We start from the raw sequence: 57,671 nt of genomic DNA on the forward strand, positions 1-57,671 counted from the left end.
TTCCCCCCGTTCCCCCCGAGGAGCCCGCTCCCGTCGTTCCCTCCGGAGCTCCCTCGCCCTGGTGGCGGCCTTCGCCGTCGCGGTGAGCGGCCTGACCTTCGGCACGGTGCTCGCGGAGCAGACCACGACCCAGTCGGCCTCGGCCGCGGTCGCCTCGGACTTCGACCCGGGCAACATCATCAGCGACGCGAACTTCTACAACGGCTCGGCGATGAACGCCGCCGCCGTGCAGTCGTTCCTGACGAGCGTCGCGCCGAACTGCCGGAAGTCGTCGAGCGGCCCCGCCTGCCTCAAGGACTTCTCGCAGAAGATGAGCTCGATCGGTGCCGTCTCCGGCCGGTGCAGCGCGATCGCCGGCGGCACCAAGTCGGCCGCGACGATGATCGCCCAGGTCGGTGCCGCGTGCGGCATCAGCCAGAAGGTGCTCCTCGTGCTCCTGCAGAAGGAGCAGGGCATCGTCACGACGTCCTCGCCGACGTCCTACATGTACCTGCACGCCACCGGCTTCGCGTGCCCGGACACCGCCCCGTGCGACCCGGCGTACTTCGGCTTCGGCCAGCAGGTCTACGCAGCGGCCCTGCAGTTCAAGCGGTACCAGGCATCGCCGACCTCGTGGGCGTACCAGGCGGGCCGGACGAACTCGATCCTGCTCAACCCGAACGCGGCCTGCGGTCGGAAGTCCGTCTACATCCAGAACCAGGCCACCGCGAGCCTGTACATCTACACCCCGTACACCCCGAACGCCGCGGCCATGTCGAACCTCTACGGCTCCGGTGACAGCTGCTCCGCCTACGGCAACCGCAACTTCTGGCGCATGTACACCGACTGGTTCGGTGCTGCGGCCGGCGGCGGCAACCCCTACGGCGACGTCGACTCCGTGACCGCGACCTCCACCTCGTCGATCACGGTCACCGGCTGGGCGGCCGACCCGGACACCACCAGCGCCCTGCGCGTCGCGTTCTACGTCGACGGCGCCGGCGCGAAGACCGTCACCGCGGACAACACCCGGAGCGACCTGGCCGGCACCCTCGGCGCGAACAACACCCGGCACGGGTTCTCGGCCGAACTGACCGGGCTGAGCCTCGGCAAGCACTCCGTCTGCAGCTACGCCATCAACCAGGGCCGCGGGGCGAACACCCTGCTCGGCTGCTACACCCGCACCATCACGAGCGCGGCACCCAAGGGCGTCCTCGACTCGGTGACCGGTGGCGTCGGCACGATCTCGGCCACCGGCTGGGTCCTCGACCCCGACTCGTCCAAGCCCGGCTCGTGGAAGATCCTCGTCGACGGCGTGAGCAAGGCGACCGGCACGGCGGACAAGACCCGCACCGACGTGGCGAAGGTCTACCCCGGCGTCGGCAGCACCCTCGGCTTCTCGAAGACGATCGGTGGCATCAGCGCGGGCTCGCGCGCCGTGACGCTGTACGTGATGGACAAGCCCGGCACGAAGTACGTGAAGGTCGCGTCGAAGTCGGTCGTCGTGGACGCCCCGACCACCGGCAAGACCGGCAAGACCGGTGCCGTGCGCGGGTCGTACGACTCCGTCACCGGCGGCGTCGGCACGGCCACCGTGCGCGGCTGGGCGATCGACCCGGACGTGTGGGACCCGGTCAAGTACAAGATCCACGTCGACGGCGTGAGCACGAACAGCGGGGTCGCGGACGCGACCCGCACCGACGTCGAGGCGACGCACCCCACGTGGGGCTCCGACGTCGGCTTGACGCTCCGACTCACCGGCCTGAAGGCGGGCAAGCACACCGTGCGCGTCTACTTCCAGGACCTGCAGGGCGGCAAGTACGTCAGCTTCGGCACCAAGTCCGTGACGGTGACCGCCGCGTCGACCGCCGAACCCGACGCGTCGGGGACGACCGGCAAGACGGGCAAGACCGGCTCGGTCAAGGGTGCGTTCGAGTCCGTGGTCGGTGGCGTGAACAGCGCCACGGTGCGCGGCTGGGCGATCGACCCCGACGTCTGGGACCCCGTCGCCTACAAGATCCACGTCGACGGTGTCGCCATCGCCCCCGGGACCGCGAACGCGAAGCGGACCGACGTCGAGGCCGTGCACCCCGCCTGGGGCTCGGACGTCGGCCTCTCGCTGAAGATCCCCGGGCTGACCGCCGGCACGCACACCGTGCGCGTGTACTTCCGGGAGCTGCCGAGCGGCACGTACAAGAGCTTCGGCACGAAGAGCGTGACGGTCACCGACCCGCCGACCACCGGCAAGACGGGCAAGACCGGCTCGGTCAAGGGCCTGTACGAGTCCGTCACCGGCGGCACGGGCACCGTCACCGTGGCCGGCTGGGCGATCGACCCGGACGTCTGGGACCCGGTCAAGTACAAGATCCACCTGGACGGCGTGGCCGTCTCGCCGGGCACCGTCAACGCGACCCGCACCGACGTGCAGGCCGTGCACCCGGACTGGGGTTCGGACGTCGGGCTGTCGCGGAAGTTCACCGGGGTGAAGAAGGGCACGCACACCGTGCGCGTCTACTTCCAGGACCTGCCGAGCGGCACCTACAAGAGCTTCGGCACGAAGACGGTCACCGTGCAGTAGACGGTCACCAGGTGACGGACGGGAGGCCCGGTACCAGCTGGTACCGGGCCTCCCGTCCGTCTTGGGTCGCGTCGACCGCCGTCAGCGGCGCACGCGCCGCGCCATCAGGCCCACGCCGTGCAGCAGCCGGTACTCGGGGGAGCGCGTGAGGCCCTCGAAGCGGGCCGCGATCTGGTCACGCTCCGCCTCGGCCAGGCGGCGGGCGGTGTCGTACGCGCCGACCTTCTGCTCCGACGCGACCAGGCGCGCGTTGATGTCGTGCACGCCGGCCAGGTGGACGTCGCGGTCGTGCTCGGTCTGCCGGAGCGTCTCGCGCTGGGCGGTGGCCCACCGCAGGAACGCGCCACGCTCGCCGCTCCGGCCCGAGGCGGCGGCGACGGCGGCGTCGAGCGACGGACCGACCTGTTCGGCGCGGCTGCGGAACGAGTGCCGCTCGACCACGACGGCGCGGAGCCGGGCGACCAGGGCGGTGCGCTCGTCGCGGGGCATCGCGAGCACGCGCTCGAGCGAGTCGGCGTCGTCGAACACCGGCACGTCGGACAGGCCGAGCTCGTCGAGCCCGAGCGCGCAGTCGGTGACGGGCAGTGCACCGGACGCGAGCGACTCGTACAGGCGGGAGTTCAGGGTGCCGTACTCGGCGGCCGGCTCGATGACGTCGTCGACGACGAAGCCGGCGGCGCGGTAGACCTCGGGCAGGGCGAAGTAGGACACGGCCGGGCGGAGCTCGACGCCCGCGGAGGCCTCGACGTGGTCGACGTTCGCGGCGAACCAGACGATCGGTTCGGCCGGGGCGACCTCGGCGAGGACGTCCTGCACGCGGCGGCGGACGCCCCAGAAGTTGACCGTGGTCACGGCGCGGTCCGTGCGCTCGCGCGGTGCGGGGGCGTCGGTCGTGAACAGCTCGGTGTCGACGCCGATCGGCACCACCTCGACGGGGCCGGAGTACGCGGCCGCGATCGCGTCGCGGGCGATCCCGGACGACGTCCAGACCGCGTCGAACTCGTCGAGGTACGGCAGGGCTGCCCACTTGGCGGTCCAGTTCCGCACCCACGCCACCAGGGCGGTGCCGGCGGGGACGTACCCGGGCACGAAGGACTCGATCATGCTGACCACGACGGCGGTGTCGGCGGGGAGCTCCTCGCCCCAGCGCTCGAGCGGCCACATCGCGACGCCCCAGCCCTCGGCCCGGAGCGCCCGCGCCAGCCCGAGCGCGACGAACAGGTCGCCCTTGCCCTCGGACGGATCGGCGGTCGACACCGCGAAGCGGATCGTGCCGCGGGGGCCCTCGGCGTGCTCGTCGGCCGCGAGGGCCGCGTAGTCCTCGCGGAGGGGAGAGGACATGGGGGTGCTCGGGATCACTGCGGTCACGCACGCCATTCTGCACGAATCCGCAGCGGCGGCAGGGAGTCCCTGGGCGCGCCTTGTAGGGTGTCATCGGCCCGCGGCACCCCGTCGGCCGACCCATCGACCCGCGCCCGGGGCGCGGCAGCTGCTGGAGGAACTCGCGTGACAGAGCGCAAGCCGGGAGTCGTGTCCGTCATCCTCGTGAACTACAAGGGCACGGACGACACCCTGACGAGCATCGCGGAACTCCGCAAGCAGGACTGGCCGCAGGACAAGCTCGAGGTGATCGTCGTCGAGAACGGTTCAGGCCCCGAGCACCTCGGGCGTCTGAAGGCCTCGAGCCTCGACTTCACCCTGATCGACGCTGGCGCGAACCTCGGGTTCACCGGTGGCTGCAACCTCGGCGTCGAGAAGTCCTCCGGCGAGGTCGTGGCGTTCCTCAACAACGACGCCCGCCCGGACACCGGTTGGGTGCGCGAGGCGATGGCCACCTTCGCCTCCGGTGCCGACATCGGCGCCGTCGCCTCGAAGGTCCTCGACTGGGAAGGCGTCAACGTCGACTTCACCGAGGCCGCGATGACCTGGTACGGCATGGGCTACAAGCCCTTCGCCGGCTCGCCGGACACCGGCCGGTGGGAGAGCGAGACCGACGTCCTGTTCGGCACCGGCGCCGCGATGTTCATCCGCGCCGAGCTCTTCGAGCAGCTCGACGGCTTCGACGACCGCTACTTCATGTTCTACGAGGACGTCGACCTCGGCTGGCGGCTCAACCTGCTCGGCTGGCGCTTCCGGTACCAGCCGAAGTCGGTCGCGTTCCACAAGCACCACGCGTCGATGAACAAGTTCGGCGACTTCCGCGAGACCTACCTGCTCGAGCGGAACGCACTGTTCACGCTCTACAAGAACCTCGGTGACGAGCAGCTCGCCGCGGCGCTGCCCGGTTCCCTGGCGCTCGCCGTCCGCCGTGCCGTGGGCCGCGGGGAGCTCGACTCCACCGAGCTCGACCTGCGCAACCCCGGCGACGACAGCGTCCCGACGATCCCGGTGCCGAAGACGAGCATGGCGGGCATCTACGGCGTCGACCAGTTCGTCGAGCAGCTGCCGCCGATGACCGAGTCCCGCCGCCAGATCCAGGCGACCCGCGTCCGGTCCGACCGCGAGCTCCTCCGCCTGTTCGGCAACCGCGACGAGCCCGCGTACCCGATCGAGAACTACCTGGCCGGCTACGACAAGATCGTGCACTCCCTCGGCGTGCTCGAGGTCGGTACCCGTCGCCGCGTCCTCATCATCACGGGCGACTCGATCGGCGCGAAGATGGCCGGTCCGGCGATCCGTGCCACCCAGATGGCCAAGCAGCTGGCGTCCGAGCACGACGTCCGCGTGGTCAGCCTGACCCGTTCGTCGCCGATCGACCCGTCGTACGAGGTCGTCACGGTCCCGCACCGTCACCCGCGCCAGATGATCGAGCACGAGGGCTGGGCCGACGTCATCATCGTGCAGGGCCACGCGCTCCGGCTGTTCCCGGTGCTCGAGTCGACGAGCAAGATCCTGGTCGTCGACGTCTACGACCCGCTGCACCTCGAGCAGCTGGAACAGGGCCGCAGCGACGACGTCGACAAGTGGAACCGCCAGATCCTCGACGCCTCGGACACGCTGAACCACCAGCTCGAGCTCGGCGACTACTTCATCTGCGCCTCCGAGCGCCAGCGGATGTTCTGGCTCGGGCAGCTCGCCGGCTCCGGCCGCGTGAACGCCCGCACCTACTCGCGCGACGCCGACCTGCGCTCGCTCATCGGCGTCGTGCCGTTCGGCCTGTCCTCGACGCCGCCGGTCCACGACCAGCAGCGCGTCAAGGGCGTCGTGCCGGGCATCGGCAAGAACGACAAGCTCGTCGTCTGGGGCGGTGGGATCTACGACTGGTTCGACCCGATCACCCTGGTCCGCTCGATCGCCCAGCTCGCCGAGCGCCGTCCGTCGGTGAAGCTCTTCTTCATGGGCGTGCAGCACCCGAACCCCGACGTCCCCGAGATGGACATCGTCGCGAAGGTCCGCGCCGAGGCCGACGCCCTCGGTCTCACCGGCAAGCACGTGTTCTTCAACGACCAGTGGATCCCGTACGAGGAGCGCGGCGCCTACCTGCTCGAGGCCGACGCCGGCGTCTCGACGCACTACGAGCACCTCGAGACCACCTTCTCGTTCCGGACCCGCATCCTCGACTATCTGTGGGCACGTCTGCCGATCGTCACGACGGCCGGCGACTCGTTCGGTGACCTCGTCGCAGAAGAGAAGCTCGGCATCGCGGTGCACGAGCAGGACATCGACGGTCTGGCCACCGCGCTCGAGACGGCGCTCTTCGACAAGAAGGCCCGCACCGAGTTCATCGGCAACGTCGACCGCGTGCGCGAGCAGTTCACGTGGGAGAACGTCCTGGCCCCGCTCGTCGAGTTCTGCCGGAACCCGATCCGCGCTGCGGACAAGTCGGTGCGCGACACCGCGTCGTCGATCGAGCCGCACAAGATGCGCGTCCGCGTCCCGGAGCGCAAGAAGCTCTCCGGCGTCCGCTACGACCTCGGCCGTGCCGTGCACTACCTGCGCACCGAGGGCCCCCGCAGCGTCGCCGGCAAGGTGAAGCGGCGCCTGAACCGGTGACCCCGGGGGAGACCACCGCCCTCGTCATCGTCCCGACGTACGACGAGGCCGAGAACATCCGTACGATCACCGCCGCCGTGCTGGCGGCGGTGCCCGGTGCCCACCTGCTCGTCGTCGACGACGGCAGCCCGGACGGCACCGGGGACATCGTGCGGTCCCTGGCGGCCGCGGACGACCGGGTGCACCTGCTGCAGCGCTCCGGCAAGCTCGGGCTCGGCACGGCGTACGTCGCCGGGTTCCGGTGGGGTCTGGAGCGCGGGTACCCGTTGCTGGTCGAGATGGACGCCGACGGCTCGCACCCGGCCGACCGGTTGCCGGCCCTGGTCGACGCCGTGACCGCGTCCGACGACGTCCTGCTCGCCATCGGGTCCCGCTGGGTCCCCGGTGGGTCGGTCGTCGACTGGCCGCTCCGGCGCCAGGCGCTCAGCCGCGGGGCCAACACCTACGCCCGCCTGGCGCTCGGGCTCGACGTGCGGGACATCACCGCCGGCTACCGCGTGTACCGCTCGTCGGCGATCGCGCGGATGGACCTCGGGTCGGTGGACTCGAAGGGGTACTGCTTCCAGGTGGACATGACGCTGCGCGTGGACGCCCTCGGTGGCCGCATCGTCGAGGTGCCCATCCGCTTCCGTGACCGCGTGCACGGCGTCTCCAAGATGAGCCGGTCCATCGTCCTCGAGGCGATGCTCCGCGTCACCCAGTGGGGCGTGCAGCGCCGCCTCGGTCGCCGCACGCGCCCGTAGCGCGCTCGCGTGCTCGCTTCGTGAGCAGGAACGGTCGGGTCGCCTCCGCAGGGGCGACCGTTCCTGCTCACGATGCGCGCGCCGGGAACGCTGGGCGCGACGGCCTGGAGGCGCGGTGCGGGGCCGCCACGGGCCTCCAGGCCGTCGGTGGGTCGCGCCGTACCGCCGCTACACGCGCGGCAGGTGCCGGCGCCACGAGCGGCGCCGCGCGGCGATCACGAGGACCGTCACGAAGAACATCAGCCCCGCGCCGTGCAGCAGGTAGCTCTCCGCCGTGCTGGTGACGGCGAGCAGCACGAGCACGGCGGCCGGCCACACGTACGCCACCCCGGGGAACGTCGTCGCCGTGACCCAGGCACGCGCGAACGCGAGCAACGCGGTGATGCCGAGGATGAGCGTGCCCGCGAACCCGATCTGCAGCCAGGCGTCCAGGAAGGCGTTCAGGCCCGAGGTGAACCGGACGCCGGCGGGGTCGATGAGCGTGACGTAGGGCACGACGGGCTCGGTCGGCCACGTGCCCACCCAGCCCCAGCCCTGGATCGGGTAGCGCTCCACCAGGACCCGGATCTGCGACCACAGGTCCGTCCGGGTGGCCGTGCCGCCGGCCGCCCCGATCTCGGCGAGCAGACGGTGCCGGGCGAGCACCCCGACGGCGAGCGTCAGCAGGACGACCGCACCGAGGACGCCGTTGACCACCGGTCTGGTCGCCGGTCGTGCGTGCCGGAGTGACCAGAGCGCCAGCGCGGTGACGGCGAGCGCGATCATCGCGAGCCCGGTGATGGGCGACTGCACGAGCATGAGGGCGATGACGGCGAGCGAGGTCGAGGCGATCGCGCGCCAGACCGTGACCGAGCGTGTGAGGAACTCGACCACGAAGGTGACCAGGGCCATCGCGGCGATGAAGCCCATGAAGTTGCGCGTGCCGCCGATGCCCTGGATCGGGCCGCCGTACGCGATGTCGCCGCGGATGCCGAACGCCGGGAACGGGACGTCGAGGACCAGGCCGGACAGGACCTCGAGCCCGAGGGCCGTCACGAGCAGGATCCGGAACGCGTCGCCCGAGGCCCGGATCACCTGCACCAGGTCGCGGCCGAGGGCCAGGTACAGCCCGAGGCCGATGAAGCACACGGTCTGCACCAGTCCGCGGAGCGCCACCCAGGAGTACTCGCTCCAGAGCACGCTCAACGCGCAGTAGCCGACGAAGGCCAGCAGCGAGAGGGGGAGGACCCCGTGCCACTCGATCCGGTAGCGCTGGCCGAGCAGGCTCAGCCCCGCGAGCACGAACAGCGTCACGAGCACCGCCCAGGTCCCCGCGCGGCCGACGAGGGCCTCGACGGTGGGCTGGCCGAACCCGAACAGCACGATGACCGTCGCGAGCGCCTGGCTGAACCGTCCACCGGCCGAGAAGCCGATCCAGGCGGAGAGGTACCGGCGCCCGAGCACCTGTCTGCTCACCCGGCCGTCCGTCACGCGTCCATCTTGGCGCACGACCTTGTGACGAGCACACCGCATCGCGGTGTGGCTGTATCGACGATGCGCGATGACCGAACTATCCTCACCGGATGGACCTCGCGCGCAGGGTCGCCGGCGTCCCCCTCGTCGCGGTCGTCGTCGGCCTGCTCACGACCGCCCTGGCCTGGTACCGGCTCGGCCCGGTGCCGCGGAACACCGTCTGGGCCGAGGACGGCGGCGTGTTCCTGCGCGAACGGATCGCGATGGGTCCCGTCGACACCCTGCTGCACCCCTACGCCGGATACGTGCACCTGCTGCCGCGGCTCATCGTCGACCTCGGGTACGCGCTGCCGCCCGAGCGCTACGCGCAGGTGGTGGCGCTCGCCGCGTGCACGGCGGTCGGCGGGGTCTGCGCCCTGGTGTTCGTGCTGTCCCGTGACGTCGTCCGCCCCTGGCCGTTGCGGCTGGTGCTCGCCGCCGTCCCCGTCGTCCTGCCGCTCGCCCCGTACGAGATCAGCGGCAACGCGGCGAACCTGCACTGGTTCCTGCTCGTCCTGGTGCCGTGGGTCTTCGCGTGGCGTGCTCGGTCGTGGTGGGCGGCCGGAGCACTCGCCGTGGTCGCGGGTGCAGCGGTCCTCACCGAACCGCTCACCGCCCTGTTCGCGCCCCTGCTGCTCCTCGCCTGGACGCCCCGTGGCCGGACGCCCGGACCGGCCGGCCGGTGGACCGCGCTGCCGGTCACGCTCGTCGTGGTCGTCGCCCTGGCGGTGCAGGGCATCACGACCCTGACGAGCCCGCGGGCCCTCGCCACGGGGTCGCCGGCAGTGCGCGACGTGCTCGCGGGGTACCTGCTGCGTCCCGTGGCGGGTGCCTGGGACCCGGACCTCGGTGCGGTGCTGACGGCGGTGGTCGAGCACGGCTGGGCGGTGGTCGTGGTGCCCGCAGCCCTGCTGCTCGTCGTCCTGGTGGCGGCCGTCGTGGTCGGGCCGGCGCGCACGCGGTGGATGGTCGCAGCCCTCGCCGTCGGCTCCGTCGCGGTGTGGTGGGTGGCCCTGCTCGCCAACGGCGGCGACGGCCTCCGCTGGTCGGCGCCGGTCGCCGCGATGGCCGCCGTGCCGCCGCAGCGCTACGCCGCGGCCGCCGGCCTGCTGCTGGTGAGCGCCGCGGTGGTCGCCGCAGCCGCGCTCGTGGACGCCGGCAGCTGGTCGCGTGCTGCCGGACGGACGGGAGGCCCTGGTCGCCTCGTCGGCGCGCTGGCCGGTTGGTGCGTGGTCACCGCCGTCGTCGCGTCGGCGGTCCTGCACGTCGCGCCGACGGACACGCGGCGGAGCGGCGGCCCGGTGTGGGTGGGGCAACTGCCGGCGGCGGTGGCGGCGTGCGACGCGGACCCGACGCTCGAGGTCGCCCGGGTGAAGTCGAACCCGTGGTCGTCCCCGGTGTCGTGCTCGTGGCTGTCGCGCTGAGGGAGCGTGCGGGTCAGCGCGTGCCGGCCCAGCGGAACTCGCGCTTGGCGGGTGGCGTGCGCGGACCGTCGCCGGTGGACACCGGTTCCTCGCCGGTCAGCACGATGCGCGTCTTGATGGCGAGCAGGGCGAAGAGCACCCAGTTCCCCTGGTAGAGCAGGCGGGACTCGGCGACGGACTGCACGAGCAGGGCGACGACGACCAGGAGCGGCAGGAGTGACACCGGGTCGAACGACCGCGGACGCAGCGCGGCGTCGTACCCGATGCGGGTCGCGCAGGCCCACGAGCGGGACAGCGTCGTGACCACGTAGATCGCGAAGAGCACCAGGCCGATGATGCCGGTCTGCATCCAGACGTCCAGGTAGGCGTCGTGGGCCTGCAGGTACGTGACGCCCTTGCGCTGCGCCAGGTCGGCGAGGGTCGGGATGCCTGGCCACCAGTACCCGATCCAGCCCCAGCCGCCCACGGGGTGCTGGTCGATCAGGCCGAGCACCTTGGCCCAGATCTCCCCGCGCCCGGTGGCGTCCGAACCCTTGCCGAGCAGCTCGGACACCGGGCCGCGCAGCACGAACGCGGCGACGGCGACGACGACGGCACCCACGGCCAGCAGCAGGTAGCGCGGGGTGCGGCGCTCGGTCGGGACACGGCGCATCCAGACGGCGGCGAGTGCGACCACGGCGACCACGAGTGCGGCGGCGATGACCGTCGACGAGCGGGTGAGGACGAAACCGAGTGCCGCGACGACGAACCAGCCGATCGCCTGGTTCCGGCGGATCCGGCCCTCGGCGAACTGCACGGCGACCACGATCGCGACCAGCAGGGCCACCATCGCGAGCAGGTTGGCGTTGCCGGGCAGCCCCTGGATCCGGCCCCCGGTGAAGAGCTCGGCGCGCGAGAAGTAGAAGGCGTCGGGGACGTCGCGGTCGCCGTAGTCCGTCCAGATCGGGGCGATCGGGTGCCGGACGAACACCGCGACGGCGGCCTCGAACAGGAGCGAGAGCATGAGGACCCACCGGAGCGCGAGGCTCAGGGCGTCGGTGATCCGGCGCCACGTCAGGGTCGAGGCGATCGTGAACGCGACGGCCGCGCAGATCACCTGCACGGTCAGGCTCGAGATCGTCGCGAAGCGCCAGTGCGACCACACCAGGGTCACCAGGCACCAGCCGAGGAACGCCCAGAGCGCCCAGGGGGTGCGGACGAGCGGTGGCCTCGCCCGGACCAGGATCGTGATGCCCCACGCCGCGACGAGGGCCCAGAGGACGCCGGCCCCGACCCAGGTCAGGGTGTTCGGCACGGCGTCGCCCGCGAACAGCACGAACAGGGTCGTCGCCCCGAAGGCGAACGCCTCGCGCTCCGGTACGGTCCCGCGCGCCAGTGGCCAGGTGTTCGTCACGACGCCAGGCTACCGGCCGGTCGCCGTCCGCAGGACTCCACCGGCAGCGCCGGTAGGCTCTGGCCCATGTTCCTCGGCATCACGAACACCCCCCGCGACTACGCCTGGGGCTCGGTCACCGCGATCCCGGAGCTCCTCGGCCGCACCGTCACGGGTGCCCCGCAGGCGGAGCTCTGGCTCGGCGCCCACGCCGGCAGCCCCAGTGTCGTGGTCAACCCGGCCATGGTCGGCGGGGCCGACACGCTCCGCGACTGGATCGCCGACGAGCCGGAGACCGCACTCGGTCCGGACCGCACCGGCCTGCCCTTCCTGCTCAAGGTGCTCGCCGCTGCGGCACCGCTCTCGCTGCAGGCGCACCCGACCCCGGAGCAGGCAGAAGAGGGCTTCGCCCGCGAGGAGCGCGAGGGGATCCCGCTCGACGACCCGGCCCGCAACTACAAGGACCCGTTCCCGAAGCCCGAGCTCGTCGTCGCGCTGAGCGAGCGGTTCGAGGCGCTGAGCGGCTTCCGCCCGGTCGAGGAGACCCTGGCCGAGGTCCGCGTGCTCGACGCCGGTACCGGCCGCCTCGGTCCGCTCGAGGTGCACCTGCTGCACGGGCTCGAGGACACCGTCCGCTGGCTCGAGACCGCCGACGAGTCCGCGCTCGCCGTGGTGCAGGCCGCGAGTGACCTGGCCGTCTCGCTCGACGACGACCTGCTCACCCCGAACACCGCGACCGTCCGCGACCTGGCGACCACCTGGCCCGGCGACCCCGGCATCGTCGTCTCCCTGCTCATGCACCGGGTGACGCTCACCGCGGGGCAGGCCATGTACCTGCCCGCCGGCAACATCCACGCGTACCTCGACGGACTCGGCATCGAGCTGATGGCGCCGTCGGACAACGTGCTGCGCGGCGGGCTCACGCCGAAGCACGTCGACGTGCCGGAGCTCCTGCGGGTGCTCGACTTCACCGCGTACCCGGCACCGGTCCTCGAGCCCGAGCGCATCGCCGAGGGCGTCGACCGGTTCGCGCCGGACGGCGTCGGCTTCGCGCTGCTGCGGGTGGACGGTGACGGTCGCCCGGTGGGCTTGAGCACCGGCGGGGTCGCCCCGCTCGTGGGGCCGTCGATCGCGATCTGCACCGAGGGCGTCGTCACGCTCGTCGGCGCGCAGTCGGCGACCCTGCTCCGCAAGGGCGAGTCGTGCTTCATCACGCCGGACGAGGGCGACGTGACGGTCGAGGCGGACTCCTCCGACGGCATCACGTCGACCGTGTTCATCGCCACCGGCGCCTAGGGGCGCGGACCGGCACCGGGACCGGCGCGGGGCCGCACGCCGTGGCGTGGACCCGCACACCGCCACCGGAGCGTCGCCGACGTCCGCTAGCGTGGCGACCATGAGTTGGCTGGTCACCGGCGGTGCCGGGTACATCGGGTCCCACGTCGTCCGAGCACTGCGCTCGGCCGGCATCGACACGGTCGCGTTCGACGATCTGTCGAGCGGTTTCCGCGCGTTCGTCCCGGACGACGTGCCGTTCGTCGAGGGCACGATCCTCGACGGCGAGCTCGTCGCACGCACGCTGCGCGAGCACGAGGTCACCGGTGTGGTCCACGTCGCGGGATTCAAGTACGCCGGCGTCTCGGTCGAGCGCCCGCTGCACACCTACGAGCAGAACGTCACCGGCATGGCGACCCTGCTGCGCGCGATGGCCGAGACCGGCGTCACCAAGGCGGTCTTCTCGTCCAGCGCGGCGGTCTACGGCACGCCGGACGTCGAGACCGTGGTCGAGTCCACCCCGAAGAACCCGGAGTCGCCGTACGGCGAGTCGAAGCTCATCGGCGAGTGGCTGCTGCGCGACATGGAGGTCGCCGCGGGCTTCACCACCACGTCGCTCCGGTACTTCAACGTCGTCGGTTCCGGGGAGCCCGACCTGTACGACGCCAGCCCGCACAACCTGTTCCCGCTGGTCTTCGACGCGCTGCTCGCCGGCCGGACCCCGCGGATCAACGGCGACGACTACGCCACCCCGGACGGCACCTGCGTCCGTGACTACGTGCACGTGGCCGACCTGGCGCACTCGCACGCGGTGGCCGCGCGGAAGCTCGAGGCGGGGGAGCCGCTGGAGCGTGCCTACAACCTCGGCAGCGGCGACGGTGTGAGCGTCCGGCAGATCATGGACGCGATGGCGTCGGGCACCGGGATCGCCTTCGACCCCGAGATCGCACCGCGGCGCCCCGGCGACCCGGCCCGCATCGTCGCGACCGGCGAAGCGGCCGCCCGTGACCTCGAGTGGGCCATGCGGCACTCCCTGGACGAGATGGTGTCGAGCGCCTGGGAGGCCCGTCGCAGCGCCTCCTGAGCGCCTGAGGACGAGTCAGTTGTCCCCCGGAAGGCCCACCCGAGCGGTGCGACACGCCCAAACGGGGGACATGACACGCTGGAGCGGTCAGTGCCTTCTATGATCCGCGACTTGACTCAGGCGAATGACACCGCTGTAATTACAGGCAACGGCCGCAAGAGTTGGGGTTCGTTGTCGAGGCGGCAGGGGTGATCAGGGTGAACGGTTCCGAGTTCCACGCCGGAGTTCCGGAGGACTGGCACGTCGATCCCGTGGCGCTCGGCGTCCCGGGTGTCCGACGTCCGGAGACCGACGACGAGGAGAACCCGCTCGCCTGGCAGGTCGACTCGCTCTGCGCGCAGACCGACCCCGAGGCGTTCTTCCCCGAGAAGGGCGGCTCCACGCGCGAGGCGAAGAAGATCTGCACCTCGTGCGAGGTCCGGGCGCAGTGCCTCGAGTACGCGCTCGAGAACGACGAACGCTTCGGCATCTGGGGTGGCCTCTCCGAGCGTGAACGCCGCAAGTTGCGGAAACGGGCGTAGGAGCGTTCACGGCGCGCCAGCGCCGTGCGACTGCGCCCCTGAGGAGCCTGCGACGAAGGCGCCGGAAGGCGACCACCTCCGCCCGTCCCGCACCGCGCAGTGAGCGCATCCAAAGGTTCACGGCGCGCCGCCGTCCGCAGCCGACACCGCGCCTCCAGACCGTAGAGTGACGCCCGTCATGCAGCCCAGAGTCACCGCGATCCTCGTCGCCGCCAACGGGGCGGCCCACCTCGACCGGACCCTGGACGCGCTCGCCGCCCAGACCCGCCACCCCGAGAACCTGGTGGTCGTCGACGTCGGCACGACCGACGGATCGACCGCCGAACTGTCCTTCGGCGGGTCCGCGCAGCTCGTCCGGCTGCCCGCCGGTACCGCGTTCGGTGACGCCGTCCGCCAGGGCGAGCGCAGCGCGCCGCCCGTGGCGACCGACGAGCCGGTCGACGAGTGGCTGTGGATCCTCGGCCACGACAACGCGCCGGCACCGACCGCGCTCGCCGACCTGCTGTCCGCCGTCGAGATCGCGCCGTCGGTCGTCGTCGCCGGTCCGAAGCTCGTCGCTGACGACGACCCCTCGCTCATCCGCGCCTTCGGCGAGAGCATGACCCGCTTCGGCCGGTCGATCGTGCTGGTGCAGGACGAGCTCGACCAGGGCCAGCACGACCGCAACACCGACGTGCTCGGTGTCGCCGCAGGTGGCATGCTCGTGCGCCGCTCGGTCTGGAACGAACTCGGCGGCTTCGACCCGGCGCTGCCGGACGTCGACGCGGCCCTCGACTTCTCGGTGCGGGTCCGTCTCGCCGGACACCGCGTCGCCCTCGTGCCGGAGGCCAAGGTCACCAGCGCCGGACCGATCGAGGAGTTCGGCCGCAAGCGCGTGTCCGAGGCGCGGCGCGTCCGGATGCACCGGCAGGCGCAGCTGCACCGCCGGATGACCTACGCGCCCGCCGCGCTGGTCTGGCTGCACTGGCTCACGCTCGTGCCGTTCGCGATCGGCCGCGCGCTCGGTCACCTGGTCGCGAAGCACCCCGCCGCCGTGGTCCCCGAGCTCTCCGCCGCGTTCGCCGTCGCGTTCGGCGGCGGCACGGGGCGGGCGCGCAAGAACCTCGCCCGCACGAAGAAGCTCGGCTGGGCCGCCGTCGAACCGCTCCGCGTGAGCTGGCGTCGGGTGCACGAGCACCGCACCACCTCGCGGGACGTCGAACTCGCCCGGGCCGAGGACGCCCCGATCGCCCGGGCGTCGTTCCTGAGCGACGGCGGCATCTGGGTGGTCCTGGCCGCCGCGGTCCTCAGCGTCGTGACGCTCTACCCGCTGCTCGGGTCGCCGGCCCTGACCGGCGGGGGACTCCTGCCGCTCTCCGCGACGCCTGGACAGCTCTGGCAGAACGTCGGGTACGGCTTCCACTCGCTCGGCACGGGCTTCACCGGCCCGTCCGACCCCTTCGCCGCGGTGCTCGCCGTGCTCGGCTCGATCGTCTTCTGGTCGCCGTCCACCGCGGTCGTGCTCGTCATGCTCGTCGCGTTCCCGTTGTCCGCACTGGGGGCCTGGTTCGCGGTCCGCAAGGTCACGACCCGCACCTGGGTGCCGGTCATCGGTGCGTCGCTCTACGCGATCGCCCCGTCGCTCGTCGGAGCCGTGACGACCGGACTCCTCGGCGCCGTGATCGCGCACCTGGTGCTGCCGTGGCTGTTCGTCGCCGTGCTCGAGGCGCACCGCTCGTGGGCCTGGGCCTCGGGAGCGTCGCTCCTGTTCGCCGTCGTCGCCGCCTCGGCGCCGTCGCTGCTGCCGGTCCTGCTGGTCGGCTGGCTCGTGGCGCTCCTGGTCGGCTGGCGCCGGGCCCACCGTCGCCTGTTCATCCCGGTGCCGACCGCGGTGCTCTTCCTGCCGCTGATCCTGGCGCAGGCGGCACGCGGCAACCTGCTCGCGGTGTTCGCCGACCCGGGTGCGCCGTCCGCGACCCGGGCGCCGTCCGCGCTCCAGCTGGCCATCGGCCAGCCCCTGCCCGACTGGAGCGGCTGGCTCCCCGCGACGTCCGGACTCGCGCTGGTCGCCACGGTCCTGCCGATCGTGATGGCCGTCCTCGCGCTCCCCGTGGCCGCCGCCGCGATCGGGGCGATGCTCGGCCACCGCTGGGCAGTCGCGGGCTCGGCGCTCGTCATCGCGCTCCTCGGCTTCGCCACGGCCTTCGCCGCCACCCACGTCACGGTCACCGGTGTCGGGTCGACCACCACCATCGTCTGGCCCGGCAGCGGTCTGTCCGTGTACTGGCTCGCCCTCGTGGTCGCTGCCTGCATCGGCATCGACGTGCTGCCGAAGGCCGCCCCGGTCACCGGGCTCGTCGCGACCGTGCTCGCCGGCGTGGCCGTGGCTCCGGCCTTCGCGGCGTTCTACCTCGGCACCGCCACGATCGAGCCGACCACCGGCCGGGTGCTCAGCGCGTACGTGAACGCCGAGGCCCAGGCGAACCCGGACGTCGGCACGCTCGTGGTCGTCCCGCAGGACGACGGTTCGCTCGCCGTCACGCTCGAGCGCGGGCAGGGTTCCACCCTCGACGACCAGTCGACGCTCGACGCCACCGCACTCCGGCTGAGCGAGTCCGGCGCACGGCTGACGACGCTCGCCGGCAACCTGGCGAGCCGCAGCGGGTACGACCCCCGGCCGGCGCTCCGCGAGCTCGGCGTGAGCTTCGTGCTGATCGACGACGCCGGTGACGACCCCGAGGCGCAGACGGTGCACGACCGGGCCTCCGGTGCGATCGGTCAGAACGCGCTCTTCACGAGCATCGGCGAGACCACGAACGGCCAGCTGTTCCACTACGAGGGCGAGGTCGACCGCACCCGCTCCGGCTCCGCGGCGACCCAGGCCACCCACGTGCTGTACCTCGTCGTGCTCGGCGTGGTCTTCGGCGCCGCAGCACTCCTCGCGGTCCCGACGGCCCCGCGCCGCCGCCGTGCCACCTCGAACGTCATCGAGGCCGAGGAACCCGCCACCACCTTCGACGAGGAGCGCGACGAATGAGCACCAACCCCTCCTCGGTCCGGCGCTGGATCGTCCGCGGCACCGCCACGGCCGTCGCCGTGGTCGTCGCCGCGGGTGCCGTCACCGCGGCCCACGCAATCGGCACCGAGTCCGAACCCGGTCGACCGGCCGGGCGCACCGTCACGCCGGTCCCCGCCGCCGCCGAGCGTGTCTGCGCCGGCAGTGCGCTGCGCCTGTCCGACGACGCCGGCAACGACGCGACGCAGGCGAGCACCGTCGGCACCGCGACCGTCGCGACCGCGACGACCGGTTCGACGGTCGAGCGGTCCTCGCTCGACTCCTCGACCACCGGCGGCAGCGACCCCCGGCTCCTGACGGCCCCCGCTGGCGAGACGACGCCGCAGGTCGCGGGCAGCAGCTTCCAGAGTGTCTCGAGCGGCGACCTGGTGGGGGCGGGCGCCGCCTCGTGCGACGACCCGACCCAGTCCACGTGGCTCGTCGGCGGCTCGACGGAGACCGGTCGGACGAGCCTCGTCACGCTCTCGAACCCGACCGACGTGAACGCCACGGTCGACCTGACGATCTTCGACGGCTCGGGGACGGTCAGCGCGCCCGGGACCACCGGCATCGTCGTCGCGCCGAACACGCAGAAGGTCGTCCCGCTGTCGGGCTTCGTGTCCGACGCCGCCTCGACGGTCGTGCACGTCACGTCGTCCGGCGGCCAGATCGTCGCGCACATGCAGGAGTCCGTCGTCCGCACCCTCACCCCGGGCGGCTACGACATCGTCTCCGGTGGAGCGGCCCCGTCCCGCTCGCAGGTGATCCCCGCCGTCGCCCTCGCCGACGCGCAGGCCGCCCAGCGCGGCGACGACACGGCCGACGCGGCGCCGATCGTCCGGCTGTTCGTCCCCGGCACGAAGTCGGCGCGCGTCACCCTCGGCATCAGCACGGCCGACGGCGGCGGCACGACCGTCAACGCCACCGCCGAGCCCGGGGTCGTCACCGACGTCGCGCTCGACGACTTCCCGGACGGCCGGTACTCGTTCACCGTCACCTCGACCGAGCCGGTCGTCACCGGTGCGCGCACCACGACGCCGACCGACGGTGCCAGCAGCGGCACCGACCTCGGGTGGTTCGCCTCGGCCGAGCCGCTGGGCGACCGGACGATCACCGCCATCGCCCCGGGCGAGGGTGTGCGGCTGAACTTCGTGAACCCCACCCGCCAGGACCGCTCCGTCACGGTGGGGTCGGGCGACGAGCGGCGCACGCTGAAGATCCTGTCCGGTGCGACCGTGACGCTCCCGGTGCAGACCGCGAAGCAGCTCACGCTGACCGGTACGGAGGGCATCGTCGCGGGCGTGACCTACCGCGGGGCCGACGGCATCGCCGGGTTCCCGGTGCGTCCGGCGACCGACGTCTCCACCCCGGTCCGCGTCTACCCCTGACGCCCGGCGCGATCGGCCCGGCTCACCAGTGCCGGTAGCGGTCCGGTGCCAGGTCCCAGGGGTCCTTGCCGATCAGCTCGCCGACCGCGCGGAACACCGCGGTCTCGATGATGATGCGGCGGTCCGAGTCGTGCTTCTCGGGGCTCCGGTTCACCCGCTCGACGGGGATCCGGAAGACGGTCACGCGGCGGGTGTCGCGGTCGATCCGCCAGCGCGGCATCTCGTCCGGCAGGGTCGTGTCGCTCGGCATGTCCGCGACCTGGAACACGACGCCGGAGAGCTCCTCGGGCCAGAGACCGAGCAGGTAGTGCGCGCTGTCGCCGACGATCCGGTCGAACGCCTCGGCGCGGGTGATGATCGGCGCGAGCTCGGGCCCGGTGACGCTCGAGCGCCCACCGCGGCCGTGCCGGGAGCGCCCCCGACCGCGGTCGACCGGGGTGACGAGGCGAGGCTTCCGACGCATCCCCACATCGTACGCGGGGACGGGTGCGCGCCGGACGCTCCGCTAGGCTCCCTGTCGAGATGGACGTGCGGATCTGCAGCAAGGTGGCGTGTGCCAACAGCGCTTCGTCGACCCTGACGTACGACTACGGCGACTCCATGGTGGTCGTCGGTCCGCTGTCGACCCGGGTCGAGCCGCACGGCTACGACCTCTGCGCCCGGCACGCTGCCGCCCTGCGCGTCCCGCGCGGCTGGCAGGTGGTGCGGCGCGAGCCGCTGCCGCGCGACGTCGACTGACGGCTCGCGTCCGCGACGTGGGTGCGGGGGTCGGTCTGGAGGCCCGGGGAACGTGACCGGGATCGGCTGGTGATCCGCGCCTCCCGGCATGGAAGACTGGTGGGCATGCCCACCGAAACCCGCACCGCTGCTGCGTTCCGCGTCGCCGACCTGTCCCTCGCCGAGGCCGGCCGGCACCAGATCCGCCTCGCCGAGAACGAGATGCCGGGCCTGATGTCCCTGCGTGACGAGTTCGCCGCGTCGCAGCCGCTCGCCGGCGCGCGCATCGCCGGGTCCCTGCACATGACGGTGCAGACCGCGGTGCTCATCGAGACGCTCGTCGCCCTCGGGGCGCAGGTGCGCTGGGCCAGCTGCAACATCTTCTCCACCCAGGACGAAGCCGCGGCCGCCGTCGCCGTCGGGCCCACCGGCAACCCGGACGCCCCCGCCGGCGTCCCGGTGTTCGCGTGGAAGGGCGAGACGCTCGAGGAGTACTGGTGGTGCACCAGCCGCATCTTCGACTGGAGCGACGAGGCCGCCGCGGCGGGTGCCGACTGGACCGGACCGAACCTGATCCTCGACGACGGCGGCGACGCCACGATGCTCGTGCACACCGGCGCCGACGCCGAGGCGGCCGGTGCCGCTCCGGTCGCCGAGCCGGACGCGAGCACCGAGTGGAAGATCGTGCTCGACACCGTCGCGCGGTCGCTCGAGACGTCGTCGGACCGCTGGACCCGCATCGCGGCCGACATCCAGGGCGTCACCGAGGAGACCACCACGGGCGTCCACCGCCTGTACGAGCTGTTCCGGAACGGCGAGCTGAAGTTCCCGGCGATCAACGTGAACGACTCGGTGACGAAGTCGAAGTTCGACAACAAGTACGGCATCCGGCACTCGCTGCCCGACGGCCTGAACCGGGCCACCGACGTGCTCATCGGCGGCAAGGTCGCCTTCGTCGTCGGCTACGGCGACGTCGGCAAGGGTGCGGCCGAGGCGCTCCGCGGGCAGGGCGCCCGCGTCATCGTCAGCGAGGTCGACCCGATCTGCGCGCTGCAGGCCGCGATGGACGGCTACCAGGTCGCGCGCCTGGCGGACGTCGTCGACACCGTCGACATGGTCATCACGTGCACCGGCAACCTGGGCGTCGTCGGGGTCGACGAGATGCTCGGGCTGAAGCACCTGGCGATCGTGGCGAACGTGGGGCACTTCGACAACGAGATCGACATGGCGGGGCTCGAAGCGCTGCCCGGCGTCTCGAAGGTCGAGATCAAGCCGCAGGTGCACGAGTGGCGGCTGCCGACCGGGCGGTCGATCCTGGTGCTGTCCGAGGGCCGGCTCATGAACCTCGGCAACGCCACCGGGCACCCGTCGTTCGTGATGAGCAACTCGTTCACGAACCAGGTGCTCGCGCAGATCGAGCTGCACACCCGGCGCGAGGAGTACCCGACCGGCGTGTACGTGCTGCCGAAGCACCTGGACGAGAAGGTCGCGCGCCTGCACCTCGACGCCCTCGGGGTACAGCTGACGTCGCTGCGTCCGGAGCAGGCGGCGTACATCGGTGTACCGGTCGAGGGTCCCTTCAAGCCGGACCACTACCGCTACTGACTGCGGCGGGGCGGCCGCTTCCGCTGAACACCGGTGTTCGCACGTTGAACCCCCGCACGCGGGTGTTCGGAGTGCGAACACCGGTGTCTTGCGAGCAGCCCGGGCGCCGCGGTGCGCGTCAGCGCGGGAAGCCCGGCGGGGGCGCCGCCGCGGTCGCCCCCGCGGCGGTCAGCAGCTCCGCGCGGGCACCCAGCGCCCGGACGTCCCGACGACGCCGCAGCACGACGACCCCGGCCAGGAAGACCTCGGGCGGGACGGGCGGCACCGGGTGCGCGAACGCGGACACCTCGGCCGCCAGGGTCTGCGCCGCCGCCTCGCGCAGTTCGGGGCGCATCAGTGCAGCCCCGCGGAAGAACGCACCGAGGCGGTTCTCCAACCGCTGCGGCAGCGCCGAGACGTCCGCGACACCGGCCCAGGCCGTCAGCTCCGGGGGCAGCAGCACCTCGGGATCCCGCTGCTTCGGCAGCCGCTCGTGCTGCACGATCGTGCCCGCCAGCAGGTCCCCGAGGCGCCGCGGCCGACTGCCGAACAGCGCGACGAGCAGGGCGACCGAGCCGAACGTCATCCAGAGCTCGAACAGGCCGACGAGCGACCGCGTGAAGGCGTGCCGGAAGCCGATCGCGCCGCCGTCGAGCCGGACGACCCGGGTGCCGGTGGCGAACCGTCCGACGCTCCGCCCCTTCGTCACGGTCTCGACCGCCGCGGGGACCAGCACGAGCACGACGACGAGCAGCACGATGTTGAGCGCAGCACCCCAGGCCGGCTCGAGCCCCCTCGGCCAGAGCCGCCAGACGCCGAACAGCGCGAGCACGAACAGGACGAGGACGCACAGGCCGTCCAGCAGCGCGGCCGCGAGCCGCAGCACGAGTCCGGCGGGCTGGACGTCGAGCGCGACGCCCTCGCCCACCACCAGCTCGTCGGCGGTCTCGTCGAGGTCGCGCGAGAACCGGGCGTCGGCGAGGTCACGCGGCGTGCGGGGCTTCGGCATGGGATCATTCTGTCGGAGATCGCGCGACCTGAGGGGGAACACGTGGACCTGGATGCCTACACCGAGGTGCACCGTGACCGGTGGCAGGAGCTCGACCGTCTGGCGCGTGCCCGGCACCGGTCCGGCGCGGACGTCGACCGGCTCGTCGCCGGCTACCAGGAGGCCGCGACCGACCTCGCCCGCATCCGGGGCGCAGCACCGCGCACCGTGACCGGCGACCGGCTCTCGCTGACGCTGTTCCGCGCCCGCCTGCGCTTCACCGGCACGCCCGTCGACCCCTTGACCGCCGTCGCCCTGTTCTTCACGCGGCAGCTGCCCGCGGCGCTCTACCGGATCCGCTGGGTGACGATCTGGGTCGCGCTCGCCACGGTGGCGATCGGGGCGATCGTCGCCGTCTGGATCACGACCACCCCAGGTGCGACGGCGACGTTCGGCAGCGAGGAGGCCCTGCGCCGGTACGCCACGCAGGACTTCGTCGACTACTACTCCGACCGTGGCCTCGGGGCCTTCACCGCGCAGGTCTGGACGAACAACGCCTACATCGCCGCGACGATGGTGGCGTTCGGCATCACCGGGGTCTTCGTGCCGTTCTCGATCATGCAGAACGCCGTCAGCCTCGGGGTCTCCGCGGCGATCATGCACTCCCAGGGACGCCTGGCCGACTTCTTCCTCTACATCTCCCCGCACGGGCAGCTCGAGCTCTACTCGGTGTTCCTCGCGGGCGGTGCGGGGCTGATGATCTTCTGGTCGTGGGTGGCACCGGGGTCCGGACGGACGCGCGCCCAGGCCCTCGCCGAGGACGGCCGCGCACTCATCACCATCGCGATCGGTCTGACCCTGACCCTGCTGCTGTCCGGCATCGTCGAGGGCGTGGTGACGCGGCAGGACTGGCCGTGGCCGATCAAGATCGGCATCGGCACCCTCGCTCTGGTCGCGGTGCTCGCCTACCAGTGGGTGCTCGGCGGCCGCGCGTACCGAGCGGGGGAGCGCGGCGACCTCGAGGAGTTCGAGCGCGGCTCCACCGCCCTGGTGGCCGGCTAGCGTCCGTCCCGGTTCAGAGCCGGCCGGTGGCCTTCGCCCGGATGTAGGCGTCCGCGACGAGCGGCGGGACGTCCGCCGGTGCGCCGCGCACGACCTCGGCGCCGGAGCGCCGTGCGACGTCGGCCGCACCGTCCGCGTCGAGCAGGGTGCGTTCGGCGGCCGCGCGGCGGTAGACGTCGCGCTCCGCGCCGGTCGGGAGGCCCGGCACCTTTCCGCCCCGCGCCGTGCGGATCGCCGTGGTCGAGTCCACCCCGCCGCGCGCCATCCGCTGGACGGCCGGGTCCTCGATGCTCGTCACGACGACCGCGTGCCGTCGGGACAGCCGCGGGAGCACGGCGAGCAGGTCGCCCGAGGCGCCGACGGAGTCGAGGCTCGAGGCGAGGACGAGCATGGCGCGCGAGGTCGTGATCGAGTCGACGAGCGCGGGGACGGATGCCCAGTCGGTCGCGGCGAGCCCGGGTTCGGCCATCGCGAGGGCCTCGCCGAAGCGCTGCACGACGTCGGTGCGGGTGGCACCGTGCACGCGGTCGTGTGCGGTGTCGTCGAGGACCACCAGGTCGACGCGGTCACCGGCGGCTGCCGCGAGGGCACCGAGGAGCAGCGCCGACTCGATGAAGGTGTCGAGTCGGGGTTCGTCGGCGACCCGGCCGGCACCCGCCCGGCCCGCGTCGACCACGACGACGACGCGCCGGTCGCGTTCCGGCCGCCAGGTGCGGACGACGAGGTCCTGCCGCCGCGCGGTGGCGCGCCAGTCGATCGACCGCACGTCGTCGCCGCGCACGTAGTCGCGCAGCGAGTCGAACTCGGTGCCGTGCCCGCGGAGCTGCAGCGTGGTCTCGCCGTCGAGCTCGCGGAGCCGTGCCAACCGCGACGGCAGGTGCCGCCGGGAGCGGAACGGCGGCGTCACGACGAGTTCGCCCGGTGCTGCGACGACCCGCTGCCGTGCGGCGAGGCCCAGGGGACCGAAGGACCGCACGGCGACCCCGGTGGTGCGCCGTCGACCACGACGGAACGGTGTGAAGCGCATCCGGGCCGTCCGTCGCTCTCCGGCGGGTACCGTCATCCGGATCCGACGGGGAAGGTGGCCGGCCGACGGCTCCCACATGTCACGGACCACACCGCGGACCGTCCGGGAGCCGTCGTTGGCGAGCACGAGGGTGCCGTCCGCGGTGCTGTCGCGTCGAGCGAGCCGGGGCATCCGCCGCTCCACGCGCACCCGTCGCAGGTCGGCGGCGAGCACGACGTCGAGCGCCGCGGCGAGCAGCACCACCCCGACCCACGCCAGACCGGCCCACCCGCTGCCGAGCAGCACGGTGGGCACGAGGGCGACGGCGAGGAGCGCGACGAACCGGCCGGAGACCGCCACTAGATCGGCACCCGCACCTGCTCGAGCACCTGCTGGAGCACGCCGTCGGCGCCGACGCCCTCGAGCTCGGCGTCGGCGGCGACCCGCAGGCGGTGCCGCCAGACCGGCAGGGCCATGGCCTGCACGTGGTCCGGGGTGATCGCGTCGTAGCCCGTGAGCCAGGCCCAGGCCTTGGCGGCCGCGAGCAGTGCCGTCGCTCCGCGGGGGCTCACCCCGACGCGGACGGACGGTGCCTGCCGGGTGGCCCGGGCGAGGTCGACGATGTACGCGAGCACGTCGTCGCGCGCCCCGACGCCGCGGACGGCACGCTGCGCACGGACGACCTCGTCGACGCCGACCACCGGGGTGATACCGGCGGACCGGACGTCGCGCGGGACGAACCCGTCGGCGTGGCGCCGGAGCACCTGCCACTCGACGTCGCGCGGCGGGATGTCGAGCGTCAGCTTCATCAGGAACCGGTCGAGCTGCGCCTCGGGCAGCGTGTACGTGCCCTCGAACTCGATCGGGTTCATCGTCGCGGCGACGAAGAAGGGGTCGGGCAGGGCCCGGGCGTCGCCGTCGACGCTCACCTGGCGTTCCTCCATCGCCTCGAGCAGGGCCGACTGGGTCTTCGGCGGCGTGCGGTTGACCTCGTCGGCGAGCAGGACGTTCGTGAAGACGGGGCCCTCCCGGAACGGGAACGTGCCGGTCGAGGCGTCGTAGACGAGCGACCCGGTGACGTCGCCGGGCATCAGGTCCGGTGTGAACTGGATGCGCTTCGTGTCGAGCGTCATCGCGGCGGCGAGGCTGCGGACGAGCAGGGTCTTCGCGACACCGGGGACGCCCTCGAGCAGCACGTGCCCCTGGGCGAGGAGTCCGACGATCATGCCGGAGACCGCGCCCTCCTGGCCGACGACGGCCTTGGCGACCTCGGTGCGGACCCGGCCGAACGCGTCGCGCAGGTCGGAGCCGGCCGCGGTCGCCGGGTCGTGCTCCGGTGCGGTGTGCTCGGTGGTGGCAGGGGGCAGGTCGGTCACGGTCGTGCTCCTGGTCGGTCGGGGTCGGAGGTCGGTCGGTCACCGGAGGTCGCCCGGCGGACGGCGCGTTCGAGGTCGTCGAGCGCGGCGGTGCCGTCGACGAGCGCACGGTCGTCGTCGGTGGTCCCGCCGACGAGCACGGCGCCGACACGGGTGTGCGGGATGCCGGTGGCCTGGGCCGCGGTCCGGACGACCTCGTCGACGTGGGCCGATCGGGGAAGTCCGAGCATCCGGCCGATGCGGCGGACGGCGGCGACGCGCAGGGTGTCGAGGGCGTGGGTGCGGTCACGGGTGCGGGCGTACATGCGGGCGCGACCCTCGGTGGTCTCCGCGGCACGGACGACGACGGGCAACCGCTCGACGACGAGCGGGCCGAGCCGTCGGCCCCGCCAGACGCCGGCCGCCACGGCGACGAGGGCGAGCAGCGCGAGGGCGCTCGGGACCCACGGCGGGGCGAGCTCGCCGAGGGTCGGTGCGGCGTCGGGGGTGCCGACGGCCGGGGTGTACCAGACGAGTCGCTCGTCGGCGCCGAGCAGCCCGAGGGCGAGCGCGGCGTTCCCGGCGGTGGCGATCGTGTCGTTCCGGAACGCCGAGGTCGTGCCGAGCAGGGTGACGTCGCCGCCCGGGGTCGTGGTGCGCACGAGGCCCCAGACCCGGGAGCTGCCCTCGCCCGTCGGCGCGCACCGTCCGGCGGCGTCGTCGTCCACGGTGTACCCGGAGCCGGCGGTCGTCACCCGGGCAGCCGAGGCCGCCGCCGGGATCCCGCACGAGGCCGTCGAGACGGTGGCGTCACCGTCGATCTGGGCGGGCGGGTCGACCGGGAACCCGAGCAGCGCGTCGAGGCCGGCGCCGCTCGTCCCGACGACCACGACGTGCCGGGCCGTGCGGGCGATGCGTTCTGCGACGGCGGGGTCGAGCGCGCCGTCGGCGTCGTCGATGAACACCGTGCCGCCGTCGATCCCGCCGACGCCGTCGACGGTGTCGGTGACGGAGACCGCGGTGCCCCGCTGCTCGAGCACCCGGACGAGCGCGGCCGAACCACTGGCCGTCGTCGAGGTCGGGTCGAGTGCGCGCGGTGCGTCCGGGTCAGTGCCCTGCACGAGGGCGGTCAGCGCGGCGAGCAGGACGCCGACCAGGACGATCGCGACCCAGAACCCGATGCGGAACCGGCGTCCCTCGGCCGGAGCCGGCCCGGCGCTCGTCCGCGTGGCGGTGTCGGTCGTCATGCCGGCACCACCGGTCCCTCGGCCCGGGCGGGCCGGGCCTGCCGGACGGTCCGCTCGGTGTCGAGCACGCGCAGGGCCGCGGCTTCGTCGGCCTCGGCACCGAGGTACCGGACCGCGTCGAAGGCGGTCGCTGCTGCATCGAGTGCACCGGCGGATGCGGGGAACGGCACGGCGCCCCGTGCGGCGATCGTCCGCGCGGTGGCTCCGGGCACGTCGGGCACCAGGTCGCGCTCGCCGAGGCCCCTGGCGATCGCGCGGAACCCGTCGAGCACCGCTGCCGACCAGTCGGCGCGACGGACGGCGGCCTGGGCCGCTTCGAGGAGTTCCCGGGCGGAGCGCAGGTCGTCGGCGTCGAACACCCCGCCGGTGTCACCGTCACCGGCCCGCGCGCGTCGGCGGGGGAGTCCGCGGGCGACGACGACGAGCACGACGACCGCGACGAGGACCACGATCGCGATCACCAGCGCGGTGCGGGCCGCCGCGGGGGAGTCGATGCCGTCGGCGCGGAGCGACCCGAGCCAGTCGAGGAAGGAGCGCGAGGCACGGTCCCACCACGTCGGCCGGGCACCGTCGTAGGCGGACCGCTCGAGTTCGCGCTCGAGCAGGCGACGCGCCTCGTCCGGGTCGACCGCCGTCACGCGGAGCCGTTCGGCGGCGCCTGGCCCGGACCCTGCTGCCACGGCTGCTGCTGCGGCTGCTGCTGACCGGGCTGCCACGGCGGCTGCTGCTGACCGGGCTGCCACGGCTGCTGCTGGGCCGGCTGCCACTGCTGCTGCCCCGGCCACGGCTGCTGCTGCTGCTGCGCCTGCCACTGCTGGCCACCCCACTGCTGCTGCGGCGGCCACGGCGGGCGTGCGACGGGCTCGGACGGGGCGAACGGGTCGGTCGGCTGCCCGGAGTCCAGGTGCGATGCGATCCGCTGGTCGAGGGCCTCGGTGCGGATCCGCCGGTCGATGGCGAGGAACGTGGTGATCGAGGCGCTCAGCACGTCGGTGATGCACTGCACCGCGATCGCGAGCAGGCTGCCGACGACGATGGCGATGACCGCACCGGTGCCGGCTCCCGACGTGCCACCCGTCTGCCCGAGCGGGTCGAACGTGCCCCCGACGAGCACGGCACCGATGGTGAGCGGGATCGACGCGATGGACGCCGCGAACCCGAACATCAGCTGCACGAGCAGCAGGATGCCGAAGGTCCGCCAGAAGGCCCCGCGGGTCAGGCGCCACGACTGTGCGGCTGCGGCGAAGACCGGCCGGCCCTCGAGCGCGATGGTCGGGACGGTGAGCACGAAGCGCGTGGCGAGCCACACGACGACGACACCGATGCCGAGCACGAACAGCACGAGTGCCAGCACGAACCACCCGGTGCCGGAGTCGGCGGCGCCCATGGCCGCGAACACCCCGAAGAACACGAGTCCGGCCAGGAGCGCGAGGACCACGCCGGCCCCGACCTGCACGAGCATCCACGCGACGACGGACCACCGGCGGCCGGCGAGCAGCGCCCACAGCCCCCGGAACGTGGCGCGACGGCCGAGCACCCGCTGCCCGGTGTCCGCGGCGACCGGCGCCACCAGGAACCCGCGACCGAGGTAGGCGAGGAACGGCAGCACGACCGAGAGCAGTGCCGTGAGCGTCAGCGTGCCAGCGACCACCGAGTCGGCACCGCTGCCGCCGTCGAGGGCCGAGAACATCCGCGACTGCAACGCCTGCTGCCCGAAGGTGCTGGCCAGCGTCGAGAGCAGGCCGAGCACGCCGCTCAGCAGCACGCTCCACAGCAGCAGCACGCGGGCGTTCCGGCGGAAGACCGTGAACGCGCCGGCCAGGATGTCACCGAGACCGAGCGGGCGCAGCGGGATCACCGGACGCGAGCCACCTGACGGGCCGCCCGGTCGCCCCGGACCCGGCCCCGGGGCGGGCTGCGGCGGCACGGAGAAGCGGGGCGGGCCTCCAGGCTGGGGTCCTGGTCCCTGCGCCGGTCCGGATGCCGGCGGCGTCGGCGCACCCTGCTGCCCACCGCCCGGTGTGTGCCAATCGGACATGACTCCAGCCCCCTCGTCGTGTCGGACCGAGCCAGCGATGCACGGTCCACCCCCATCCTGGCGGAAAACCCGGCGCGGCGGGGCCTCGGCTATCGTGTGGGGACACGTGCCGACCACGGCACCCGCACGCCACCCGGAGTCCAGATCACATGACACCGCGCATCCTCGTCGTCGACGACGACCAGGCCCTCTCCGAGATGATCGGCATCGTGCTCCGCTCCGAGGGGTACGAACCCGAGTTCAGCGCCGACGGCAACGACGCCGTCGACGCGTTCCACGCCACCAAGCCGGACCTCGTCCTGCTCGACGTCATGCTGCCCGGCATCGACGGCATCGAGGTGTGCAAGCGCATCCGTGCCGAGAGCGGCACGCCGATCATCATGCTCACGGCGAAGAGCGACACCGCCGACGTCGTCCTCGGGCTCGAGAACGGTGCCGACGACTACGTCGTGAAGCCCTTCAACCCGAAGGAGCTCGTCGCGCGCATCCGGACCCGCCTGCGGCCGAGCGCGTCCGACGCCACCGTGCTGCACGTCGGCGACGTCACGGTCGACGTCGCCGGGCACGAGGTGCGCCGCGGTGACACCGTGATCGCGCTCACGCCGCTCGAGTTCGACCTGCTCCGGGCGCTCGCCGAGAAGCCGAACCAGGTGTTCACCCGCGAGATGCTGCTCGAGCAGGTCTGGGGCTACCACTACAAGGCGGACACCCGCCTGGTCAACGTGCACGTGCAGCGGCTCCGCGCGAAGATCGAGCACGACCCGGACAACCCGAAGACCGTCACCACGGTCCGCGGCGTCGGGTACCGCGCCGGAGGAGCCTGAGCACCGTGCCGCCCTCGACGCGCCCGCCGGGCTCGGCACGCTCCGGCCGGGTCGGCGGCGCCGGCCGGGTCGGCGGTGCCGGTGGGGTCGGCGGTGCCGGTGGGGCCGGCGGTGCCGGTGGGGCCGGCGGTGCCGGTGGGTCCGGCAGCACCACCGTCTCGATCGGCGTCGTCGACCGCAGCCGTCGCCGGATGCGGCGCTGGCTCCGACGCGCCTGGCGTCCGATCGCCTACCTGTGGCGGCGCTCGCTCATGTTCCGCTCGGTCGCCATCACCGTGATGACGACCGGGCTCGCGGTGGGGATCATCGGCACCGCGGTCATGGTGAGCATCTCGACGAACGTCTACTCGCAGCGCCGCGACCAGATCGAGTCCGAGTCCGCACGGGCCACCATCGTCGCCCAGGGGATCTTCGACGCGGCGACGGCGGCCGAGGACAACAACCAGTCCGAGCTCGAGACCCTGCAGAACGAGGCGCAGCAGGCGATCCTGTCGAACACGACGAGTCCGGGCGGCACGAGCATCGCCATCGAGCGGAGCCCGGACCAGTCCACCCCGCAGACGCTGCAGACCATCGCCAGCCAGGACTTCCCGGACGCGGTGATCACCGATGCCCTGCGCAAGGAGGTCGCGCAGAACACCGGTCGGCTCAGCCTGCAGCCCGTGGAGCTCGACGACGACGGGCGCCGGGTGCCGGGCCTCGCCGTCGGCTCCACGCTGCAGATCCCGAGCGCCGGCCAGTACGAGCTCTACCTGGTCTACGACCTCTCCGACGCGCAGCAGACCCTGGACTTCGTCTCCCAGACGCTCTCGATCGGCGGTGTGGCGCTCATGGTGCTCATCGCCCTGGTCACCTCGCTCGTCGTCCGGCTCGTCGTCGTGCCGATCCGCGGAGCCGCCGAGACGAGCCGGAAGATCGCCGCGGGGCGCCTCGACGAGCGCATCCCGGTGCGCGGCCAGGACGACCTGGCGACCCTGGCACGGAGCTTCAACGGGATGGCCGAGGCGGTCAGCCGCCAGATCACCCAGCTCGCCGAACTCTCCCGCGTGCAGCAGCGGTTCGTCTCCGACGTGTCGCACGAGCTCCGTACCCCGCTCACCACGATCCGGCTCGCCGGCGACATGCTCTACGACTCCCGGCACGCGTTCGAACCGTCGGTCGGCCGGTCCGCCGAGCTCCTGCACGCGCAGGTGGAGCGCTTCGAGATGCTCCTCGCCGACCTGCTCGAGATCTCCCGGTACGACGCCCAGGCGGTGCAGCTCGACACCGCACCCGTCGTGCCGGCCTCCCTCGCCGCGGACATCGTCGAGGAGTTCCGCCCGCTGGCCGAGCGCGCCGGCATCGACCTGCAGCTCGCGACCCCCGGCGGCCACACCACGATGCGGCTCGACGCCAAGCGGGTCCGACGGATCCTGCGCAACCTCGTCGGCAACGCCATCGAGCACGGCGACGCGAAGCCCGTGCAGGTCGTCGTCGACAGCGACGCACGCACCGTCGCCATCGCCGTCCGCGACCAGGGCGTCGGCATGCCGCCGGAGGACGCCGCACGGGTGTTCGACCGCTTCTGGCGGGCCGACCCGAGCCGCAAGCGCACCATCGGCGGCACCGGCCTCGGCCTCGCGATCAGCCTCGGCGACGCGAAGCTCCACGGCGGGCGCATCGACGTGTGGTCCCGGCCGGGCGCGGGATCGACGTTCGTGCTCACCCTGCCCCGCAACGAGCAGGGCACCACCGCCACCTCGGCCATCCCGCTGCCCGAGCTCGACGAGTCGTACGACGGCCCCCGCGCCGTGCGAGAGGAGTCCTGATGCGCCACCGGATCCGCCACGTCCTCGCCGTCGCGCTCGCCGCGGTCAGCCTGTTCGCGGTCACCGCCTGTGCGGCCATCCCGACCGACGGTGCCGTGCGCTCCGGGCAGACCATCAAGGACGAGTCGCTCTCGGGCGTCGACTTCCGGCCGGACAAGCCGATCACCGGGTCCGACCAGACGGCGATCCTCCGCGGGTTCATCGCCGCCGCCACCGGCGCCCAGGACAACTACGCGATCGCCCGGCAGTTCCTGGCCGCCGACTTCGCCCAGCGGTGGAACCCCCGGCAGGGCGTCACGATCCGGGACGGCAGCGGCACCGTCGAGCGCGCCGACGACCGCGAGCTCACCTACACGATGACGGCCAGTGCCACGGTCGACTCCGACGGGGAGTACACCCAGGCGGTCCGCCCGACCTCGTCGACGCTGACGTTCCAGTTCGTCCGCGAGGACGGCGAGTGGCGCATCGCCTACGCCCCGGACGGCATCATCCTGTCGCCGGTCAGCTTCGAGTCGGTGTTCCAGTCGCACGCCCTGTACTTCTACGACCCGACCTACCGCTTCCTGGTGCCCGACCAGCGCTGGTTCCTCGCTCGGTCCTCCACCAGCACACGCATCGCCAGCGCCCTGCTCGCCGGCCCCGCCGACTGGCTGAAGGGCGCCGTCGTCTCGTCGTTCCCGGAGGGCACCCAGCTGTCCCTCAACGCGGTGACGATCGACAGCGGCACCGCCCTGGTCGACCTGTCGAGCGACGCCCTGCGTGCGAGCACCGTCGACAAGGTCCGGATGCGCGAACAGCTCAGCAAGTCCCTCGCCTCGGTCGCCACCATCTCGTCGGTGTCGATGACGATCGAGGGCGCGACGCTGTCGGTGCCGGACTCCGGGGGAGCGGACGCCCAGCAGAACCCCGACGTCGACCCCCGACCCCTGGTCGACGAGGACGGCGTCGTCGGCTACGCCGCCTCGGGCACCGGCAAGGTCGCCGAGCTCGGCAGCGGCGTCGGGGCCGCGATCGCCGGCCTCGACCCGACCTCGATCGCCCTGTCGGCGTCCGGCACCACCGCCGCCGTCGGCAACCAGGACGGCGTCGTCGTCGTGCGCGGCAAGGACCGCCTGCGCGTCGACGCCCGCGAGGACCTCGTCGCCCCCGCCGTCGACGACCTCGGCTTCGTCTGGGCGGGGCAGCAGTCCGACACCCGTCGCATCACCGCGTACGGCCTCGGCGGCGACCCCCACCAGGTGCGCACCACCCTGCCGCGCGGCGACCTCGTGTCGTTCCAGGTGTCCCGCGACTCCACCAGGGCCCTCGCACTCATCGAGACCGCGGACGGCCCCGGCCTGTACGTGATGGCGATCATCCGCGGGTCCGACCGGTCACCGACCTCGTTCGGCGCCCCGGTCCGCGTGCAGGCCGCCAGCGGCACCGCGGTCGACGCCACGTGGGTGAACGACACCGACGTCGCCTCGGTCGGGCAGACGCCGACCGGTCCGAACATCGTCCGCACCACCATCGGCGGCAAGTCGAGCACCCTGCCGAAGCCCGACGGCCGCGCCACCGCGATCAGCGGGGGCAGCGGCGGCGCGCTGCTGCTGCGGATGTCGAGCGGCGACGTCCTGCAGTCCACCGGGGGCGGCTGGGACTCGACGGGCGTCACCGCCGACGTGCTCGGCGTCCAGCGCTGACGCCACCGTCCTCCACACCCCGCCCTGCCTGGAGGCCCGTCCACCGTCCGGCTCGCCGGCCCACCGCCGTCGTCCGGTCACCACCACAGTCGTGGGCATGCCCCCTGACGACGCCCCCACCCCGTGGCGTGACGCCCTGCTCGCCGTGCTCGGGCTCTTCCTGCCCGTCGCCTGCCTGGGCTGCGGCCGCCCGGACCGCGCGCTCTGCCCACCGTGCCGCGCGGCGCTCGACGCACGGCCCCGGCGGGTCCGGCTGGTCGCCGGCGTCCGGCTCGACGCGGCCTTCGAGTACGAGGGGCTGGTCCGCACCCTGTTGCTCGAACTCAAGCTCCGGGGCCGGGTCGACGTCGCCCGTCCGCTCGGCGTCCGCTTCGGTGTCCTCGTCCGCGCGGCGCTCGCCGCGGCCCCGGACGGCACCGTGGTGCTCCGGGTGCCGCCGTCCCGCGCGGGTGCCCGACGCCGTGGGTTCGACCCGGTGGTGCTGCTGCTCGCCCGTGGTGGTGTCCGGCACACGGGGCGCCTCGGCCGGACCCCTGCCGGACGACGGCGATCCGCACCGGGGCAGAAGGAGCGGTCGGCGGTGGAACGCGTCGCCGCGACCGTCGGGACCCTGCGGGCGACCGGTGTCGACGGCCGCGACGTCGTGCTCGTCGACGACGTCGTGACGACGGGCGTCACGATGGCCGAGGGCGTCCGCGCGGTGCGGGCGGCGGGCGGTCGGGTGGTGCGCTGCGTCGCCGTGGCGAGCGTCGACGACTGATGATCGGTGAACACCCGGTGGCCGCTGTGTGTCCGGTGAGTGTCCGGCGGACTCGCCGCCTCCCCGTGACGCCGAGGGTGCGCCGGGTCTAGCCTCGCGACAAGGCGTTCGGGTCGCCGGACGGAGGCGACGCGCCGACACTGGATGGGAGCCGCCACATGGACGTGACGATCACGGGCCGGAACGTCGGGGTCACCGACCGTTTCCGCACCTACGTCGAACAGAAGTCCGAGAAGATCGACGTGCTCGCCGACCGCGCCCTCGCCTTCGAGGTACGCATCAGCCGCCACCACGAGAAGTCGAGCGGCAGCCAGGGCGAGGACCGCGTGGAGCTCACGCTGATCGGACCGGGGCCGCTCGTACGGGCCGAGTCCGCGGCGTCGGACAAGTACGCCGCCTTCGACCTCGCCTTCGCGCGGATCATGGAACGCCTCCGTCGGGCGCGTGACCGCCGCAAGGTGCACCACGGCCGGCACCGCCCCACCTCGGTCGCCGAGGCCGCCGGCAGCGGGTTCGACGGCATGGGCGTCGTCCCGGCCGACGGCAAGCTCATCGAGGACGTCGCGACCGGTGCCGTCCCGGTCGTCGATCAAGAGGCCGCCGAGGACGAGAACGAGGTATACAGCCCGGTCGTCATCCGGCACAAGGTCTTCGAGGCCGCCCCGATGACGGTCGACGACGCCCTGTACTACATGGAACTCGTCGGGCACGACTTCTACCTGTTCCTCGACGCCGAGACCCGCCGTCCGAGTGTCGTGTACCGACGCAAGGGCTGGGACTACGGCGTGATCGGCATCGACGAGGTGCCCGCCGGCCAGGCGCCGGCCGCGGTCGACGCCGACACCGACGCGGAGCGCGCAGCCGCGATCGCCTGATCCGACTCGGGACTCCGGTCCCGCACCGTGTGCGCGGTCCGTTCGCGGGCCGCGCACACCCGTGTCCGCGACAGCCGCGCCGCTCACAGCGCCGTGGGTTCGCGGGTTGCTAGCATGACTGGTCGATCGGGCGTGCAGGTCGCGCGCGACGACCTCGTAAGGAGTTCACGTGGCAAACGTGCTGGAGAAGGTCCTCCGCATCGGCGAAGGACGAACCCTCCGCCGGCTGAAGGCGTACGCCTCGGCCATCAACGACCTCGAGGACGACTTCTCGAGCCTCACCGACGAGGAACTCCACGACGAGACCAAGGAGCTGCGCGAGCGGTACGCCAACGGCGAGACCCTCGACGACCTCCTGCCCGAGGCGTTCGCCGCCGTGCGTGAAGCCGCGAAGCGGACCCTGGGCATGCGGCACTTCGACGTGCAGCTCATGGGTGGCGCGGCACTGCACCTCGGCAACATCGCCGAGATGAAGACCGGTGAGGGCAAGACCCTCGTCGCGACGACCGCCGCCTACCTCAACGCGATCCCGTCGCGCGGTGTGCACGTCATCACGGTCAACGACTACCTGGCGTCGTACCAGTCCGAGATCATGGGCCGCGTCTTCCGCGCGCTGGGCATGACCACCGGCTGCATCATCGCGAACCAGACCCCGGCCGAGCGCCGCGAGCAGTACGCCGCCGACATCACGTACGGCACCAACAACGAGTTCGGCTTCGACTACCTGCGCGACAACATGGCGTGGCAGGCATCCGACATGGTGCAGCGTGGTCACTTCTTCGCCGTCGTGGACGAGGTCGACTCGATCCTCATCGACGAGGCCCGCACGCCGCTCATCATCTCCGGTCCGTCCTCGGGCGAGGCCAACCGCTGGTTCACCGAGTTCGCCTCGATCGCCAAGCGCCTCACCCCGGGCGAGGACTACGAGGTCGACGAGAAGAAGCGCACCGTCGGTGTCCTCGAGCCCGGCATCGAGAAGGTCGAGGACTACCTCGGCATCGAGAATCTGTACGAGTCGGCGAACACCCCGCTCATCTCGTTCCTGAACAACTCCATCAAGGCCGTCGCCCTGTTCAAGAAGGACAAGGACTACGTCGTGATGAACGGCGAGGTGCTCATCGTCGACGAGCACACCGGCCGCATCCTGATGGGCCGCCGTTACAACGAGGGCATCCACCAGGCGATCGAGGCGAAGGAAGGTGTCGAGGTCAAGGCCGAGAACCAGACCCTCGCCACCGTCACGCTGCAGAACTACTTCCGCCTCTACCAGAAGCTCTCCGGCATGACCGGTACCGCCGAGACCGAGGCGGCCGAGTTCATGTCGACCTACAAGCTCGGCGTCGTGCCCATCCCGACGAACAAGCCGATGCAGCGCATCGACCAGACCGACCTCGTCTACAAGAACGAGAAGGCGAAGTTCGAGCAGGTCGCCGAGGACATCGCGGAGCGCCACGAGAAGGGCCAGCCCGTCCTCGTCGGCACCACGAGCGTCGAGAAGTCCGAGTACCTGTCGAAGCTCCTCGCCAAGCAGGGCGTCAAGCACGAGGTCCTCAACGCGAAGAACCACGCACGTGAAGCCGCGATCGTCGCCCAGGCCGGTCGCTTCGGCGCCGTGACCGTCGCGACGAACATGGCCGGTCGTGGTACCGACATCATGCTCGGTGGCAACGCGGAGTTCCTCGCCGTGCAGGAGATGCACGCCAAGGGCCTGTCGCCGACCGAGACCCCCGACGAGTACGAGGCCGAGTGGGACGACGTGTTCGCCCGCGTCAAGGCCGAGGTCGAGGAAGAGGGCGACAAGGTCCGCGCCGTCGGCGGCCTGTACGTGCTCGGCACCGAGCGCCACGAGTCACGCCGCATCGACAACCAGCTGCGTGGTCGTTCCGGCCGCCAGGGCGACCCGGGCGAGAGCCGCTTCTACCTGTCGCTGACCGACGACCTGATGCGCCTGTTCAACTCCGGTGCCGCCGAGAGCCTCATGGGCCGCTCGAACGTGCCGGACGACCTGGCGATCGAGAACAAGCTCGTCGGCCGTGCGATCCGGTCCGCCCAGGCGCAGGTCGAGGGCCGCAACGCCGAGATCCGCAAGAACGTCCTGAAGTACGACGACGTCCTGAACCGCCAGCGCGAAGCGATCTACAGCGACCGTCGCCACATCCTCGAGGGCGACGACCTGCACGACCGCGCGCAGTCGTTCCTCAAGGCCGTCATCGACGACGTGATCGACAGCCACACCGGCGAAGGCTCCCCGGACGACTGGGACCTCGACGCCATGTGGACCGAGCTCGGCACGCTCTACCCGATCTCGATCTCCATCGACGAGGTCATCACCGAGGCCGGCTCGAAGGGCAAGGCATCGCGTGACTTCCTGGCCCGCGAGATCCTCTCCGACGCCAAGTTGGCCTACCAGCAGCGCGAGGAACTCCTCGGCGACGAGGCGATGCGTGAGCTCGAGCGTCGTGTGGTGCTCTCGGTGATCGACCGCCGCTGGCGCGACCACCTGTACGAGATGGACTACCTCAAGGACGGCATCGGCCTCCGCGCGATGGCGCAGCGCGACCCGCTGGTCGAGTACCAGCGCGAGGGCTACGCCCTGTTCCAGACGATGATGGGGCAGATCCGCGAAGAGTCCGTGGGCTACCTCTTCAACCTCGAGGTCCAGGTGCAGTCCGACGGCGAGAACGCGGTGATCGAGGCCAAGGGCCTCGGCGAGGACGAGGTCTCCGGCCTCGAGTACTCGGCACCGTCGATCGACGGCGAGGTCGAGGTCCGCGACGAGAAGGGTCGCCTCGAGCAGGCCGCGACCGCTCGTGCGAAGCGCGCCCAGGCCGAGGCTGAGGCCGAAGCGGTCGCCGAGCCGGAGCAGGGCTCCGCGTTCGGCAACGCGGCCACCGCCTCCGGTCAGGCCGCGGCGAGCAACCGCGCCGAGCGTCGCCAGGCGGCCAAGAAGAACTAGCGTCCGCGCGCGAGCGCATCGTGAGCAGGAATGGTCGGGTCCCACATCGGGACCCGACCATTCCTGCTCACCGAGCGTGACCAACGACGGACGGGAGGCCCGGTGCCAGCTGGCACCGGGCCTCCCGTCCGTCCGCGATCCGGCTACAGGACCCCGATCGCGGTCGCCTGCCACCGTCCGTGTCGCTCTTCGAGCCGCATGGCGACCGCCCGCGCGTGGCTGCGCGCGTGCACGACCACCGTCGCCTCGGCGACGCCCGCCGCGGGGCGGCAGACGAGCACGCTGCCGACCCGGAGCACCGGGCGCCCGCGTGCCCGCCGACCGGAGCCTCGGGCGTGCGCTGCCACCGCGGCCCGCTGCTGCAGGTGCCGCTGCACGTCGTCGCTGATCCAGCGGGCGATGCTGTCGACCTCCCGCGCCCCGGTGAGCACCTCCGCGACGCAGAGCCCGAGCGCTCGTGCGGTCGTCGCCGGGTCCGGGAGACCGGTCACCGTGGCGGGCTCCGGCGCCGGTTCGACGATCCGCAGCGGCGGTGGGTGCGCCGTCGTCGTCTCGTGATCGATGCGGCGTGCCTGCTCTGCCACCCCTGCCCCTTCCGTCGTTGGAGCGAGCGTATGGGGCGTGCGACATACGAAATACACACCGGTCTACCCTGTGGAGAGGGCGACGTTCTCCACAAGGCAGCGGACCTAGACTGGCTGGGTGTCGACCCTCAGTGACCTCGTCCTCGCGCAAGGCCGTTCCTCGGAAGCAGACGTGGAGTGGCTCCACCTGCTCGTGGGGGACTGGCAGCTCCTCGCCGACCTGTCCTTCGCCGACATGGTGCTCTGGGTCCCGACCGCCGAGGACGGCTCGTTCGTGGCCGTCGCCCACGCCCGGCCGAGCTCCGCGGCGACGCTGTTCTACCGGGACATCGTCGGCCAGGAGATCCGCGAGGAGTGGCGCGGCCAGGTGACCGAGAGCTTCGCCGGGTCCCGGGTCGTCGACTCCGCCGAACCGGACTGGTACGAGGACACCCCGACCCGTGTCCGCGCGATCCCGGTGCTCCGCCGCCTGAGCGCGAAGAGTGCCGAGACCACCGAGCGACCGATCGCCGTCGTCACCCGGCACTCCAACCAGGACGAGATGCGGACCCCGAGCCGTCAGGAACTCAACTTCACCGCGAGCGCGAACGACCTGTTCGGCATGATCGCCACCGGTGACTTCCCCGACCTCGGTGCACCGGCGGGCCCCCGTCGTGGTGCGCCCCGTGCCAGCGACGGCCTGCTGCGCCTCGACACCGCCGGCATCGTCACGTTCGCGAGCCCGAACGGCCTGAGCGCGTTCAACCGGATGGGCTTCGAGGGCGAGCTCGAGCGGAAGTCCCTCGCCGAGGTCACCACCGAGCTCATCGGCGCCCAGCTCGACGTCGACGAGTCCCTGCCGCTCGTCGTCACCGGCCGCGCACCGTGGCGGGCGGACATCGAGTCGAAGGGCGTCACGGTGTCGCTCCGCTCGATCCCGCTCCGCGACCACGGTGAGCGCATCGGTGCCATCGTGCTCTGCCGCGACGTGTCCGAGCTGCGGCACCAGGAGCGCGAGCTCATCACCAAGGACGCCACGATCCGCGAGATCCACCACCGCGTGAAGAACAACCTGCAGACGGTGGCGTCCCTGCTGCGGATCCAGGCGCGTCGCACGCACTCGGACGAAGCTCGGACCTCGCTGCAGAACGCCATGCGTCGCGTCGCCGCCATCGCCGTCGTGCACGACACCCTGTCGAGCGGCCTCAGCCAGACCGTGGACTTCGACGAGGTGTTCGACTCGGTGCTCAAGCTCGTGACCGAGGTCGCTGCGTCGCACAACACCACCGTGCACCCGAAGAAGACCGGCGAGTTCGGGGTGCTGCCGTCGGAGGCCGCGACGCCCCTCGCCCTCGGACTCACCGAGCTCGTGACGAACGCCGTCGAGCACGGGCTGGACGGCCGTGACGGCGAGGTCGAGATCGTCGCCCGCCGCTTCGACGACCACCTGGAGATCGAGGTCCGCGACAACGGCGTCGGGCTCCCCGAGGGCAAGGTCGGCTCGGGCCTCGGCACGCAGATCGTCCGCACGCTCATCCAGGGCGAGCTCGGCGGCACCATCGACTGGCACACCCTGACCGGCAGCGGCACCGAGGTGACGATCACCATCCCGTTCCGCTGGTTGACCGCCCCCGCCGCCTGACGCCGCCCGGCGGTTCGAGATCGCAAAACACCGGTGTTCGCCGGTCGAACACCCGCGTTCCGGTGTTCGACGCGTGAACACCGGTGTTTTGCAGAACCCGCACCGCGCGCACGACGACGCCCGCCGCCCCCGAGGGGACGACGGGCGTCGTGGTGTCAGACGACCGGGGTCAGGACGCGCGGCGAGCGCGGGCGGCGCGACGCTTCAGCGCACGACGCTCGTCCTCGCTGAGACCACCCCAGACACCCGAGTCCTGGTTGTTCTCGAGTGCGTACTGCAGGCACATCTCGGTGACCGTGCAACGCGCACAGACCGACTTGGCCTTCTCGATCTGGTCGACGGCGGGCCCGGTGTTCCCGACGGGGAAGAAGAGCTCGGGGTCTGCGGTGAGGCAGGCAGCCTTGTCACGCCAGTCCATGTGTGGTGCTCCTTGATGTCGATGCTCGAACGGCAGGCCGGGGCCGTGGCTCGGGGGATCGGACCGCTGACCATGCATGCGGCATGGAGGGGACAACTGTGGGGAGGAGTCCGCAGGAAGCGTGTCTGACGCCCGCGAGACGCTCGGGGGAGGAGCGATGAACCACGGGAGACGCACACCACATCGTGCCGTCCAAACGACCTCCAATATCGTTCCATACTGGTAGGGCCAAATCAAGGGTTCCGATGCTGGAGGATCACTGTGCACGACGACACCCCGAACGACACCGAACCCTCCGCACCCGTCGCGCGCCGGTCGCCGGCGATGCTGGGGCTGCTCGCCGTGGTCGGCCTCGAGTTCCTCGCGCTGGTGGTCGTGACCGTCGTCCTGGTCGTCGAACTGGTCGTCGCCCCGGCCACGAGCATCGCGTCCGGCATCGCCCTCACCGTCCTCGTCGCCATCGCTGCGCTCTGGCTCGGCGCGCTGCTGAACGGCCTGTGGCAGGGCCGGGCGTGGGTGCGCTCCGGCATCATCGTCTGGCAGGTCCTGCAGGGCGCCATCGCGATCGGGGCGTTCCAGGGCGTCTTCCGGGTCGCCGCGGTCGGCTGGGTGCTGCTCGTCCCGGCCCTGCTCGGCATCACGCTGGTGCTGTCGCGGTCGGTGACGGCCGCGCTCGCGCGTCCGGCCGAGTAGACGGTCTGGTCCGCCACGCACTGGAGGCCCGGTGCCGGTTCTCGGAACCGGCACCGGGCCTCCAGTGCGCGGCCAGCCCTCAGACCAGGCCGAGCTTCTTCCGCAGGCTCGCCACGTGCCCGGTGGCCTTGACGTTGTAGAGCGGCAGCTGGACGGCGCCGTCCTCGTCGACCACGATCGTGGACCGGATCGTGCCGGTGACGATCTTGCCGTAGTTGTTCTTCTCGCCCCAGGCCGCGTAGGCCTTGTGCACGGCGAGGTCGGGGTCGCTCAGCAGCGGGAAGGTCAGTGCCTGCTCATGCTGGAACGTCTTGAGCTTCGCCTGCTCGTCCTTCGAGACGCCGAGGACCTCGTAGCCGGCGGCCTGCAGCGAGGACATGTTGTCGCGGAAGTCGCAGGCCTCGGTGGTGCAGCCCGGGGTGGACGCCGCCGGGTAGAAGTACACGATGACCTTCTTGCCACGGAGGGCGGCGAGGGAGTGCTCGACGCCGTCCTGGTCGGGCAGCGTGAAGTCGGGGGCGGTGTCGCCGGGGACGAGACGGTCGGTCATGGTGCTCCTGTTCGCGTCGTGCGCCCGCGAGTGGTCGTGGGCGCGCGAAACCCATGCTATTGTTGATTCCCGTTGCGGCACGGAAGCCGGAACATGCACCTCTAGCTCAATTGGCAGAGCAACTGACTCTTAATCAGTGGGTTCTCGGTTCAAGTCCGAGGGGGTGCACCGCAGGACGAACGCCCCGGCTCATCGAGTCGGGGCGTTCGTGCGTTTGCGGCAGGTTTCTGCGCCGATGCGGAGACACGCCCGAGGTGTGCAGGAACTGCGAATTCAGTCGGCGCGGACGTCGACGATCCGCTCCTCGCCGATGACGGGTTCGAGCGAACCGGCCGACGCGGCGGCGAGGTCGGCCGACAGGGCGCCGAGCGCCTCGTGGGGGACCCACACCTCGAAGGTCGCCGCCTGCCCGTACTCGGTCGGGCCGAGCGTCGCGTGGTGGTGTCGGACCCAGTCGCGCAGCACGTTGTCGAGCCGCCCGGCGTCGGCGTGGTCGACGTCGAAGCGCACCTGCGTCAGAGCCTCGCGACGGACGACGACCGCCGTGTCGAGCGCCTCGGACACCGAGGTCGAGTAGGCCCGGACCAGTCCGCCGGCACCGAGCTTGACCCCGCCGAAGTACCGCGTGACGACCGCGACGACGTCGGTCAGCCCGCGGCGTCGCAGGACCTCGAGCATCGGGACGCCCGCGGTGCCGGAGGGCTCCCCGTCGTCCGAGGAACGGGCCTGGTCGCCGAGCACGCCGGTGACCATCGCCGTGCAGTTGTGCCGGGCGTCCCAGTACCGACGGCGGACCTCGGCGATCACGCGGTCGGCGTCCTCGACCCCGGAGACCGGTGCCACGGTCGTGATGAACCGCGACTTCGTGATGACGATCTCGTGCTCGACCGGTGCCGCGACGGTGGCGGGGAAGCGGCGGGGCATGCCCACGAGGGTAGCGGCGCGCGTGCGGGGCACCCGCGCTAGCATGGCGTCCACGCGCCGGACCCACAGGTCGCGCGGACACGGCTGGGGAGGAGTCCGAGATGGACACGGGTGATCTGAAGGGCGGGGCGCTCGACGCCGCCGAGCTCGCGCGCCGCCTCAACCTGCTCCTCGACTTCGAGGAGTCGCAGCGTGGTGCTCCGGTGCCGTTCTCCTCGATCGAGGAGTACGTCGCGGCGCACGGCGGGTCGCTGTCGCGGGCGAAGTGGACCTACATGCTCTCCGGCGACGGCCGCCGCAACCGCGACACCGAGCTCCTGCGCCTGCTGGCCGGGTACTTCGAGGTCGACGAACGCTTCCTGCTCGAGGACAGCGAGGTGCCGGAACGGATCGGTGCCCAGCTCGCCCTCGTCCGGTCCCTGCGGTCCGCCCGCGTGAGCGGCTTCGCGGCCCGGACCTTCCCCGGTGAGCTCTCACCCGACGCGCTGCGGCGCATCGCCGAGGTGCTCGAGGAGGAATCGCAGCGGGGGAGCGTCGCATGACCGACGCCCTCGTCGAGGCGTTCTGGGCTCGTGGTGCAGCCGAGGGGTGGTCGGACGTCGACCAGGCCGTCGCCGCCGCCGCTGACGTCGTCGGCAAGCCGATCGTGGTGCGCGAGGAGTCGTTCCTCGCCGCCGAACCCGTGTGCGGCTTCGTGGCAACCCTCGAGCACGCGCACCTCGTGATGATCTCGCCGACGACCTCGCCGACGTTCCGGTCGTTCGTGATCGGGCACGAGCTCGGGCACGTCCTGCACCGGCACCAGGAACACGCCCCGCAGAGCGCCTACATCCGTGACGTCATCCCCGACCTGCCCGAGTACAAGGTCGAGCGGGCACTCGCCCGTGGGCTGTTCTCGAACACCTACGAGCACGAGGCCGAGGTCTTCGCCGACCGCCTGGCCACCGTGATCCGCCAGCACCGCGGCCGCCCGAGCGCCTTCCGCGGGGTCTTCGGGTGATCATCGCCGTCGTCCAGGCGGTGCTGCTCATCGTCGGGACGATCGTGCTGTTGGTCCTGCAACGCGGGCAGGACCGCACCCTGGCGTTCACGTTCCTGCTCTTCGCCGCCACCATCGTGACGAACGTCGACCCGCTGTACCGGTGGCTCGACCCCCTGCTCGGCGGGTTCAACGTCGTCACCGTCATCAGCGACTGCCTCATGGTGGCCGGCACGAGCACGCTGCTGTGGGGCGTGGCGAAGGCGGTCGGCGCGGCGCGGCCCTGGCTCCGGAACGCGGTCGTGGTGTCGTTCGCCGTGGTCGTCGTGGTCGTCGTCGTCGCGTTCACCGTGCTCGACAAGCCCGCGACGACGACGACCTTCATGCTCGACGCCGGCTCGCACCCGGCTGCCACGGTCTACTCGATCGCGCAGACCGTGTACCTCGGAGTGGCCCTCGGCGCGACGGGGTTCATCTGCGTGCTCCGGCTGCGCGAAGCCCGGACGACCACCGACCTGGTGGGGCTGTGGGTCCTGGTCCTCGGCGGGGTGCTCGGGGTCGTCCGCATGGTCGTGGTCGTCGTGATGGACGTCGCCCACGTCGCCGGCGACTTGGACGTCACGCACGCGCTCTCGCTGCCCTACGACATCACCACGCCGGGGGCCGTGCTGTGCGTGGCGTCCGGCATGCTCCTGCTCGTCGTCGGGCACCGGATCTCCCGCCGCCGCCGTGCCCGCCGTGTGGACGATGCGCTCCGCCGCCTGGCGCCGCTGCACGAACGGATCGGCGTGGACAACGCCTACCCGCCGACCGACGACCCCGCGACCCGGCTCAGCCGCCGCATCGTCGAGATCAACGACGGCGTCCGGGGAGCACGGGCGTCCCTGACCGACGCCGAGCGTGCCGCCCTCGCCGACGCCGAGGCCGCGCTCGAGACGGCGTAGTCCCTCGACGCTGCCGGACAGGCCGTGTACAGTCTGTAGCAAGTGCTACAGATCCTGTGGCCTGCCGGGTCGGGACTCGGCCGCGTTGGGGGCGGCCGAGCACCACCCGCCCGGCGTCGCCGTACCGGCATCGTCGCCGCGAACGTTCACTAGGATCGTCCCGTGCTCGTCTTCGCCGCAGTCGTCCTGTTCATCGGCGCCGTCTTCAACGTCGTCACCTGGCCGCGCTTCTTCCAGCGTGTCGCGAAGGACTCCCGTGCCCGCGACGCCGCAGGCAAGCCGACGACGTTCTACACGGTGCACCTCGTGCTCCTGCTCATCGCGCTCGCCATCGCCGTCGCGTCCGTGATCGCCGGGATCCTGCTGCTGGTCTGAGCACGCCGCTTCAGCCCTGCTTCAGCGGGGCACGGCAGGATCGACCCCATGCGTGTGCTGGTGGTCGACGACGAGGTCCGGCTCGCCGACGGCGTGCGCCGCGGCCTCGAGGCCGAGGGGTGGGCGGTCGACGTCGCGAACGACGGCGTGGACGGTCTGTGGCACGCGCGTGAGTTCCGCTACGACGCGATCGTGCTCGACCTGATGATGCCCGGCCTGAGCGGCTGGGCCGTGTGCGCGCAGCTCCGCGCCGACGGCGACTGGACCCCCGTGCTCATGCTGACGGCCAAGGACGGCGAGTGGGACCAGGTCGAGGCGCTCGACGCGGGGGCCGACGACTACGTCACCAAGCCGTTCTCGCACCCGGTGCTCGTCGCACGGTTGCGGGCGCTCGTCCGACGGGGTGCCCGTGAGCGCCCCACCGTGCTGACGCTCGGCGACCTGGTGGTCGACCCCGCGGCGCGCACCGTGGTCCGCGGCGACACCCCTGTCGAGCTGACCAGCCGCGAGTTCGCCGTGCTCGAGTACCTCGCACGGCACCCGGGACAGGTCCGGTCGAAGCGCGACGTCATCGAGAACGTCTGGGACGTCGACTTCGAGGGCGACCCGAACATCGTCGAGGTGTACGTCGGGCACCTCCGCCGGAAGCTCGACCGACCGTTCGGGCGTGCCGCGATCGAGACGGTCCGGGGCGCCGGGTACCGCTTGGCGGCCGACGGTGGCTGAGCGGCCGAAGCCCGGTGCGAGCGGAGCCGCACGAAGCAGGCCACGGCGCGCCCGGTCGGTCCGGGCCCGCACCACGCTCGGCGCCGGTGCCGTCGTCCTCGCGGCCCTGGTCATCGGTGCCGTCGCCTTCGTCGTCGTGCTGCGGCTCGTGCTGCTCGACGGCGTGCGGACCTCCGCCGAGGCGGGTCTCGAGCAGGTGTCCTCCCGGGTCGAGGCGGACGGTGCGGCCGCGGTGACCGGCTACGAGGACGTCCTGGTGCAGGTGATCGGCGACGGCGGTGCGGTGCTCGCACACGGCGAGGACGCCGACGGGGACGCCCTCCCGACCGCCGACGAGTCCCGGTGGACGCACGACGGCGAACGCTGGCTGCTCGTGGCGGACGACGTGGACCTGCCCGGCGGCGGCGAGGCGACGCTCGTCTACGGCGCCACGCTCGACCAGGCCGACACCGCGGTCGGCACCGCCGTCGTGCTCCTCGCCGTGGGGGTGCCCGTGCTGGTGCTCCTGCTGGTCGCGGTCACCTGGGCCGTCACCGGGCGCTCGCTGCGGCCGGTGGAACGGATGCGCACCGAGGTCGAGACGATCCGGGCGGCCCGTCCCGACGCCCGGGTGGAGGTCCCGGACACCGGCGACGAGGTCGCCCGGCTCGCGAGCACCATGAACGCCATGCTCGACCGCCTCGAACGGTCCGCCGAGAGCCAGCGGCGCTTCGTGTCCGATGCCTCCCACGAACTCCGGTCGCCGATCGCGTCGATCCGGCAGCACGCCGAGGTCGCCGTCGCGCACCCGGAACGGACCGAGGTGGCGGACCTCGCCGACGTCGTGCGGTCCGAGGCGGTGCGCCTGCAGGACCTAGTCACCGGGCTGCTCGAGCTCTCCCGCCTCGACGAGGGCGGGATCCGCACGCGGCGCCCCGTCGACCTCGACGACCTCGCGCTCGACGCGGTGGCCCGCGCGCGGGCACGGTCGACGGCGGGTGTCGCGCCCGAGCGGCACGGCGACGCGCCGGTGGTGCGGGTGGACGGCTCGGCGATCTCGGCAGCGCGGGTCCTCGGCGACGAGCGCGTGTTGGCTGGGGTGGTCCGGAACCTCGTCGACAACGCCGTCCGGCACGCGAGCACACGCGTTGCCGTGTCGCTCACCGAGCACGACGGGTCCGCGGTGCTCACGGTCGACGACGACGGCACCGGCGTCCCCGAGGACGAGCGCGAGCGGGTCTTCGAACGGTTCGTCCGTCTCGACGAGGCCCGCAGCCGGGACGCCGGCGGCGCGGGGCTCGGCCTCGCCATCGTCCGCGACGCCGTGCGGGCCCACGGCGGCGAGACGACGGTGGTCGCGTCCCCGCTCGGTGGCGCACGGTTCGTCGTCCGCATCGCACTCGGCGGCTGAACAGGCGGCTTCAGGGCTGCTTCAGCACCCCGACGCGATGCTCGTCCACATGAACTCCCGTACCCAGTACCAGAAGCCCTCCGCCCGCCGCATCGCCGCGTTCGCCGCCCTGCCGATCGTCGCGGCGCTCGCACTCACCGGCTGCGCCAGCGACGACTCCGACGACGACACCGGCTCGGCCGGCTCCGGCTCGGTCGGCTCGTCGGCCACGGACCCGGCCGGCACCGGTACCGGCACCGGCTCGTCATCGTCCGGCTCGGCGTCCTCCGGCTCGAACAAGGCCCTGCTCGCCGCCGTCGCCACCGCACGCGGTGAGGTCGGCTCGGGCACCGTCATCTCGGTCGAGCAGGAGCAGGGCGCCTCCGCCTACGAGGTCCTCGTCGTGACCAAGGACGGCACCGAGCACGAGGTGCACACGAACGCCGACGGCACCTCGGTCGCCGGCACCCCGCAGACCGAGGCCGCCGACGCGGACGACAAGGGCGAGCACGAGCGCTTGGTCGCCGCCGCCGACCTGAGCGTCAAGCAGGCCGTCGACGCCTTCCAGGACCTGCACGCGGGGACCGTGACCGAGCTCGGACTCGACGACCACGTCGGCACGGTCGTCTGGGAGGGCGACGTGCTCGACTCGTCCGGCACCAAGCACAGCGTGCGCATCGACGCCGGCTCGGGGGACGTCGTCACCGACCGCGTCGACACCGACGACTGAGCCGGGCATCCGGGCACCCGGGCAACGGGGCCCCGGGCAACGGGGCTGCGGGCCCCGGCACCGGCGTCCTCAGGACTCCAGCGGCGGTCCGAGCACCTTCCGGATCGCCAGCGCAGCGAGCTGCTCGTCCGTGGTGTCGAGCAGCACCCGGTAGGTGTCCTGTCCGGCGAGGAACTCCACGCAGACGGCGTCCTCGTCGCACGGTCCGAGGCGCCACCCCTGCACCGCGTCCATCGGCACCACGGTGCGGGTCTCGCGCTGGTAGTCGGTCTCGGCCTCGAGACGATCCGCGAACACCCGGAGGCGTCCGTAGGCACCTCGCCAGCTGAGCTGCAGGTCGAGGGTGGGAGAAGGAGAGCGGTCCGGCACCCGCTGATGGTAGCGACGGGTGCCGGACCGCTCGTGTTCGGCGCTGGGGCCTTGCGTTCCGGGGACAAGCGGAGCGTTAGCTCCCGTCGCCGTCGCGTCGCACCGAGGCGGCGGGGTCGCGGACGCCGATCGGGTAGGGGCCGGTGACGCCCTCGCGCAGGGCGGCGATGCGCAGGATGCGGTCACGCTGCAGGAACCAGCCGACGACGAGCAGCGGGATGATGATGACGAGGGACGCGATGGTGTACGTGCCGACGGGGTAGTCGATCGCCATCAGGACGATGACCGAGGCGAGGAACGCCAGGGTCAGCCAGGCGGTGACCGGAGCACCGGGCAGCTTGAACGAGGGTTCCTTCGCGAGCCCCTGCTTGGCCCACTGGCGCAGCCGCATCTGGCACAGGATGATCGTGCCCCACGCGGTGATGATGCCGAGGCTGGCGATGTTCAGCGCGATCTCGAACGCCTGCTTCGGGACGAAGTAGTTCAGCACGACGCCCGCGACGGTGAAGGCCGCCGTGAGCAGGATGCCGGCGTAGGGGACGCCGCCCTTCGACATCTTCGTGGTCCACTTCGGCGCCGAACCGTTCATGCCCATCGAGTGGAGCGCGCGTCCGGTGGAGTACAGGCCGGCGTTCAGCGACGACAGGGCGGCGGTGAGCACGACGAAGTTCATGATGCCGCCGACGATCGCGCCGACGTGCGGGTTGCCGAGCGACGAGAAGAACGTCACGAAGGGGCTCTCGCCCTCCTTGTAGGCCGTGTACGGCAGCAGCAGGGAGAGCAGGACGATCGACCCGACGTAGAAGACCGCGATGCGGAAGACGACGGAGTTGATCGCGCGCGGGATGACCTTCTCGGCGTTCTGCGTCTCACCAGATGCCGTGCCGACGAGCTCGATCGCGGCGTAGGCGAAGACGACACCCTGGATCACGATGACCGCGGGGAGCAGCCCGTTCGGGAACAGCCCGCCGTTGTCGCCCCAGATCGAGAAGCCGGTGCGCACGGCCTCGCCACCGGCCTCGACCGGGAACGCGAAGACGAGCCAGATGATCGCGACGACGAGGAACGCCACGAGCGCGGCGACCTTGATCAGGGCGAACCAGAACTCGAGCTCGCCGAACACCTTCACGGCGACCATGTTCGCCGCGAGGACGACGATCAGGGCGATCAGCGCCAGCAGCCACTGCGGCGCCGCGGTGAAGGCCGACCAGTACTGCAGGTAGATCGCGACCGCGGTGGTGTCGACGATCGAGGTCATCGCCCAGTTCAGGAAGTACATCCAGCCGGCGGCGTACGCGAACTTCTCGCCGTAGAACTCGCGGGCGTACGAGATGAACGACCCCGAGGACGGGCGGTGCAGCACCAGCTCGCCCAGTGCCCGCAGGATGAAGAAAGCGAAGATCCCGGCGATCAGGTAGGTCAGCGCGAGCGCGGGGCCCGCGGTGTGCAGGCGTCCACCGGCACCGAGGAAGAGGCCGGTGCCGATCGCGCCGCCGATCGCGATCATCTGCAGTTGCCGGGGCTTCAGACCGTGCTGGTAGCCCTCCTGCTCGTGCGAGAAGTCGTTCGCCGGCGCTCGGTTGCCACCCGTGTCGTTCTGCGCTGTCATGCGAGAGAACCTACATGCGCACCGGACCGGGGCGTCACGCAAAACCCGGTTCGGTCGAACCGCGGTGACTGAACGTCCGCACAGCCGACGGCGGCCCGAACCTGAACGACGACCGTCGTCCGTTGCTTGCATGGAGGGATGGACATCCTCCTCCGACTCCTCGTCGCGATCGGGTTCGCCCTGCTCGTCACCGCCGTCGTCGCCCTCGTCCTGCACCTGGTCCTCCGGGCGATCGCGCGCCGGGAACGCTGGGCCGGCGTGCTCTCGCGACGGACGAAGCACCCCTTCCGCACCGTGCTGCTGGTGGTCCTGCTCTGGATCGCGTTCACGTCGAGCATCCCGCGGAACCCCGACGACTACCCGTGGCGTGACGAGGTCGCGCACGCCTTCCTGATCGTCACGATCGCGACCGGTTGCTGGCTCGCGTGCCAGGTCGCGATCTTCCTCGAGGACCTCGGGCTGCACCGCTTCCGCATCGACGTGCCCGACAACCGGCAGGCGCGTCGCATCCGCACCCAGGTGCTCATCATCCGGCGGCTCACCGTCGCCGTGCTCGTCATCATCGCGGTCGGCGCGATCCTGCTGACCTTCGACGGGGTCGAGGCCGCGGGCGCGAGCGTGCTCGCCAGCGCCGGCCTCATCTCCGTGGTCGCGGGCCTCGCCGCGCAGTCCACGCTCGGCAACGTGTTCGCCGGCATGCAGCTGGCGTTCTCCGGGTCGATCCGCGTCGACGACGTCGTCGTGGTCGAGCAGCAGTGGGGACGGATCGAGGAGATCACGCTGACCTACGTCGTCGTGCACCTGTGGGACGACCGTCGGTTCGTGCTGCCGTCGACGTACTTCACGAGCACGCCGTTCGAGAACTGGACCCGGACCGGCAGCGAACTGCTCGGTGCCGTCGAGTTCGACCTCGACTGGCGGGTGAGCCCGGCCGACATGCGGGCGGAGCTCGACCGGATCCTCGACACCTCGACGATCTGGGACCACCGGGTCAAGGTGCTCCAGGTCACGGACGCCGTCGGGGGACTGGTCCGGGTCCGCATCCTCGTGACGGCACCCGACGCCGGAGGCCTGTTCGACCTCCGCTGCTACGTCCGCGAGGAGATGGTCGAGTGGATCCAGCGCACCCACCCGGACGCCCTGCCGGTCCAGCGGGTGCAGCTCACCGAGCCGGGTGCGGCGGCACCGCGCCGCCGCGGACGCCCGGCAGAGGGGGACTCGCAGCTGTTCGGTGACGACGAGCGCGGCGCGCTCTTCACCGGGCCGATCCAGACGTCCGGCATCCCGGAGTCCGAGCGTTGACCCGGTGACGTGACCGCGTGCCGTGCACGGGACGGACGACGGACGGGAGGCACGGTGCCAGCTGGCACCGTGCCTCCCGTCCGTCAGGCCGGTCGCGTCTGCAACCGCCTGCCGCGTCTGGACTTACTGGCGCGCCTTGACCGCGCGGTCGTCCTCGACGACCGTGCCGATCGCCACGATCGTCGTGGCGAGCCACGCGACCCAGGTCAGCGCGAGCCGCCAGTCACGCGGTCCCTGGCGGGTGGTCTGCAGCACGCTGTAGCCGCTGATGAGCGAACTCCACACCGCACCGTTGAACATGAACTTGCGCACAGAGGCCTCCTGTCGTCGTGCTGACAACGCTACCGGCCCGTACATTGGAGCCCCGCCGGTCACCCTGCCGCGGTGTCTGCCGGAGGAGTGTTCGTGCGTCAAGCGGTCATCGGAGCGGCCCTGCTCGTGGTCGGCGCGGTCTGCGTCGTGTTCGGGCTGCTGCCCCTCGACGACCTCGCCGTGCTCGCCGACCGGGTCCTGCCTGTCCTCGGGTTCGTGCTCGGGCTGACCGTCGTCGCCGAGCTCGCCGCGGACGCCGGGGTGTTCGACCGCCTCGCCGACGTCGCCGCCCGGGTCGGTGGCGGACGCACCATCGGCCTCTGGGGCGCGGTCGTCGTGCTCGCCGTGCTCTGCACCGTCTTCCTGTCGATCGACACCACCGCGGTGCTCCTCACCCCCATCGTGATCTCGCTCGCACGGCGTGTGGGACTGCCCCCGATGCCGTTCGCCCTGACCACGGTCTGGCTCGCGAACACGGCCTCGATGCTGCTGCCGGTGTCGAACCTGACGAACCTGCTCGCCGTCGACCGGATGGGGCTCGGCGGCCCGCTGCCGTTCGCCGGGCTGATGGCCTGGCCCGCGGTCGCCGGGGTGGTCGTGCCGTGCGTCGTCCTGCTCGTGGTGTTCCGCGGCAAGCTGTTCGGCCGCTACTCGCCGGTGTCCGTCCGCACGCCGAAGGACCCGGTGTTCTTCTGGGCTGCCTCCGCGGTGCTCGTCGCGCTCGTCGTCGCCCTGACGGCCGGGGTGACCGTGTGGATCGCCGCGGTCCTGGCCGCCGTGGTGCTCGTCGTGGTCGCGGCGTTCCGGTCACCGTCCGAACTCCGGGTGTCCCGCGTGCCGTGGTCGACCCTGCTGTTCGCCGCCGGGCTCTTCGTGGTGGTCGAGGCGCTGCACACGACGGGCATCACCGACCCGATCGTGCACGCGCTGCAGGGCGGCACCGGGACCGGCCCACTGCTGCTGCTCGGAGGGGCGGGCGCGGTCGCAGCGAACGGCATCGACAACCTGCCGGCGTACCTGGTGCTCGAACCGGCCGCCGGGCACGAGGCCGTCCGGTACGCGGCGCTGCTCGTCGGCGTCAACGCCGGCTGCCTCATCACGCCGTGGGCCTCGCTCGCGACGCTGCTGTGGCACGCACGGCTGTCGGCCGAGGGTGTGCACCTGTCCTGGGGCCGGTACATGGCGCTCGGGTGCGTCGTCGCGCCGCTCACCGTCGTCGCCGGGGTCCTGGCGCTCGCGCTCTGACGTCGGCGGAGCCCGGTGCCGAGCCGGTGCCGGTGCCGTGCGCGGTCAGAGCCAGTCGCGGGTCTTGAAGACGCGGTAGAGCACGAGCGACGACGCGGTGATGATCGCGAGCGAGGCCCAGAGACCACTCCAGGCGCCCTCGCCCGGGAACTCCACGTTCTGCCCGAAGAAGCTCGTCACACCGGTCGGGATCGCGATGATCGCCGCCCAGCTCGTGACCTTCTTCATGACGGTGTTCTGCCGGTTCGACGCCAGGTTCAGGGTCGTGTCGAGCACGCTCGACACGGCGTCACGGAGCTGTTCGACGGAGTCGGCGATCGAGACCAGGTGGTCCTCGACGTCGCGGAAGTACGGCCGGATGCCGTTCGAGATCGTCTCCGCGTCACCGTGCAGCAACGAGGCGACGCTGTCCCGCGTCGGGACGACCAGCCGCCGGAGCACCCCGAGGGTCTTGCGGAGCCGGAACGACCGCCGCTGGATCTGCTGCTCGCGGGGGTCGCCCGGTTCGAACAGGTCGTCCTCGAGCGCATCGATCTGCCGCTCGAGGTCCTCGACGGTGTCGGTGGCACGGTCGACGACCGCGTCGAGCAGCGCCCAGACGAGCCAGGGCACGCCGTGTTCGGCGATGTCGGAGTTCGCCGTGAGCCGGTGTTCCATCGGGGTGGTGTCGACTTCGGACCCGTGGATGGTGACGAGCGCCCGTTCGGTGACGAAGGCCTTGACCTCGTGCGTGATCAGGTCACCCTCGTCGTCCGTGCCGCCCACGTCGTAGACGACCAGGAACAGGCTGTCCCGGTACCGGTCGAGCTTCGGCCGCTGTCCGTGCTCGACGGCGTCCTCGACCGCGAGTGCGTGGATGCCGAGCTCCTCCTCGATCTGCTCGAGGTCGGCCGACGTCGGGTCGGTGTAGTCGATCCAGACGAAGGTGTCCGGATCGGCGACGAGGTCGGAGATCCGGTCGACGGGGAAGTCCCGCTCGACCGTGTCGCCCTTGCACCACGCCCGTGTCCTGACCATGCTCGTCAGCCTACTGAGACGGCCGACCCGGGAGATCCGGGTCGGCCGTCGTGGTGCTGCGGAGCCGCTCGGTCGGCTCCTGCTCAGTAGGCGGAGACGAGCTTGCCGTCCTGCACCTTCAGGTACTGGTTCACACTGAACGAGTCCTCGCCGCGCTTCTTGTCGCCGAGGTACGAGGTGTAGCCGTACGAGACGCTCCCGTCCTTCGTGCTCGTCACCATCACGGTGCCGGCGCGCGACGCCTCGACCTCCAGCTCGGGCATCGACGTGACGTCGTACTGCACGCCGCCGTCGGCGTCGTAGGGCCCGTACCAGGGGCAGCCGCTCAGGGCCCGGAGCTCGGTCTTCTCGGCGCAGTCGTCGATGAGGTCGGTCACGTACTGCTCGGCGTCCTGCTCGAGTGCCTTGGTCGCCTTCGGCGCGAAGTCGACGTAGCCCGACGTGACCGCACCCACGGCGACCTGCTCGGTGCCGCCGGTGAAGTACTTCGTCCCGCCGACCGAGACCTGGTAGGTGCCGGGGTAGGCGAGGGACGTGAACTTGCCGTCGCTGATCTCCCCGATCTCCTTGCCGCCGACGGTCACCGGAGCGCCCTCGAGGACGTCCGAGGCCGTCAGGGTGACCTGCTGGGCCAGCGGCTGGGTGACACGCCACTCGTCCTTCACCAGGAACGAGGTGCCCGTGCGCCGCAGCGACACCTGGCCGGAGCGGTTCTTGCCGTCCTGGGTGTAGCTCAGGGTGGCGATGGCGGTGTCACCGGTCCGGGCGACCCGGCCGACGCGGATGTCCGACGGGCGGTCCTTCGCGCTCCCGAGCACCTTCGAGTCGAGCATCGCCGCGTCGTCGGGGATCTCGCTCAGGTCGGCGGCGGTGTCGGCGTCACCGCTGGCGATGGCCTGCACGTAGGACTTCACGGTCGGTGCCGGACCCCAGACGTTGGCGCGGAGGACGCTCGTCGTGACCGCACCGGCGATGACGACGACGATCACGGCGCCACCGGCGATGAGGGAACGGACCAGGATCTTCTTGGCCCGCGGGGACATCGGTGCGGGAGCGGGGGCACCACCGCCGATGAACGGCTGCGAACCGTCGGCCGGTTGTGCGCCGTACGGGGGCAGCGCGCCGTAGGGCGGCTGCGACCCGGCAGCCGGCTGCGCGCCGGAGATCGACTGCACGCCGTACGCGGGCTCCTGGGCAGGCCCGGCCGGCGGGTACGGCACGTGCTGGTCAGCGGCCGGGGGAGTGTTCCACGCGGCGGCAGCCGGCGCGTCCGCGGCGACAGGCGCGCCGGGTGCAACGGGAGCGCCGGGCGCGACGGGAGCGGCCGGGTCGACCGTCGCGGTGGGCGCGACGGGAGCGCCCTGACCGGCGACGGGAGCACCCTGGCCGGCAGCGGGCCCGGCCGGGAACGCCGGCGGCACGACGGGGCGGGGGTCCGCTCCGACCAGGCGGGACGTCCGGAGCACCACGGCTCCGCCGAGGCGGGGCAGGAGCACCGGGGCGAGGTACCGGGCGACGACCTCGATCGCGCCGCCCCACAGGGCGAAGACGATCGGCGTCCACGGCGCGATGCCGATCGACCCCGACCCGTCGACGGAGCTCGTGCTGCTCACCTGGTACGAGACGACTCCGGTGCCGAGGACGAAGCAGAGCAGACCGAGTGCGAACCACACCAGCGGCGTGACGACCCAGTCGAGCGTGGTGCGGATCCGGTCGTTGCGGCGGACGGCGAGGGCGAGCCCGGCCGCGACCGAGGTGACGACGACGAACAGCACGACGAGCCAGGTCCAGCCGCCGGCTCCGCCGAACACCGAGGCGGTGTCGCTGGCGGAGCCGAAGCCGGACGTCCCCACACCACCGAAGAACCCGAGCGCGGTCAGTCCGATCGCGACGTTGCCGAGCAGGAGCGGCAACGCGGAGCCGTAGGACGGCTGGGCGATCAGGGCGACGACGATGACGACGAGGGCGACCAGCACGACGAGGACCGTGAGCTGCGACGCGGCGACCCGGAGCGTGCCGAGCAGACGGGCGGCGAAGACGTTGCGCCCGGCGAGGACGGAGGGCCGGGCGAGGAGTGCCGCCAGGGCCCCGATGACGAACGCGCCGATGATGCTGCCGGCGCCGACGGCGTGCACCGGCTCGATGACCGCACCGGACACCGACGGGAACCGGATCGCGAAGAGGCCGGCGGCGACGTTCGTGAGCACGGTGGTGACGAGGCCGGAGACCACCGCGGTGACGAGCACCTGCGTGCGGCCGAGGCCACGCGTGCGGATCCGGCGGGTGAGCACGACGGCCAGGACGACCTGCGCGGCGAGCACCAGCGCGGGCACCACGGCGAGCGAGCCCGAGCCGGAACCGAGGAACCCGATCGACCCGGACAGGTGCAGTCGGCCGAGGTCGGCGAGGGCCACGAGCTGCGCCGGCGCGCCGAGCAGGACGCTCACGCCGGAGAGCAGGGACTCCACGTCGGGGGCCGAGCCCGCGCCGAGGTCGGTGCCGGACCCGGTGGACGGAGCGGCCGACCCGCTGCCGCCCGACGCGAGCAGTCCGACGGTGATGAGCAGCGAGAGCCCGGCGACGACGTACGCCGCGACCCAGCCGCCGACTGCGGCGAGCACGGCCGCCAGCCAGTCGCGACCGGACACGGACCGCAGGAAGCGACCGAACGCATCGGACGGCTGCGCGGCGGGGGCGGGCTGACCCGACCACTGCTGCGGGCCTCCAGGCTGCTGCTGCCAGGCGGGCTGGCCGTTCCAGGCGGGCTGGCCGGCACCGGGCTGGCCCGGACCGGGCTGGCCCGGACCGGGCTGGCCCGGACCGGGCTGCGACGGCGGGACGGGCTGGTTGGGCGGGTTCTCGCTCACGGCTGGGGGTCCTCTCCGACCGGGAGGCCGGCGCCGCACTCCAGCACCCGTGTCCCCCCGACACGTGCCTGCAGCGTAGCGGAACCGCCGATCCGCCGTGAATACGCTGTCCCCACGCTGGTAACTTCGGCAGCGCACCCGGCGCAGCACGCCGGACCACCCGGCGCACCACGCCGGCCGTCGCACCCGACGCACCGACGCACCCGACGCACCCGGCCCCGGCCGGGCGGAACGGAGATCACACCACCCCATGCCTGCAGACCGCACCGAACAGACCCGCTACTCGTTCGTCGTCGCCTCCAACCGACTCCCGGTGGACCGCGTCGTCGACCAGGACGGCAACGAGGGCTGGCGGCACTCGCCGGGTGGCCTCGTCACCGCCCTCGAACCCGTGATGCGCGCGAACGACGGAGCCTGGGTCGGCTGGGTGGGGCAGGCCGAGGTCGAGGTCGCACCGTTCGACAACGAGGGCATCCACATCGTCCCCGTCCCGCTCTCCGACGACGACGTCGAGGAGTACTACGAGGGCTTCAGCAACGACACGCTCTGGCCGCTGTACCACGACGTCATCGAGCACCCGAGCTACCACCGCGACTGGTGGAACGCGTACAAGCGCGTGAACGAGCGCTTCGCCGCGCAGATCGCCGAGATCGTCGAGCAGGACGGCATCGTCTGGGTGCAGGACTACCAGCTGCAGCTCGTGCCGGCCCTGCTCCGCGCCAAGCGCCCCGACCTGACGATCGGCTTCTTCAACCACATCCCGTTCCCGCCGGTCGGCATCTACGCGCAGCTGCCGTGGCGTGCGCAGATCCTCGACGGGCTGCTCGGCGCCGACGTCATCGGCTTCCAGCGCCACGACGACGCCAGCGACTTCCTCCGAGCGGTCCGCCACATCAAGGGCTACACGACCAAGGGCACCACGATCGACGTCCCGGTGGACGACCCGGCAGCCCCGCGCAGCCGCAAGGGCATCACGGTCCGCCACGTCGAGGCCAGGCACTTCCCGATCTCGATCGACGCCGAGAGCTTCGAGGCGATCGCCCGCAAGCCCGAGGTGCAGGAGCGTGCGCGCGAGATCCGCGAGAGCCTCGGCAACCCGAAGACGGTGCTGCTCGGCGTCGACCGGCTCGACTACACCAAGGGGATCCGCCACCGCATCAAGGCGTTCGGCGAGCTGGTGGAAGACGGCCGCATCGCGGTCGAGGACGCAACCCTCATCCAGGTCGCGAGCCCGAGCCGCGAGCGTGTCGACTCGT

General features: G+C 72.1%; 49 protein-coding genes and 1 tRNA gene (1 of these 50 running past the window's edge). 31 read left to right on the forward strand and 19 right to left on the reverse strand.

Features of this window, described 5'->3' with window-relative positions; translation table 11 throughout:
• The coding region (locus DEJ05_RS11930; protein ID WP_220037023.1) for a hypothetical protein at positions 1 to 2,554 on the forward strand (2,554 nt) is incomplete at its 5' end.
• A gap of 81 nt (positions 2,555 to 2,635) precedes the next feature.
• Here DEJ05_RS11930 and DEJ05_RS11935 read toward each other — a convergent pair.
• Positions 2,636 to 3,922 carry a glycosyltransferase gene (locus tag DEJ05_RS11935; protein WP_181440719.1) on the reverse strand — a complete coding sequence of 429 codons (1,287 nt, stop codon included), beginning with the start codon at positions 3,920 to 3,922 and terminating at the stop codon, positions 2,636 to 2,638.
• A 138-nt stretch (positions 3,923 to 4,060) separates the two neighbouring features.
• On the opposite strand from DEJ05_RS11935, the gene DEJ05_RS11940 reads away from it, so the two are divergent.
• Together DEJ05_RS11940 and DEJ05_RS11945 are read left to right on the forward strand one after the other, a co-directional pair.
• Positions 4,061 to 6,547: a glycosyltransferase gene (locus tag DEJ05_RS11940; protein ID WP_111110512.1), complete on the forward strand. Its 2,487-nt coding sequence runs from the start codon at positions 4,061 to 4,063 to the stop codon at positions 6,545 to 6,547.
• Entirely contained in the window at positions 6,544 to 7,290 is a 747-nt protein-coding gene (locus DEJ05_RS11945) for a polyprenol monophosphomannose synthase (RefSeq protein ID WP_111110513.1), read from the forward strand. The genes DEJ05_RS11940 and DEJ05_RS11945 overlap by 4 nt, the downstream gene beginning before the upstream one ends.
• A 168-nt stretch (positions 7,291 to 7,458) precedes the next feature.
• On the opposite strand, the gene DEJ05_RS11950 is transcribed toward DEJ05_RS11945, so the two are convergent.
• On the reverse strand, positions 7,459 to 8,760 hold the full coding sequence (locus DEJ05_RS11950; protein ID WP_181440720.1) for an O-antigen ligase: 1,302 nt from the start codon (positions 8,758 to 8,760) through the stop codon (positions 7,459 to 7,461).
• 92 nt (positions 8,761 to 8,852) lie between these two features.
• On the opposite strand from DEJ05_RS11950, the gene DEJ05_RS11955 reads away from it, so the two are divergent.
• Positions 8,853 to 10,205 (forward strand): hypothetical protein, encoded by a 1,353-nt coding sequence (locus tag DEJ05_RS11955; RefSeq protein ID WP_111110515.1) that lies wholly within the window; start codon positions 8,853 to 8,855, stop codon positions 10,203 to 10,205.
• Positions 10,206 to 10,218: 13 nt separating this feature from the next.
• Here DEJ05_RS11955 and DEJ05_RS11960 read toward each other — a convergent pair whose 3' ends face one another.
• A complete protein-coding gene (locus tag DEJ05_RS11960) occupies positions 10,219 to 11,598 on the reverse strand; it encodes an O-antigen ligase (protein WP_111110516.1) in 1,380 nt (459 codons plus the stop codon).
• Positions 11,599 to 11,664: 66 nt separating this feature from the next.
• Here DEJ05_RS11960 and manA point away from each other — a divergent pair, with 66 nt between their 5' ends.
• From manA to DEJ05_RS11985, 5 genes are all read left to right on the forward strand, one after another.
• Entirely contained in the window at positions 11,665 to 12,873 is a 1,209-nt protein-coding gene (manA, locus tag DEJ05_RS11965) for a mannose-6-phosphate isomerase, class I (RefSeq protein WP_111104479.1), read from the forward strand.
• 100 nt (positions 12,874 to 12,973) lie between these two features.
• A complete protein-coding gene (galE, locus tag DEJ05_RS11970) occupies positions 12,974 to 13,936 on the forward strand; it encodes a UDP-glucose 4-epimerase GalE (RefSeq protein WP_071405789.1) in 963 nt (320 codons plus the stop codon).
• A gap of 188 nt (positions 13,937 to 14,124) precedes the next feature.
• Positions 14,125 to 14,457 carry a WhiB family transcriptional regulator gene (locus tag DEJ05_RS11975; RefSeq protein WP_081827389.1) on the forward strand — a complete coding sequence of 111 codons (333 nt, stop codon included), beginning with the start codon at positions 14,125 to 14,127 and terminating at the stop codon, positions 14,455 to 14,457.
• Between the two features lie 178 nt (positions 14,458 to 14,635).
• Positions 14,636 to 17,473: a glycosyltransferase family 2 protein gene (locus DEJ05_RS11980; RefSeq protein WP_111110517.1), complete on the forward strand. Its 2,838-nt coding sequence runs from the start codon at positions 14,636 to 14,638 to the stop codon at positions 17,471 to 17,473.
• Positions 17,470 to 18,879 carry a DUF5719 family protein gene (locus DEJ05_RS11985; protein ID WP_111110518.1) on the forward strand — a complete coding sequence of 470 codons (1,410 nt, stop codon included), beginning with the start codon at positions 17,470 to 17,472 and terminating at the stop codon, positions 18,877 to 18,879. Before DEJ05_RS11980 ends, DEJ05_RS11985 begins: the two co-directional genes overlap by 4 nt.
• Before the next feature lie 22 nt (positions 18,880 to 18,901).
• Here the strand turns inward: DEJ05_RS11985 and DEJ05_RS11990 are convergent, their stop codons facing one another.
• Complete coding sequence (locus DEJ05_RS11990; RefSeq protein WP_111110519.1) at positions 18,902 to 19,342, reverse strand: metallopeptidase family protein; 441 nt, start codon at positions 19,340 to 19,342, stop codon at positions 18,902 to 18,904.
• 59 nt (positions 19,343 to 19,401) lie between these two features.
• On the opposite strand from DEJ05_RS11990, the gene DEJ05_RS11995 reads away from it, so the two are divergent.
• Entirely contained in the window at positions 19,402 to 19,617 is a 216-nt protein-coding gene (locus DEJ05_RS11995; protein ID WP_071405769.1) for a DUF3499 family protein, read from the forward strand.
• A gap of 105 nt (positions 19,618 to 19,722) precedes the next feature.
• Positions 19,723 to 21,201, forward strand: a complete 1,479-nt coding sequence (gene ahcY, locus DEJ05_RS12000; RefSeq protein WP_111110532.1) for an adenosylhomocysteinase — start codon at positions 19,723 to 19,725, stop codon at positions 21,199 to 21,201.
• A 118-nt stretch (positions 21,202 to 21,319) separates the two neighbouring features.
• Here ahcY and DEJ05_RS12005 read toward each other — a convergent pair whose 3' ends face one another.
• Positions 21,320 to 22,189, reverse strand: a complete 870-nt coding sequence (locus DEJ05_RS12005) for an RDD family protein (RefSeq protein WP_111039894.1) — start codon at positions 22,187 to 22,189, stop codon at positions 21,320 to 21,322.
• A gap of 42 nt (positions 22,190 to 22,231) precedes the next feature.
• On the opposite strand from DEJ05_RS12005, the gene DEJ05_RS12010 reads away from it, so the two are divergent.
• The gene (locus DEJ05_RS12010) at positions 22,232 to 23,230 is read left to right on the forward strand and encodes a stage II sporulation protein M (protein ID WP_111110520.1); all 999 of its coding nucleotides are present in this window, start codon (positions 22,232 to 22,234) and stop codon (positions 23,228 to 23,230) included.
• A gap of 13 nt (positions 23,231 to 23,243) precedes the next feature.
• Here DEJ05_RS12010 and DEJ05_RS12015 read toward each other — a convergent pair whose 3' ends face one another.
• From DEJ05_RS12015 to DEJ05_RS12035, 5 genes are read right to left on the reverse strand one after another with little or no spacing between them, the layout of a single operon-like run.
• The gene (locus DEJ05_RS12015) at positions 23,244 to 24,596 is read right to left on the reverse strand and encodes a DUF58 domain-containing protein (RefSeq protein WP_111110521.1); all 1,353 of its coding nucleotides are present in this window, start codon (positions 24,594 to 24,596) and stop codon (positions 23,244 to 23,246) included.
• Positions 24,596 to 25,603 (reverse strand): AAA family ATPase, encoded by a 1,008-nt coding sequence (locus tag DEJ05_RS12020; RefSeq protein WP_375334838.1) that lies wholly within the window; start codon positions 25,601 to 25,603, stop codon positions 24,596 to 24,598. Before DEJ05_RS12020 ends, DEJ05_RS12015 begins: the two co-directional genes overlap by 1 nt.
• Before the next feature lie 5 nt (positions 25,604 to 25,608).
• Positions 25,609 to 26,838: a DUF4350 domain-containing protein gene (locus DEJ05_RS12025; protein ID WP_111110522.1), complete on the reverse strand. Its 1,230-nt coding sequence runs from the start codon at positions 26,836 to 26,838 to the stop codon at positions 25,609 to 25,611.
• Positions 26,835 to 27,518: a DUF4129 domain-containing protein gene (locus DEJ05_RS12030; protein ID WP_111233796.1), complete on the reverse strand. Its 684-nt coding sequence runs from the start codon at positions 27,516 to 27,518 to the stop codon at positions 26,835 to 26,837. Before DEJ05_RS12030 ends, DEJ05_RS12025 begins: the two co-directional genes overlap by 4 nt.
• Positions 27,473 to 28,696: a glycerophosphoryl diester phosphodiesterase membrane domain-containing protein gene (locus DEJ05_RS12035; protein ID WP_146245096.1), complete on the reverse strand. Its 1,224-nt coding sequence runs from the start codon at positions 28,694 to 28,696 to the stop codon at positions 27,473 to 27,475. Before DEJ05_RS12035 ends, DEJ05_RS12030 begins: the two co-directional genes overlap by 46 nt.
• A 329-nt stretch (positions 28,697 to 29,025) precedes the next feature.
• Here DEJ05_RS12035 and mtrA point away from each other — a divergent pair, with 329 nt between their 5' ends.
• The 6 genes from mtrA (at position 29,026) to secA (ending at position 37,781) form a co-directional block, all read left to right on the forward strand.
• Entirely contained in the window at positions 29,026 to 29,700 is a 675-nt protein-coding gene (mtrA, locus tag DEJ05_RS12040) for an MtrAB system response regulator MtrA (protein ID WP_017888813.1), read from the forward strand.
• 5 nt (positions 29,701 to 29,705) lie between these two features.
• Positions 29,706 to 31,508: an MtrAB system histidine kinase MtrB gene (mtrB, locus tag DEJ05_RS12045; RefSeq protein ID WP_258376145.1), complete on the forward strand. Its 1,803-nt coding sequence runs from the start codon at positions 29,706 to 29,708 to the stop codon at positions 31,506 to 31,508.
• Positions 31,508 to 33,190, forward strand: coding sequence for a GerMN domain-containing protein (locus DEJ05_RS12050; protein ID WP_111029490.1), 1,683 nt, complete (start codon positions 31,508 to 31,510; stop codon positions 33,188 to 33,190). Before mtrB ends, DEJ05_RS12050 begins: the two co-directional genes overlap by 1 nt.
• 97 nt (positions 33,191 to 33,287) lie before the next feature.
• Positions 33,288 to 33,950, forward strand: coding sequence for a ComF family protein (locus DEJ05_RS12055; protein WP_146245097.1), 663 nt, complete (start codon positions 33,288 to 33,290; stop codon positions 33,948 to 33,950).
• Between the two features lie 158 nt (positions 33,951 to 34,108).
• Positions 34,109 to 34,825, forward strand: a complete 717-nt coding sequence (gene hpf / locus DEJ05_RS12060; protein ID WP_111029492.1) for a ribosome hibernation-promoting factor, HPF/YfiA family — start codon at positions 34,109 to 34,111, stop codon at positions 34,823 to 34,825.
• Between the two features lie 169 nt (positions 34,826 to 34,994).
• Positions 34,995 to 37,781 (forward strand): preprotein translocase subunit SecA, encoded by a 2,787-nt coding sequence (gene secA / locus DEJ05_RS12065; RefSeq protein ID WP_111029493.1) that lies wholly within the window; start codon positions 34,995 to 34,997, stop codon positions 37,779 to 37,781.
• 143 nt (positions 37,782 to 37,924) lie between these two features.
• On the opposite strand, the gene DEJ05_RS12070 is transcribed toward secA, so the two are convergent.
• The gene (locus DEJ05_RS12070; RefSeq protein WP_111029494.1) at positions 37,925 to 38,365 is read right to left on the reverse strand and encodes an Rv3235 family protein; all 441 of its coding nucleotides are present in this window, start codon (positions 38,363 to 38,365) and stop codon (positions 37,925 to 37,927) included.
• Positions 38,366 to 38,483: 118 nt separating this feature from the next.
• Here DEJ05_RS12070 and DEJ05_RS12075 point away from each other — a divergent pair, with 118 nt between their 5' ends.
• Positions 38,484 to 39,986, forward strand: coding sequence for a sensor histidine kinase (locus DEJ05_RS12075; protein WP_110865382.1), 1,503 nt, complete (start codon positions 38,484 to 38,486; stop codon positions 39,984 to 39,986).
• 169 nt (positions 39,987 to 40,155) lie between these two features.
• Here the strand turns inward: DEJ05_RS12075 and DEJ05_RS12080 are convergent, their stop codons facing one another.
• On the reverse strand, positions 40,156 to 40,404 hold the full coding sequence (locus DEJ05_RS12080; RefSeq protein WP_017888820.1) for a WhiB family transcriptional regulator: 249 nt from the start codon (positions 40,402 to 40,404) through the stop codon (positions 40,156 to 40,158).
• A 261-nt stretch (positions 40,405 to 40,665) separates the two neighbouring features.
• On the opposite strand from DEJ05_RS12080, the gene DEJ05_RS12085 reads away from it, so the two are divergent.
• Complete coding sequence (locus DEJ05_RS12085) at positions 40,666 to 41,097, forward strand: hypothetical protein (RefSeq protein ID WP_084741237.1); 432 nt, start codon at positions 40,666 to 40,668, stop codon at positions 41,095 to 41,097.
• Between the two features lie 79 nt (positions 41,098 to 41,176).
• Here DEJ05_RS12085 and bcp read toward each other — a convergent pair whose 3' ends face one another.
• On the reverse strand, positions 41,177 to 41,647 hold the full coding sequence (gene bcp, locus DEJ05_RS12090) for a thioredoxin-dependent thiol peroxidase (RefSeq protein ID WP_111029495.1): 471 nt from the start codon (positions 41,645 to 41,647) through the stop codon (positions 41,177 to 41,179).
• Positions 41,648 to 41,742: 95 nt separating this feature from the next.
• Between bcp and DEJ05_RS12095 the strand changes: the two genes are divergently transcribed.
• A tRNA-Lys gene (locus tag DEJ05_RS12095) sits at positions 41,743 to 41,815 on the forward strand.
• 105 nt (positions 41,816 to 41,920) lie between these two features.
• Here DEJ05_RS12095 and DEJ05_RS12100 read toward each other — a convergent pair.
• Positions 41,921 to 42,571 carry a YigZ family protein gene (locus DEJ05_RS12100; protein WP_375334577.1) on the reverse strand — a complete coding sequence of 217 codons (651 nt, stop codon included), beginning with the start codon at positions 42,569 to 42,571 and terminating at the stop codon, positions 41,921 to 41,923.
• Positions 42,572 to 42,672: 101 nt separating this feature from the next.
• Here DEJ05_RS12100 and DEJ05_RS12105 point away from each other — a divergent pair, with 101 nt between their 5' ends.
• From DEJ05_RS12105 to DEJ05_RS12135, 7 genes are all read left to right on the forward strand, one after another.
• Positions 42,673 to 43,113, forward strand: coding sequence for a hypothetical protein (locus tag DEJ05_RS12105; RefSeq protein ID WP_051596928.1), 441 nt, complete (start codon positions 42,673 to 42,675; stop codon positions 43,111 to 43,113).
• The gene (locus tag DEJ05_RS12110; RefSeq protein ID WP_111024367.1) at positions 43,110 to 43,571 is read left to right on the forward strand and encodes an ImmA/IrrE family metallo-endopeptidase; all 462 of its coding nucleotides are present in this window, start codon (positions 43,110 to 43,112) and stop codon (positions 43,569 to 43,571) included. The genes DEJ05_RS12105 and DEJ05_RS12110 overlap by 4 nt, the downstream gene beginning before the upstream one ends.
• Positions 43,568 to 44,494 (forward strand): hypothetical protein, encoded by a 927-nt coding sequence (locus DEJ05_RS12115; protein ID WP_111104449.1) that lies wholly within the window; start codon positions 43,568 to 43,570, stop codon positions 44,492 to 44,494. Before DEJ05_RS12110 ends, DEJ05_RS12115 begins: the two co-directional genes overlap by 4 nt.
• 162 nt (positions 44,495 to 44,656) lie before the next feature.
• A complete protein-coding gene (locus DEJ05_RS12120) occupies positions 44,657 to 44,869 on the forward strand; it encodes an SCO4848 family membrane protein (RefSeq protein ID WP_027466517.1) in 213 nt (70 codons plus the stop codon).
• 48 nt (positions 44,870 to 44,917) lie between these two features.
• Positions 44,918 to 45,595 carry a response regulator transcription factor gene (locus DEJ05_RS12125; RefSeq protein WP_111047595.1) on the forward strand — a complete coding sequence of 226 codons (678 nt, stop codon included), beginning with the start codon at positions 44,918 to 44,920 and terminating at the stop codon, positions 45,593 to 45,595.
• Positions 45,588 to 46,985, forward strand: a complete 1,398-nt coding sequence (locus tag DEJ05_RS12130) for a cell wall metabolism sensor histidine kinase WalK (protein ID WP_111110524.1) — start codon at positions 45,588 to 45,590, stop codon at positions 46,983 to 46,985. Before DEJ05_RS12125 ends, DEJ05_RS12130 begins: the two co-directional genes overlap by 8 nt.
• A 49-nt stretch (positions 46,986 to 47,034) precedes the next feature.
• Positions 47,035 to 47,694, forward strand: a complete 660-nt coding sequence (locus tag DEJ05_RS12135; protein WP_146245098.1) for a PepSY domain-containing protein — start codon at positions 47,035 to 47,037, stop codon at positions 47,692 to 47,694.
• Between the two features lie 69 nt (positions 47,695 to 47,763).
• Here the strand turns inward: DEJ05_RS12135 and DEJ05_RS12140 are convergent, their stop codons facing one another.
• Positions 47,764 to 48,063 (reverse strand): hypothetical protein, encoded by a 300-nt coding sequence (locus tag DEJ05_RS12140; RefSeq protein ID WP_146245099.1) that lies wholly within the window; start codon positions 48,061 to 48,063, stop codon positions 47,764 to 47,766.
• A gap of 76 nt (positions 48,064 to 48,139) precedes the next feature.
• Complete coding sequence (locus DEJ05_RS12145; protein ID WP_071405787.1) at positions 48,140 to 49,672, reverse strand: amino acid permease; 1,533 nt, start codon at positions 49,670 to 49,672, stop codon at positions 48,140 to 48,142.
• 138 nt (positions 49,673 to 49,810) lie between these two features.
• Between DEJ05_RS12145 and DEJ05_RS12150 the strand changes: the two genes are divergently transcribed.
• On the forward strand, positions 49,811 to 50,974 hold the full coding sequence (locus DEJ05_RS12150; RefSeq protein ID WP_111110526.1) for a mechanosensitive ion channel family protein: 1,164 nt from the start codon (positions 49,811 to 49,813) through the stop codon (positions 50,972 to 50,974).
• Between the two features lie 123 nt (positions 50,975 to 51,097).
• Here DEJ05_RS12150 and DEJ05_RS12155 read toward each other — a convergent pair whose 3' ends face one another.
• A complete protein-coding gene (locus tag DEJ05_RS12155) occupies positions 51,098 to 51,286 on the reverse strand; it encodes a hypothetical protein (protein WP_027466522.1) in 189 nt (62 codons plus the stop codon).
• 93 nt (positions 51,287 to 51,379) lie between these two features.
• On the opposite strand from DEJ05_RS12155, the gene DEJ05_RS12160 reads away from it, so the two are divergent.
• Entirely contained in the window at positions 51,380 to 52,531 is a 1,152-nt protein-coding gene (locus tag DEJ05_RS12160) for an SLC13 family permease (protein ID WP_111110533.1), read from the forward strand.
• Positions 52,532 to 52,576: 45 nt separating this feature from the next.
• Here the strand turns inward: DEJ05_RS12160 and DEJ05_RS12165 are convergent, their stop codons facing one another.
• The gene (locus DEJ05_RS12165; protein ID WP_111110527.1) at positions 52,577 to 53,548 is read right to left on the reverse strand and encodes a magnesium transporter CorA family protein; all 972 of its coding nucleotides are present in this window, start codon (positions 53,546 to 53,548) and stop codon (positions 52,577 to 52,579) included.
• An 83-nt stretch (positions 53,549 to 53,631) separates the two neighbouring features.
• Positions 53,632 to 56,415, reverse strand: coding sequence for a hypothetical protein (locus DEJ05_RS12170; protein WP_111110528.1), 2,784 nt, complete (start codon positions 56,413 to 56,415; stop codon positions 53,632 to 53,634).
• A gap of 250 nt (positions 56,416 to 56,665) precedes the next feature.
• On the opposite strand from DEJ05_RS12170, the gene otsA reads away from it, so the two are divergent.
• On the forward strand, positions 56,666 to 57,671 hold the 5' portion of the coding sequence (gene otsA, locus DEJ05_RS12175) for an alpha,alpha-trehalose-phosphate synthase (UDP-forming) (RefSeq protein ID WP_071405817.1). It continues 587 nt past the right edge of the window; 1,006 of the gene's 1,593 nt are visible here — the first part of the coding sequence; the start codon lies at positions 56,666 to 56,668; the stop codon falls past the right edge of the window.

The organism is Curtobacterium sp. MCLR17_045, from assembly GCF_003234405.1.
GTDB classification, from domain to species: Bacteria; Actinomycetota; Actinomycetes; order Actinomycetales; family Microbacteriaceae; genus Curtobacterium; species Curtobacterium flaccumfaciens.

Coding starts and splice junctions, on each gene's coding strand:
- DEJ05_RS11990 (WP_111110519.1), bottom strand. CDS start 19,342: ATGCGTCGGAAGCCTCGCCTCGTCACCCCGGTCGACCGCGGTCGGGGG.
- DEJ05_RS12110 (WP_111024367.1), top strand. CDS start 43,110: ATGACCGACGCCCTCGTCGAGGCGTTCTGGGCTCGTGGTGCAGCCGAG.
- DEJ05_RS12025 (WP_111110522.1), bottom strand. CDS start 26,838: ATGACGACCGACACCGCCACGCGGACGAGCGCCGGGCCGGCTCCGGCC.
- bcp (WP_111029495.1), bottom strand. CDS start 41,647: ATGACCGACCGTCTCGTCCCCGGCGACACCGCCCCCGACTTCACGCTG.
- DEJ05_RS12050 (WP_111029490.1), top strand. CDS start 31,508: ATGCGCCACCGGATCCGCCACGTCCTCGCCGTCGCGCTCGCCGCGGTC.
- DEJ05_RS12055 (WP_146245097.1), top strand. CDS start 33,288: ATGCCCCCTGACGACGCCCCCACCCCGTGGCGTGACGCCCTGCTCGCC.
- DEJ05_RS11995 (WP_071405769.1), top strand. CDS start 19,402: ATGGACGTGCGGATCTGCAGCAAGGTGGCGTGTGCCAACAGCGCTTCG.
- DEJ05_RS11955 (WP_111110515.1), top strand. CDS start 8,853: ATGGACCTCGCGCGCAGGGTCGCCGGCGTCCCCCTCGTCGCGGTCGTC.
- mtrA (WP_017888813.1), top strand. CDS start 29,026: ATGACACCGCGCATCCTCGTCGTCGACGACGACCAGGCCCTCTCCGAG.
- DEJ05_RS12150 (WP_111110526.1), top strand. CDS start 49,811: ATGGACATCCTCCTCCGACTCCTCGTCGCGATCGGGTTCGCCCTGCTC.
- DEJ05_RS11985 (WP_111110518.1), top strand. CDS start 17,470: ATGAGCACCAACCCCTCCTCGGTCCGGCGCTGGATCGTCCGCGGCACC.
- DEJ05_RS12105 (WP_051596928.1), top strand. CDS start 42,673: ATGGACACGGGTGATCTGAAGGGCGGGGCGCTCGACGCCGCCGAGCTC.
- DEJ05_RS12145 (WP_071405787.1), bottom strand. CDS start 49,672: ATGACAGCGCAGAACGACACGGGTGGCAACCGAGCGCCGGCGAACGAC.
- ahcY (WP_111110532.1), top strand. CDS start 19,723: ATGCCCACCGAAACCCGCACCGCTGCTGCGTTCCGCGTCGCCGACCTG.
- hpf (WP_111029492.1), top strand. CDS start 34,109: ATGGACGTGACGATCACGGGCCGGAACGTCGGGGTCACCGACCGTTTC.
- DEJ05_RS12005 (WP_111039894.1), bottom strand. CDS start 22,189: ATGCCGAAGCCCCGCACGCCGCGTGACCTCGCCGACGCCCGGTTCTCG.
- DEJ05_RS12080 (WP_017888820.1), bottom strand. CDS start 40,404: ATGGACTGGCGTGACAAGGCTGCCTGCCTCACCGCAGACCCCGAGCTC.
- DEJ05_RS12125 (WP_111047595.1), top strand. CDS start 44,918: ATGCGTGTGCTGGTGGTCGACGACGAGGTCCGGCTCGCCGACGGCGTG.
- DEJ05_RS12100 (WP_375334577.1), bottom strand. CDS start 42,571: ATGCCCCGCCGCTTCCCCGCCACCGTCGCGGCACCGGTCGAGCACGAG.
- manA (WP_111104479.1), top strand. CDS start 11,665: ATGTTCCTCGGCATCACGAACACCCCCCGCGACTACGCCTGGGGCTCG.
- DEJ05_RS12165 (WP_111110527.1), bottom strand. CDS start 53,548: ATGGTCAGGACACGGGCGTGGTGCAAGGGCGACACGGTCGAGCGGGAC.
- DEJ05_RS12135 (WP_146245098.1), top strand. CDS start 47,035: ATGAACTCCCGTACCCAGTACCAGAAGCCCTCCGCCCGCCGCATCGCC.
- DEJ05_RS11980 (WP_111110517.1), top strand. CDS start 14,636: ATGCAGCCCAGAGTCACCGCGATCCTCGTCGCCGCCAACGGGGCGGCC.
- galE (WP_071405789.1), top strand. CDS start 12,974: ATGAGTTGGCTGGTCACCGGCGGTGCCGGGTACATCGGGTCCCACGTC.